At 70.0% G+C, this 56,367-nt stretch carries 50 protein-coding genes, 1 tRNA gene and 3 pseudogenes (1 of these 54 only partly in view); 19 read left to right on the top strand and 35 right to left on the bottom strand.

What is annotated here, in order from left to right:
• Positions 1-989, bottom strand: a 989-nt coding sequence (locus ABZZ74_RS36555) for a pyridoxal phosphate-dependent aminotransferase (RefSeq protein ID WP_356772456.1), incomplete at its 3' end; no start/stop codon positions are given.
• A 130-nt stretch (positions 990-1,119) separates the two neighbouring features.
• Here ABZZ74_RS36555 and ABZZ74_RS36560 point away from each other — a divergent pair.
• Positions 1,120-1,416: a hypothetical protein gene (locus tag ABZZ74_RS36560; RefSeq protein ID WP_356772458.1), complete on the top strand. Its 297-nt coding sequence runs from the start codon at positions 1,120-1,122 to the stop codon at positions 1,414-1,416.
• A 121-nt stretch (positions 1,417-1,537) separates the two neighbouring features.
• Here ABZZ74_RS36560 and clpB read toward each other — a convergent pair whose 3' ends face one another.
• Positions 1,538-4,135 (bottom strand): ATP-dependent chaperone ClpB, encoded by a 2,598-nt coding sequence (gene clpB / locus ABZZ74_RS36565; RefSeq protein WP_356772460.1) that lies wholly within the window; start codon positions 4,133-4,135, stop codon positions 1,538-1,540.
• A gap of 115 nt (positions 4,136-4,250) precedes the next feature.
• On the opposite strand from clpB, the gene ABZZ74_RS36570 reads away from it, so the two are divergent.
• A complete protein-coding gene (locus tag ABZZ74_RS36570; RefSeq protein ID WP_356772462.1) occupies positions 4,251-4,664 on the top strand; it encodes a TIGR03618 family F420-dependent PPOX class oxidoreductase in 414 nt (137 codons plus the stop codon).
• 186 nt (positions 4,665-4,850) lie between these two features.
• On the opposite strand, the gene ABZZ74_RS36575 is transcribed toward ABZZ74_RS36570, so the two are convergent.
• The gene (locus ABZZ74_RS36575; RefSeq protein WP_133044153.1) at positions 4,851-5,186 is read right to left on the bottom strand and encodes a hypothetical protein; all 336 of its coding nucleotides are present in this window, start codon (positions 5,184-5,186) and stop codon (positions 4,851-4,853) included.
• Positions 5,183-5,434 (bottom strand): hypothetical protein, encoded by a 252-nt coding sequence (locus ABZZ74_RS36580; RefSeq protein WP_356772464.1) that lies wholly within the window; start codon positions 5,432-5,434, stop codon positions 5,183-5,185. The genes ABZZ74_RS36575 and ABZZ74_RS36580 overlap by 4 nt, the downstream gene beginning before the upstream one ends.
• Before the next feature lie 182 nt (positions 5,435-5,616).
• Between ABZZ74_RS36580 and ABZZ74_RS36585 the strand changes: the two genes are divergently transcribed.
• Positions 5,617-6,567, top strand: coding sequence for a helix-turn-helix transcriptional regulator (locus tag ABZZ74_RS36585; RefSeq protein ID WP_356772574.1), 951 nt, complete (start codon positions 5,617-5,619; stop codon positions 6,565-6,567).
• Positions 6,560-7,578 (top strand): annotated as a pseudogene (locus ABZZ74_RS36590) (helix-turn-helix transcriptional regulator). Before ABZZ74_RS36585 ends, ABZZ74_RS36590 begins: the two are co-directional and overlap by 8 nt.
• On the opposite strand, the gene ABZZ74_RS36595 reads toward ABZZ74_RS36590, so the two are convergent.
• Complete coding sequence (locus ABZZ74_RS36595; RefSeq protein ID WP_356772466.1) at positions 7,541-8,578, bottom strand: helix-turn-helix transcriptional regulator; 1,038 nt, start codon at positions 8,576-8,578, stop codon at positions 7,541-7,543. The pseudogene ABZZ74_RS36590 and the gene ABZZ74_RS36595 overlap by 38 nt on opposite strands.
• A 264-nt stretch (positions 8,579-8,842) precedes the next feature.
• On the opposite strand from ABZZ74_RS36595, the gene ABZZ74_RS36600 reads away from it, so the two are divergent.
• The 3 genes from ABZZ74_RS36600 to ABZZ74_RS36610 are packed head-to-tail and all read left to right on the top strand — an operon-like array spanning position 8,843 to position 12,158.
• Positions 8,843-10,384, top strand: a complete 1,542-nt coding sequence (locus tag ABZZ74_RS36600) for a circularly permuted type 2 ATP-grasp protein (protein WP_356772468.1) — start codon at positions 8,843-8,845, stop codon at positions 10,382-10,384.
• Positions 10,381-11,313, top strand: coding sequence for an alpha-E domain-containing protein (locus ABZZ74_RS36605; protein ID WP_133044148.1), 933 nt, complete (start codon positions 10,381-10,383; stop codon positions 11,311-11,313). The genes ABZZ74_RS36600 and ABZZ74_RS36605 overlap by 4 nt, the downstream gene beginning before the upstream one ends.
• A 2-nt stretch (positions 11,314-11,315) precedes the next feature.
• Entirely contained in the window at positions 11,316-12,158 is an 843-nt protein-coding gene (locus tag ABZZ74_RS36610) for a transglutaminase family protein (RefSeq protein WP_356772470.1), read from the top strand.
• Positions 12,159-12,263: 105 nt separating this feature from the next.
• Here ABZZ74_RS36610 and ABZZ74_RS36615 read toward each other — a convergent pair whose 3' ends face one another.
• The 6 genes from ABZZ74_RS36615 to ABZZ74_RS36640 form a co-directional block, all read right to left on the bottom strand.
• Positions 12,264-13,370 carry a substrate-binding domain-containing protein gene (locus ABZZ74_RS36615; RefSeq protein ID WP_356772472.1) on the bottom strand — a complete coding sequence of 369 codons (1,107 nt, stop codon included), beginning with the start codon at positions 13,368-13,370 and terminating at the stop codon, positions 12,264-12,266.
• A gap of 293 nt (positions 13,371-13,663) precedes the next feature.
• Positions 13,664-14,125 carry a helix-turn-helix domain-containing protein gene (locus ABZZ74_RS36620; protein WP_133044360.1) on the bottom strand — a complete coding sequence of 154 codons (462 nt, stop codon included), beginning with the start codon at positions 14,123-14,125 and terminating at the stop codon, positions 13,664-13,666.
• Between the two features lie 5 nt (positions 14,126-14,130).
• Positions 14,131-15,306 carry a molecular chaperone DnaJ gene (gene dnaJ, locus ABZZ74_RS36625; RefSeq protein ID WP_356772474.1) on the bottom strand — a complete coding sequence of 392 codons (1,176 nt, stop codon included), beginning with the start codon at positions 15,304-15,306 and terminating at the stop codon, positions 14,131-14,133.
• 42 nt (positions 15,307-15,348) lie between these two features.
• Positions 15,349-15,999 (bottom strand): nucleotide exchange factor GrpE, encoded by a 651-nt coding sequence (grpE, locus tag ABZZ74_RS36630; RefSeq protein ID WP_133044144.1) that lies wholly within the window; start codon positions 15,997-15,999, stop codon positions 15,349-15,351.
• The gene (gene dnaK, locus ABZZ74_RS36635) at positions 15,996-17,840 is read right to left on the bottom strand and encodes a molecular chaperone DnaK (RefSeq protein ID WP_133044143.1); all 1,845 of its coding nucleotides are present in this window, start codon (positions 17,838-17,840) and stop codon (positions 15,996-15,998) included. The genes grpE and dnaK overlap by 4 nt, the downstream gene beginning before the upstream one ends.
• A gap of 94 nt (positions 17,841-17,934) precedes the next feature.
• A complete protein-coding gene (locus ABZZ74_RS36640; protein ID WP_356772477.1) occupies positions 17,935-18,954 on the bottom strand; it encodes an MraY family glycosyltransferase in 1,020 nt (339 codons plus the stop codon).
• A 226-nt stretch (positions 18,955-19,180) separates the two neighbouring features.
• On the opposite strand from ABZZ74_RS36640, the gene ABZZ74_RS36645 reads away from it, so the two are divergent.
• Positions 19,181-21,463, top strand: a complete 2,283-nt coding sequence (locus tag ABZZ74_RS36645) for a (Fe-S)-binding protein (RefSeq protein ID WP_356772479.1) — start codon at positions 19,181-19,183, stop codon at positions 21,461-21,463.
• An 81-nt stretch (positions 21,464-21,544) separates the two neighbouring features.
• Here ABZZ74_RS36645 and ABZZ74_RS36650 read toward each other — a convergent pair whose 3' ends face one another.
• The 4 genes from ABZZ74_RS36650 to ABZZ74_RS36665 all read right to left on the bottom strand — a co-directional run bounded on the left by ABZZ74_RS36650 (position 21,545) and on the right by ABZZ74_RS36665 (position 23,707).
• The gene (locus ABZZ74_RS36650; protein WP_356772481.1) at positions 21,545-21,871 is read right to left on the bottom strand and encodes an antibiotic biosynthesis monooxygenase; all 327 of its coding nucleotides are present in this window, start codon (positions 21,869-21,871) and stop codon (positions 21,545-21,547) included.
• A 24-nt stretch (positions 21,872-21,895) separates the two neighbouring features.
• Positions 21,896-22,432 (bottom strand): GNAT family N-acetyltransferase, encoded by a 537-nt coding sequence (locus tag ABZZ74_RS36655; RefSeq protein WP_356772483.1) that lies wholly within the window; start codon positions 22,430-22,432, stop codon positions 21,896-21,898.
• Between the two features lie 104 nt (positions 22,433-22,536).
• A complete protein-coding gene (locus ABZZ74_RS36660) occupies positions 22,537-23,025 on the bottom strand; it encodes a hypothetical protein (RefSeq protein WP_356772485.1) in 489 nt (162 codons plus the stop codon).
• 256 nt (positions 23,026-23,281) lie between these two features.
• Positions 23,282-23,707 (bottom strand): VOC family protein, encoded by a 426-nt coding sequence (locus ABZZ74_RS36665; RefSeq protein ID WP_356772487.1) that lies wholly within the window; start codon positions 23,705-23,707, stop codon positions 23,282-23,284.
• A 309-nt stretch (positions 23,708-24,016) separates the two neighbouring features.
• On the opposite strand from ABZZ74_RS36665, the gene ABZZ74_RS36670 reads away from it, so the two are divergent.
• The 3 genes from ABZZ74_RS36670 (at position 24,017) to ABZZ74_RS36680 (ending at position 26,857) form a co-directional block, all read left to right on the top strand.
• Entirely contained in the window at positions 24,017-24,166 is a 150-nt protein-coding gene (locus ABZZ74_RS36670) for a hypothetical protein (RefSeq protein WP_356772489.1), read from the top strand.
• A 146-nt stretch (positions 24,167-24,312) separates the two neighbouring features.
• The gene (locus ABZZ74_RS36675) at positions 24,313-25,794 is read left to right on the top strand and encodes an FG-GAP and VCBS repeat-containing protein (protein WP_356772491.1); all 1,482 of its coding nucleotides are present in this window, start codon (positions 24,313-24,315) and stop codon (positions 25,792-25,794) included.
• A 76-nt stretch (positions 25,795-25,870) separates the two neighbouring features.
• Positions 25,871-26,857, top strand: coding sequence for a Yip1 family protein (locus tag ABZZ74_RS36680; protein ID WP_356772493.1), 987 nt, complete (start codon positions 25,871-25,873; stop codon positions 26,855-26,857).
• Positions 26,858-26,877: 20 nt separating this feature from the next.
• Here ABZZ74_RS36680 and ABZZ74_RS36685 read toward each other — a convergent pair whose 3' ends face one another.
• The 4 genes from ABZZ74_RS36685 to dcd all read right to left on the bottom strand — a co-directional run bounded on the left by ABZZ74_RS36685 (position 26,878) and on the right by dcd (position 29,146).
• Positions 26,878-27,096, bottom strand: a complete 219-nt coding sequence (locus tag ABZZ74_RS36685) for a hypothetical protein (protein WP_356772495.1) — start codon at positions 27,094-27,096, stop codon at positions 26,878-26,880.
• 196 nt (positions 27,097-27,292) lie between these two features.
• A complete protein-coding gene (locus ABZZ74_RS36690) occupies positions 27,293-27,946 on the bottom strand; it encodes a DUF6518 family protein (protein WP_356772497.1) in 654 nt (217 codons plus the stop codon).
• Positions 27,947-28,064: 118 nt separating this feature from the next.
• Positions 28,065-28,574, bottom strand: coding sequence for a phosphoribosyltransferase (locus tag ABZZ74_RS36695; protein WP_356772499.1), 510 nt, complete (start codon positions 28,572-28,574; stop codon positions 28,065-28,067).
• The gene (gene dcd, locus ABZZ74_RS36700) at positions 28,571-29,146 is read right to left on the bottom strand and encodes a dCTP deaminase (protein WP_133044131.1); all 576 of its coding nucleotides are present in this window, start codon (positions 29,144-29,146) and stop codon (positions 28,571-28,573) included. Before dcd ends, ABZZ74_RS36695 begins: the two co-directional genes overlap by 4 nt.
• A 515-nt stretch (positions 29,147-29,661) precedes the next feature.
• Here dcd and ABZZ74_RS36705 point away from each other — a divergent pair.
• Positions 29,662-29,735: transfer RNA gene (locus ABZZ74_RS36705), tRNA-Gly, on the top strand.
• Positions 29,736-30,326: 591 nt separating this feature from the next.
• Here the strand turns inward: ABZZ74_RS36705 and ABZZ74_RS36710 are convergent.
• Positions 30,327-31,022, bottom strand: a complete 696-nt coding sequence (locus tag ABZZ74_RS36710) for a hypothetical protein (RefSeq protein ID WP_356772500.1) — start codon at positions 31,020-31,022, stop codon at positions 30,327-30,329.
• Here ABZZ74_RS36710 and ABZZ74_RS36715 point away from each other — a divergent pair.
• Positions 31,021-31,299, top strand: coding sequence for a hypothetical protein (locus tag ABZZ74_RS36715; RefSeq protein ID WP_356772501.1), 279 nt, complete (start codon positions 31,021-31,023; stop codon positions 31,297-31,299). The two genes, ABZZ74_RS36710 and ABZZ74_RS36715, sit on opposite strands and share 2 nt — an antisense overlap.
• A 104-nt stretch (positions 31,300-31,403) precedes the next feature.
• Here ABZZ74_RS36715 and ABZZ74_RS36720 read toward each other — a convergent pair whose 3' ends face one another.
• Positions 31,404-32,312 carry a LysR family transcriptional regulator gene (locus ABZZ74_RS36720; RefSeq protein ID WP_356772502.1) on the bottom strand — a complete coding sequence of 303 codons (909 nt, stop codon included), beginning with the start codon at positions 32,310-32,312 and terminating at the stop codon, positions 31,404-31,406.
• A gap of 139 nt (positions 32,313-32,451) precedes the next feature.
• On the opposite strand from ABZZ74_RS36720, the gene ABZZ74_RS36725 reads away from it, so the two are divergent.
• Positions 32,452-33,255 carry an SDR family NAD(P)-dependent oxidoreductase gene (locus ABZZ74_RS36725; protein WP_356772504.1) on the top strand — a complete coding sequence of 268 codons (804 nt, stop codon included), beginning with the start codon at positions 32,452-32,454 and terminating at the stop codon, positions 33,253-33,255.
• A gap of 58 nt (positions 33,256-33,313) precedes the next feature.
• Here ABZZ74_RS36725 and ABZZ74_RS36730 read toward each other — a convergent pair whose 3' ends face one another.
• From ABZZ74_RS36730 to ABZZ74_RS36790, 13 genes and pseudogenes are all read right to left on the bottom strand, one after another.
• Positions 33,314-34,021 carry a DUF4232 domain-containing protein gene (locus ABZZ74_RS36730; protein ID WP_356772506.1) on the bottom strand — a complete coding sequence of 236 codons (708 nt, stop codon included), beginning with the start codon at positions 34,019-34,021 and terminating at the stop codon, positions 33,314-33,316.
• A gap of 410 nt (positions 34,022-34,431) precedes the next feature.
• Positions 34,432-36,393 (bottom strand): protein kinase, encoded by a 1,962-nt coding sequence (locus ABZZ74_RS36735; RefSeq protein WP_356772508.1) that lies wholly within the window; start codon positions 36,391-36,393, stop codon positions 34,432-34,434.
• A 105-nt stretch (positions 36,394-36,498) separates the two neighbouring features.
• A complete protein-coding gene (locus ABZZ74_RS36740) occupies positions 36,499-36,615 on the bottom strand; it encodes an acyl-CoA dehydrogenase family protein (protein ID WP_356772510.1) in 117 nt (38 codons plus the stop codon).
• Positions 36,616-37,127: 512 nt separating this feature from the next.
• On the bottom strand, positions 37,128-39,140 hold the full coding sequence (locus ABZZ74_RS36745) for a S9 family peptidase (protein WP_356772512.1): 2,013 nt from the start codon (positions 39,138-39,140) through the stop codon (positions 37,128-37,130).
• Positions 39,141-39,234: 94 nt separating this feature from the next.
• Positions 39,235-39,366: pseudogene (locus ABZZ74_RS36750) on the bottom strand (DNA-binding protein); the annotation flags it as partial.
• Positions 39,367-39,389: 23 nt separating this feature from the next.
• Positions 39,390-40,124 (bottom strand): L-ribulose-5-phosphate 4-epimerase AraD, encoded by a 735-nt coding sequence (araD, locus tag ABZZ74_RS36755; RefSeq protein ID WP_356772514.1) that lies wholly within the window; start codon positions 40,122-40,124, stop codon positions 39,390-39,392.
• Positions 40,125-40,138: 14 nt separating this feature from the next.
• On the bottom strand, positions 40,139-41,656 hold the full coding sequence (gene araA, locus ABZZ74_RS36760) for an L-arabinose isomerase (RefSeq protein ID WP_356772516.1): 1,518 nt from the start codon (positions 41,654-41,656) through the stop codon (positions 40,139-40,141).
• A 21-nt stretch (positions 41,657-41,677) separates the two neighbouring features.
• Entirely contained in the window at positions 41,678-43,333 is a 1,656-nt protein-coding gene (araB, locus tag ABZZ74_RS36765; protein ID WP_356772518.1) for a ribulokinase, read from the bottom strand.
• Between the two features lie 93 nt (positions 43,334-43,426).
• Positions 43,427-45,472: an RICIN domain-containing protein gene (locus ABZZ74_RS36770; protein ID WP_356772520.1), complete on the bottom strand. Its 2,046-nt coding sequence runs from the start codon at positions 45,470-45,472 to the stop codon at positions 43,427-43,429.
• Positions 45,473-45,566: 94 nt separating this feature from the next.
• Complete coding sequence (locus ABZZ74_RS36775) at positions 45,567-47,087, bottom strand: alpha-N-arabinofuranosidase (protein ID WP_356772522.1); 1,521 nt, start codon at positions 47,085-47,087, stop codon at positions 45,567-45,569.
• Positions 47,088-47,144: 57 nt separating this feature from the next.
• Complete coding sequence (locus ABZZ74_RS36780; RefSeq protein ID WP_356772524.1) at positions 47,145-48,047, bottom strand: carbohydrate ABC transporter permease; 903 nt, start codon at positions 48,045-48,047, stop codon at positions 47,145-47,147.
• On the bottom strand, positions 48,044-49,027 hold the full coding sequence (locus ABZZ74_RS36785; RefSeq protein ID WP_356772526.1) for a sugar ABC transporter permease: 984 nt from the start codon (positions 49,025-49,027) through the stop codon (positions 48,044-48,046). The genes ABZZ74_RS36780 and ABZZ74_RS36785 overlap by 4 nt, the downstream gene beginning before the upstream one ends.
• Positions 49,028-49,125: 98 nt before the next feature.
• On the bottom strand, positions 49,126-50,478 hold the full coding sequence (locus ABZZ74_RS36790; RefSeq protein ID WP_356772528.1) for an extracellular solute-binding protein: 1,353 nt from the start codon (positions 50,476-50,478) through the stop codon (positions 49,126-49,128).
• Between the two features lie 601 nt (positions 50,479-51,079).
• Between ABZZ74_RS36790 and ABZZ74_RS36795 the strand changes: the two genes are divergently transcribed.
• The 5 genes and pseudogenes from ABZZ74_RS36795 to ABZZ74_RS36815 all read left to right on the top strand — a co-directional run bounded on the left by ABZZ74_RS36795 (position 51,080) and on the right by ABZZ74_RS36815 (position 55,906).
• Positions 51,080-52,126 carry a LacI family DNA-binding transcriptional regulator gene (locus tag ABZZ74_RS36795; RefSeq protein ID WP_356772530.1) on the top strand — a complete coding sequence of 349 codons (1,047 nt, stop codon included), beginning with the start codon at positions 51,080-51,082 and terminating at the stop codon, positions 52,124-52,126.
• A 51-nt stretch (positions 52,127-52,177) separates the two neighbouring features.
• A pseudogene (locus ABZZ74_RS36800) lies at positions 52,178-52,285 on the top strand (VapC toxin family PIN domain ribonuclease); the annotation flags it as partial.
• 391 nt (positions 52,286-52,676) lie between these two features.
• Positions 52,677-53,237 (top strand): DUF5994 family protein, encoded by a 561-nt coding sequence (locus ABZZ74_RS36805; RefSeq protein ID WP_356772532.1) that lies wholly within the window; start codon positions 52,677-52,679, stop codon positions 53,235-53,237.
• Positions 53,238-53,433: 196 nt separating this feature from the next.
• The gene (locus ABZZ74_RS36810) at positions 53,434-53,706 is read left to right on the top strand and encodes a hypothetical protein (RefSeq protein WP_356772534.1); all 273 of its coding nucleotides are present in this window, start codon (positions 53,434-53,436) and stop codon (positions 53,704-53,706) included.
• 460 nt (positions 53,707-54,166) lie between these two features.
• Positions 54,167-55,906: a SpoIIE family protein phosphatase gene (locus tag ABZZ74_RS36815; protein WP_356772536.1), complete on the top strand. Its 1,740-nt coding sequence runs from the start codon at positions 54,167-54,169 to the stop codon at positions 55,904-55,906.
• Positions 55,907-55,931: 25 nt separating this feature from the next.
• Here the strand turns inward: ABZZ74_RS36815 and ABZZ74_RS36820 are convergent, their stop codons facing one another.
• Positions 55,932-56,367, bottom strand: the 3' portion of a protein-coding gene (locus tag ABZZ74_RS36820) for a hypothetical protein (RefSeq protein ID WP_356772538.1). 77 nt of this gene lie beyond the right edge of the window; the window shows 436 of its 513 coding nt (coding positions 78-513); the start codon falls outside the window, past its right edge — the gene reads right to left on this strand; it ends in the stop codon at positions 55,932-55,934.

Here is a 56,367-nt window from a genome sequence, read left to right on the forward strand (position 1 = left end):
GTGACGAAGTACGTGCCGGCGGTCCGGAAGACCTCGAAGCCGGCGTCCGCGAGACCCGCCGACAGCAGGTTCCGCTTGGCCAGCATGTCCTCGCGGAAGGCGGTGAAGTACGCGTCCGGCAGCGCGAGGGCCTCGGCGACGGCGTACTGGAAGGGGCCGGAGGAGACGTACGTCAGGAACTGCTTGGCCGAGCGCACCGCCGAGACCAGCGCGGGCGGCGCCGTGATCCAGCCGACCTTCCAGCCGGTGAAGGAGAAGGTCTTGCCGGCCGAGCCGATCGTCACCGTGCGCTCCCGCATGCCCGGGAAGGTCGCGAGGGGGATGTGCTCGGCCTCGTCGAAGACCAGGTGCTCGTACACCTCGTCGGTGACGACCAGCAGGTCCCGCTCGACGGCCAGCTCGGCGACGGCGGTGAGCTCCTCGCGGGTGAGGACCGTGCCGGTGGGGTTGTGCGGGGTGTTGATCAGCAGCAGCCGGGTGCGGTCGGTGACGGCGGCGCGCAGCTCGTCGAGGTCGAGGCGGAAGCTGCCCTCGTGCGGGCGCAGCGTGACCGGCACGCGCGTGCCGCCCGCCATCGCGATGCAGGCCGCATAGGAGTCGTAGTACGGCTCGAGGGCGACGACCTCGTCGCCGGGCTCCAGCAGCGCCAGCAGGCTCGCCGCGATGGCCTCCGTGGCGCCCGCGGTGACCAGCACCTCGGTGTCGGGGTCGAACGACAGTCCGTACCGCCGCTCCTGGTGCGCGGCGACCGCGGCGCGCAGCTCGGGGACGCCGGGGCCCGGCGGGTACTGGTTGCCGCGCCCGTCCCGCAGCGCCCGCACGGCGGCCTCCCGGACCTCCTCGGGACCGTCCGTGTCGGGAAAGCCCTGGCCCAGGTTGATCGACCCGGTCTGCAGGGCGAGGGCCGACATCTCGGCGAAGATCGTCGTCCCGAACTCGGCGAGCCGACGATTGAGGAAGGGACGTTCACTGGAGGTCATGCGCGCCATCCTGCGCCCAAGCTCTGGAGTTCCTCAACTCTGCTTTGGCCGGGGAGGCGGCGGGGCATCCCCGGTGCACGCAAGGAACGAGGCGCCCACGGGGGGCTGCTTCGGGGGACTCGGAAGGACGGTGACGACTATGTTCACCGGATTCATCGTCGCGGTGATCGTGCTCGCGATCGTCGGTGTGGTCGTGGCGACGGCGCGTGCGGGCAGCCGCGGCAAGGGAGGGCTCGGGGGTGGCTCCTCCTCGGGCGGCGGCAGCTGGTGGGCCGGCGACGGCGGCTCCTCGTCCGGGGGCGGGCATCACTCGGGTGGCGGGCACCACTCCGGCCACTCGTGCGGCGGCGGTCACTCGTCGTGCGGGGGCGGATCGTCCTGCGGCGGTGGGTCGTCGTGCGGGGGCGGGGGCGGCTGCGGCGGGGGCGGCCACTGAGACAGGGGAACTCAGACGAAGACGCGGCCCCGGGGCACCTACCCCGGGGCCGCGCTGTCCTCCAGAAACCAGCGGGACCAGACGGACCAGACCGACCAGACCGACCAGACGGACCAGACGGTTACAGCGTCTTGCCCGTCGTCGGTCCCACGATCAGGCCCTCGCCGAACGCGTCCACCCGGACCGTGTCGCCGTCCTTGACCTCGCCCGCGAGGATCTCCTTGGCGAGGCGGTCGCCGATGGCGGTCTGGACGAGGCGCCGCAACGGACGGGCGCCGTACGCCGGGTCCAAGCCCTCCGTGGCGAGCCAGTCCAGCGCCTCGTCGGTGATCTCCAGGGTGAGGCGCCGCTCCGCCAGCCGCTTGGCCAGACGGTCGATCTGGAGCTTGGCGATGCGCTCCAGCTCGGGCTTGGTCAGCGCCGAGAAGACCACCAGGTCGTCGAGGCGGTTGAGGAACTCCGGCTTGAAGGACGTCCGGACCACCTCCAGGACCTGCTCCTTCTTCTCCGCCTCGCTGGTCAACGGGTCGACCAGGAACTGGCTGCCGAGGTTGGAGGTCAGCACCAGGATCGTGTTGCGGAAGTCGACCGTCCGGCCCTGACCGTCCGTCAGACGGCCGTCGTCGAGCACCTGCAGCAGCACGTCGAAGACCTCGGGGTGCGCCTTCTCGACCTCGTCCAGCAGCACCACGCTGTACGGGCGCCTGCGCACCGCCTCGGTCAGCTGGCCGCCCTCCTCGTAGCCGACGTAGCCGGGGGGTGCGCCGACCAGACGGGCCACGCTGTGCTTCTCGCCGTACTCGGACATGTCGATGCGGACCATGGCCCGCTCGTCGTCGAAGAGGAAGTCGGCGAGCGCCTTGGCGAGTTCGGTCTTGCCGACGCCCGTCGGGCCCAGGAAGAGGAAGGAGCCGGTGGGGCGGTCGGGGTCGGAGATCCCGGCGCGGGTGCGGCGGACGGCGTCCGACACCGCCTGTACGGCCTCCTTCTGGCCGATCAGACGCCTGCCCAGCTCCTCCTCCATGCGCAGCAGCTTCTGCGTCTCGCCCTCCAGCAGGCGCCCGGCGGGGATGCCGGTCCAGGCGGCGACAGTGTCCGCGATGTCGTCGGAGCCGACCTCCTCCTTGACCATGGTGTCCTTGGCGGCCTCCTCCTCTGCCTCGGAAGCGGCCTCCAAGTCCCTTTCCAGGGCCGGGATCTCGCCGTACAGCAGCTTGCTGGCGGTGTCGAAGTCGCCGTCGCGCTGGGCGCGTTCGGCGGTGCCGCGCAACTCGTCGAGCTTCTCCTTGAGTTCACCGACGCGGTTGAGGGACTGCTTCTCCTTCTCCCAGCGGGCGGTCAGGCCGCGCAGCTCCTCCTCCTTGTCGGCGAGGTCGCGGCGCAGCTTCTCCAGCCGCTCGCGGGAGGCCGGGTCGGTCTCCTTCTCCAGCGCCAGCTCCTCCATCTTGAGCCGGTCGACGGCGCGCTGGAGTTCGTCGATCTCGACCGGGGAGGAGTCGATCTCCATGCGCAGCCGCGAGGCGGCCTCGTCGACGAGGTCGATCGCCTTGTCGGGCAGGAAGCGGGAGGTGATGTAGCGGTCCGAGAGGGTCGCGGCGGCCACGAGCGCGCTGTCGGCGATCTGGACCTTGTGGTGGGCCTCGTAACGGCCCTTGAGGCCGCGGAGGATCGCGATGGTGTCCTCGACGGTGGGCTCGGCGACCAGGACCTGCTGGAAGCGGCGCTCCAGGGCGGGGTCCTTCTCGATGCGCTCGCGGTACTCGTCGAGGGTGGTGGCGCCGACCATGCGCAGTTCGCCGCGGGCCAGCATGGGCTTGAGCATGTTGCCGGCGTCCATCGCGGAGTCGCCTCCGGCGCCCGCGCCGACGACGGTGTGCAGCTCGTCGATGAAGGTGATGATCTGGCCGTCCGAGTCCTTGATCTCGGCCAGGACGGTCTTCAGCCGCTCCTCGAACTCACCGCGGTACTTCGCCCCGGCGACCATCGCGCCGAGGTCCAGGGCGACCAGCCGCTTGTCCTTCAGCGACTCGGGCACGTCCCCCTTGACGATCCGCTGGGCGAGCCCCTCGACGACGGCGGTCTTGCCGACGCCGGGCTCGCCGATGAGGACGGGGTTGTTCTTGGTGCGGCGCGACAGCACCTGTACGACGCGGCGGATCTCCTGGTCGCGGCCGATGACGGGGTCGAGCTTGCCGTCCCGGGCCGCCGCCGTGAAGTCGGTGCCGAACTTCTCCAGGGCCTTGTACTGGCCCTCGGGGTCGGGTGTGGTCACCCGGCGTCCTCCCCTCGCCTCCTGAAAGGCTTCCTGCAGCTTCTTGGCACTGGCCCCCTGCCCGGACAGTACGTCACCGGCCGGCCCGCCCTTGGCTGCGATGCCGAGGAGCAGGTGCTCGGTGGAGAGGTACTCGTCGCCGAGGTCGCGGGCGCGCTCGGTGGCGTCGGCGATGACGGCGAGCAGCTCGCGGTTGGGCTGCGGGGGCGCGACGGTGGAACCGGTCACGCTGGGCAGTCCGGCGAGGATCTTCTCCGCTCCGGCGCGTACGGCCGCCTGGTCGGCGTCGACGGCGGCCAGCAGGTCGGTGATGTTCTCGTTGTCCTGCCCCTGGAGCAGGGCGAGGAGCAGGTGGGCGGGGGTGAGGTCGGGGTGCCCCTCGGTCACGGCGCGGTTGCTCGCCGCGTTGATGGCGTCCCGGCTCCGGTTGGTCAGCTCGGCGTCCACGTTCGCGCTCTCCTCCTGCCACGTTCTCCAGTTGCTGACTCAGTCAGCGTACACAAAGTTGAGTCTATTCCACTCAAGGGTAGAGCAGGAGGTCCCCGGGGGCTAAGTTCCGGGCATGGCGACCTACACCCAGGACCCCGGCACCCCGGACCCCGCGTACCTCCGTTTCTGGCGGGAACGCCACCTGTGCACGCTGACGACCCTCCGCCCGGACGGCAGCCCGCACGTGGTGCCCGTCGGTGTCACATACGATCCCGAGGCACGACTGGCTCGGGTGATCACCAACAAGTCCAGTACGAAGGTGGCCCATGTGCTGGCCGCCGGATCCGAGGGGGCACGGGTCGCCGTGTGCCAGGTGGACGGACGGCGCTGGGCGACGCTGGAGGGCCGGGCGGTCGTACGGACGGACCGCCCGCGGGTCGCGGAGGCCGAGCGGCGCTACGCCGAGCGCTACGAGCGCACCCCGTCGCCGAATCCCGACCGGGTGGTGATCGAGATCGCGCTGACGCGGGCGATGGGGCAGGGGTGACGGCCGGGGACGACGGCCGGGGACGACATCGGGGGGCCGAGTTTCCGGCCAGGGGCAGGCAGCCCTCGCACCGCCCGATACCCCGAAATGTCGCCCAAAACTGCAGCGGCGTCACCGTGTTCAGGTCACGGTGACGCCGCTGCGGGGGGAAGCACCTGAGCGATCTGTTGCGACGGGGGAATCGCGTCAGGCACTGCGGGGGGTGGCTGAGATGGTCCGAACTTGGGGGGTTTCCGGTTCCACCAGCCGATGGTCTCGTTGGTCCAGGTTCACAAAGATCATTCCGTACCGGACGGCACACCGCACGGGCTGCGGCGCCCCCCGAGGCCGCCGCAGACACCGGTACGCCCGTACGTCCTCGTCCTCGTCCCGCGTGACGACGACCGGCTCACCGAAGACGGTCACCATCAGCGAGTCACCGGAGTGGGGGATCGCGGTGACGAGGTCGATGAAGTGCCAGCCCGAGCGGTAGGCGGTGGCCATCTCGCGGCGGAAGGAGCGGTCGTCGGGTGGGGTGGTCATGACTGCACGGCCCACGTGCTGTCGCTGGGCGCCACCCACGTGCTGTCACTGGGCGCGACCCACGTGCTGTCACCCGGGACGTCCGCCGCCGTGACGGCCCACGTACTGTCGCCGGCCGCGGCGGCGGAGACGGAGGTCGTGCGCCAAGTGCTGTCCTGCGCGCTGTCGCCCTTCGCCCCCGTGAGGCCGCCCAGTACTCCGAAGGCCACAGCGGTGGAGAAGGCGGCGACAAGCGCCGAGCGAAGCATTCTCTTAGGCATAGTCGGCTTCGTCCTCATGTAAAGGTCACCTCTCCCCCGTCCGAATACGACGATGGCCCATTCCGGCACGTCATGGCCACACAAACGATGCATCATGTTCCTGCACGTTCAGGACCCTGGGGGGTGGAGATTTGGCGATAAATGAGACTAAGCGGACACATCCCCACGGGCTGACCGACCTGTGCGAGGACGGGCGCCGCCTTTATGGGAACGCTCTCCGGACGGGACGCCTAGCCCGTGCGGATGTGGAACCTGCGCCCTGTTTGATGGAGTTCGCCCTTCTTCATCCCGATCCCGACGACCCGAACTGGCTACGCCCGGTACCCCCCTCGATCGCCCTGGCCCAGCGGCTCAACCCGATCGAGCACGAGATCACCCAGCGCCGCCGGGAGTCCATCGAACTCGCCGACGCTTTCGAGCCGTTCATGAGCATCAGTGCCCAGCCGACGGCCACCACTCACTCCATCACCGTGCTGGAGGGCCTGGACCGGATCAACGCGGCGCTCGACCTGGCCACCGCCCAGACCCACACGGAGATGCTCACGGTCCAGCCGAGCCGTCGCCGCCTGGAGCACACCCTCGCCCAGGGCCTCAACCGGGACCGTCCGCTGATCGAGCGGGGCTGCCGCATCCGCACGCTCTACCAGCACCCCGCCCGCTACAGTCCGGAGACGCTGGCCTACGTCGCCCAGTTCACCGACGGCAAGGTCGAGTACCGGACAATCGACGAGCTGGTCGAGCGGCTGATCATCTGCGACGAGACCGTGGCGTTCATCCCGACCCGTGACGACGGGGAGGTGGCCCTGGAGCTCCGTCATCCCGGGCTCGTCCGCTATCTGATCAAGGTCTTCGAGTTCATGTGGGCGCGTGCGGTCCCGTTGAGCGCCGGCGCCCCGTACGAGACCGCCCCGGACGGCATCACGGAGATCCAGCACTCCATCGCCAAGCTCCTGGTCGAGGGGCATGTCGACGAGGCGATCGCCCGACGTCTGGGCATGAACGTGCGTACGTGCCGTGCCCACATCGCCAAGCTCGCGACGGCTCTGGGCAGCGGCAGCCGGGCCCAACTCGGGTTCCTCATAGCGCAGTCGGGGCTCCTGAAACAGGAGCCCGATGCGTGACGGAAGGACACACCGGCACGGCCCCGAGGAACTGTGCGACGCGGGCCGGGAGTTGTACGGCCGCGCGCTGCACGAAGGGCATGTGAGCGGCACGGACGCCGACGGGGCGCCCTGCCTGGTGGAGTTCGGCCTGCTGCATCCCGCCGTCACGGACCCCGGCCGGCTGGAGCCCGTCGCGCCGGCGGTGGCCCTGCACCGCCTGCTGCGCGGCACGGCGGACCGCATCGCCGAGGAACGCCGGCGCGAGCAGCGACTGGCCGAGACGTTCGAACCGCTCATGCGGATCGACGGGCGGAGCACCGCACCGATGGATTCGCCCGCCATCAGCGTCCTCGGCGGAGTCGACCGCATCAACGAGGCCATCACCACCGCGATGACGGACGCCTCCAGGGAACTGCTCGCCATCCAGCCCTACGACGGCCGCAGTCCCGCCACGCGCCTCGCCCGGAGCCTCGCCCGCGACCAGGCCCTGCTGGACCGGGGCGGCCGTATCCGCACCCTCTACCAGCACACCCAGCGCCACTCCCCCGCCGTGATCGCCCGTTACGAGCAGCTGCGGGGAGACGCCGAGGCAACGCACCCTCGACCAGGTCACCGAACGCCTCGTCGTCATCGACCGGGCCGTCGCCTTCATCCCCGCCAACAAGGACCGCACGCTGGCCCTCGAGGTCCGCCATCCGGTCCTGCTGGACTACTTCGCCACGGTCTTCGACCGCCTGTGGCACCTGGCGACCCCGATGTACCCCCAGGCCGTCCCGGAGCCCGCCCCCGACGCCATCACCCCCCGCCAACGCGCCATCGCCACCCTCCTCGTCGAGGGCCACACCGACGCCGTGATCGCCGACCGGCTGGGGCTGAACATCCGTACCGCCCGGGTCCTCCCCCACGCTCGAATGCGCTCGCGCGGGAGGTGCCCCCACCGCCAAGCTCGCCGCGACGCTCGGCAGTGACAGCCGGGCGCAGCTCGGTTACCTCATCGCACGGTCGGGGATCCTCGACGGGGAAGAGTGACCGAAGGAGTGACCTCCTCCGGGCCGCGGGGCCCGTCCAGGCCCACCTGGGCGATGCGGACGCCGAGCTGGGTGCGGCTGGCGGCGCCCAGGGTCTCGGAGAGACGGGCGATGTGGGCGCGGCAGGTGCGGACGCTTATGCCGAGGCGCTCGGCGATGACCGCGTCCTGGTGGCCTTCCGCGAGCAGCGCCGCGATGGACTGCTCGCGGTGGGAGATGCCCTCGATGCCGGTGTCCGGGAGGGGCGCGGTGAGGGGGATGGCCAGGCGCCACAGGCGGTCGAAGACCGTGCCGAGGTAGCCGACCAGGGCCGGGTGACGCAGTTCCAGGGCGAGGGTGCGGTCCGCGTTGGCGGGGATGAAGGCCACCGTGCGGTCGAACAGGATCAGCCGGTCGATGACCTCGTCGAGGGTGCGTGCCTCGACCGCGTTGCCCATCAGCTCCAGGTAGTTGAGCAGACCCTGCCCGTGGCGGGCGACGTGCGTGTACAGGTCGCGCATCCGCACGCCCCGCGCCCGCAGCTCCAGCGCCCGGTGCAGCCCCTCCGTCAGCTCGTGCTCGGGGCGGATGCCGCCCGGCTGCACGGTGAGCACCTCCGTGGTGCACGCCTGTGTCGCCTCGTCCATCGCCGCCTGGATGCGGGAGAGCCCGTCCAGCACCCGGATCGCCGTGCCCTCGGCGGCGCCCACCTGCACGGCCGGCCCGAGTCCCGCGTACCACTCGACGGCGGCCACCGCCGAGCCCACCCGCCGCTGGTTGGCGCTGACCTGGTCGTGGACCTCGCGCAGCAGCCGCGTCATGACCTCCAGCGGGGACGTCGGCACCAGCCAGTCCATGTCGTCGGGGTCGGGGTGCAGCAGGGCCAGGTCCAGCAGACAGGGCACCGGCTCGGCGTCGCGGCGCGCCACGCGGCCCCGCCGTACGGCCCGGGAATACACACGATCCCCGGCCTCGCACAGTCGGTCAGCACCGTGTGGATGCTCGTCCGCGTGCCCGGTCATCGCCCATTTCACCCCCGCATCCGGCGTGTTCCGAGCGCAACTATGCGCGGACACTCCCGGCTCCGCAACACGGCTCCGGGCGGCACGGGCGTCGAAATGCGCCTGTGTGCCCGGCTATTACCGGCCCGCCGCCCGCCCGGCTGCAACAAGCTGAGGGGGTGCGGACCGGCCACACCGGAGCAGCGGCGGAGCCCGTCCTTCCGCGCAAGCTCCCGGAAATGCCTCAGTGATCGCCGCGTTACGAATCGCATCTAACGTCCCCTCATGGCGGACATATTCGACGCATACGCGTTGGCCGACGCATGGGACGAGATGTTCGAACGGCCGGGTGAGGTCAGGACCGCCTATGAGCCGGTGCTGGCCGCACTTCAGCCGATCGAACCGAGTGAACTGCGCTTCCGGGCGGACCAGATGGCCCGGGCGTTCACCGACCGGGGCGTCACGTACGCCTTCGCGGGCGAGGAGCGGCCCTGGCCGCTGGACCTCGTGCCCAGGATCCTCGACGCCCTGGAATGGGATCTCATACACCGTGGGGTGAGTCAGAGAGTCAGGGCCCTGGAGGCCTATCTCGCCGACGCCTACGGGCCCTGCCGTGCCTTCGAGGACGGTGTCGTGCCCTGGCGGCTGCTGCTCAACTCCCCGCACTTCCACCGTGCCGCGCAAGGGGTCGAACCCCCGGGCGGGGTGCGCATCCATGTGGCCGGAATCGATCTGGTGCGGGACGAGGCCGGGGACTTCCGGGTGCTGGAGGACAACGTGCGGGTGCCCAGCGGGGTCTCGTACGTCATCGAGAACCGCAGGGCCATGACCCGGATCTTCCCCTCCCTCTTCGCCGAACAGCACGTGCTGCCGGTCGACGCGTACTGTCACCGGCTGCTCGCGGCCCTGCGCGCCGCCGCGCCCGACGGGGTGCAGGACCCCAGGGTGGTGGTGCTGACCCCGGGGCCCAGCAACGCCGCCTACTTCGAACACGCCCTGCTGGCACGGCTGATGGGCGTGCAGCTGGTCGAGGGGCACGACCTCGTGTGCCGCGCCAATCGGGTGTGGATGCGTACGACGCGCGGCGAGGTGCCGGTCCATGTCGTATACCGGCGCCTGGACGACGACTTCCTCGACCCGCTGCACTTCCGGCCCGACTCGGTGATCGGCTGCCCCGGCATCATGGGCGCCGCGATGGCGGGCAACGTCACACTCGCGAACGCCGTGGGCAACGGGATCGCCGACGACAAACTGCTCTACACCTACGTCCCGGACCTCATCCGCTACTACCTCTCCGAGGAACCGGTTCTGCCAAATGTGGAGTCGTACCGGCCTGACGAGCCAGGGCAGTTGGAGGCGGTGCTCGACCAGATCGAGCAGCTGGTGATCAAGCCGGTCGACGGTGCCGGCGGGCAGGGCATCGTCATCGGGCCGAAGGCCGACCGGGAGACCCTGGAACGCACTCGCAAAGCCGTCGCCGCCGACCCGCGCGGCTTCATCGCCCAGCGGCCCGTCGCCCTGTCCACCTCCCCCACCCTGGCCGGAGAGCGTATGGCGCCGCGCCACATCGACCTGCGTCCGTTCGCCGTGAACGACGGCAGCGAGGTGTGGGTGCTGCCCGGCGGGCTCACCCGCGTCGCCCTGCAGGAGGGCAACCTGATCGTCAACTCCAGCCAGGGCGGAGGCTCCAAGGACACCTGGGTGCTGGCGGAGGGCCCCGCCGAGCAGCCCGCGCCCGAGCCGGACCCCGCGATCCCCGCCGTCGCCCCGCGCCGGCTCGGCCCCGACGGCACCCGGGCGGTCGTACAGGAAGGGGCGCAGCAGTGAACGACGTGATCCTCTCCCGGATAGCCGAGTCCCTGACCTGGACCGGCCGTTACGTCGAGCGGGCCGACGCCACCGGCCGCATCCTCGACGCCTATCTGCACCGCATGCTGGAGGACCCCTGGCGTGACGAGGACGCGGCCTGCCGGTCGCTGTACGCGATCCTCGGCATGGACGCGGGCGACACGCGCGTGGACATGCAGCAGGTCCTCGACCAGCTGGCCTTCGACGCCCGCTCCACGGGCTCCATCGAGGGCGCGCTGGGCGCCGCCCGGCTCAACGCGCGCAGCGCCCGTGAGGCCGTCTCCTCGGAGATGTGGGAGTGCCTGAACTCCACCTGGCACGCCCTGGCCGACCAGCGGATGGCGGCTCGCCGCACCGGCCCCTACGCCTATCTGGAACTCGTGCGCCGCCGGGCCGCCCTCTTCTTCGGGCTGGCCGACTCCACCATGAGCCGGGACGACAGCTGGCGGTTCGTCGTGCTGGGCCGGAGCCTGGAGCGGGTGGACATGACCGTACGGCTGCTGTCCGTACGGGTGCTGGACGCGGCGCACGCGCCCGACTGGCCGACCCTGCTGAGCGCCTCCGGCGCGGACGAGGCGTACGCGCGCGTGTACGGCGGTTTCGGCGACACCCCGCGCGTGGCGGAGTTCCTGCTCCTGGACCGCGACTTCCCGCGCTCGGCGCTGCACGCGCTGACCACGGCCGAGGAGTGCCTCACCGCCCTCGGCCGCCCCCGTCAGGACCCCGCGCGCCGCCCCATCGGCCGGCTGCGCACCCGCCTCGAATACCTGGACACCCACGCCCTCGAGGACCAGCTGCCGGACCTTCTGGGGGACCTGCAGCAGGCCTGCATGGCGTCCGCGGACGCGGTGGCCGAGCGGTTCTTCCCCTACCCGGGGCCCGTCGAGTGGGCCCAGGAAGGAGCGTGAGCATGACCCGCCGGCTCCGCATCAAGCACACCACCCACGTCTCGTACGCCCAGCCCGCGGCCTCCTCGCACAACGAGGTCCGCATGACCCCGCTGACGCTGCCGGGCCAGACCACCCTGGACGCCCGGGTCACCGTCAACCCGACGGCGTCCACCTGGTCGTACTGGGACTACTGGGGCACCCAGGTCACCGGCTTCGACCTGATGGACCCGCACGGCCACCTCACCATCACGGCCTCCAGCCTGGTCGAGACCTCCCCGCCGGGCCCCCTGCCCCGGCCGCCGGAGTGGTTCGAGGTGGCCGAACGGATCGCCGGCTCCCGCCTGCTGGAGTACGCGACCCCGACGGGCCGTACGACGGTCCCCGCCAAGCTGGTGAAGAAGGCGCGGAAGGCCGCGGCCGGCCTCGACCCGCACGAGACGGCGCTCGCGGTGTCCGCCCTGGTCGCCGACCGGGTCTCCTACCTCCCCGGCGCCACCAGCGTGAACACCTCGCCGGTCCAGGCCTGGGAACAGGGCGCGGGCGTCTGCCAGGACATCACCCACCTCACCATCGCCCTGCTGCGGGGCGTCGGCCTGCCCGCGCGCTATGTCTCCGGCTACCTCCACCCCGAGCGGGAGGCCGAACTGCACCGGCCCGTCGCCGGGCAGAGCCACGCCTGGATCGAGTACTGGGCGGGCGAGTGGTGCGGGCACGATCCCACCAACCGGGTGCGCGCAGACGAGTCCCACGTGGTGGTGGCCCGCGGCCGGGACTACGACGACGTCACCCCGCACAAGGGCGTCTACCGGGGCGTGGCGGGCGGCCCGCCGGAGGTGACGGTCGAGTTCACGCGGGTGGCGTGAGTACGGGCCGGAGGGCCGGGCGTGCGGGGAGGGCCGGTGCCGTCACCCGGCCCCGGCCCTCCCTGTCACATCACATCACTTCGCGTCTCTTCGCGTCTCTTCGCGTCACTTCAGGCCGATGGCCGCGCACTTCGACTTGTACTCGCCGGTGCAGATGTCGGAGATCTTGTAGAAGCCGTCCGCGACGACCGTCGACTTGATGTTCTTCCTCGTCACGGCGGTCACGGTGAGCAGCTGCGCCGGGATGGCCTTGTTGGTGGGGCTGTCCACGCTGTCCTGGGTGAGGGCGTCGAACTGGATGTCATGGCCCTGGACCTTGGCGACGGCCATCTGCGCGGCGGCCGCGGCCTCGTCCGGGTAGGACTTGTAGACGGTCATGTACTGCTCGCCCGAGACGATCCGCTGCACGGCCGGGAGTTCCGCGTCCTGCCCGGTGATCGCCGGCAGCTTGGTGACGCCCGCGTTCTCCAGGGCCTTGACGATGCCGCCGGCCATGCCGTCGTTGGCGGAGTAGACGGCCGCGATGTTGTCCTTGCCGATCTTCTCGATCGCCTTGGTCATGTTGGCCTGGGCGTTCTCCGGCTTCCAGTCGACGGTGTCGAAGGAGTCGGCGATCGTCACCTTGCCGCCCAGCTCGGACAGCGCGCCCGCCTTGAACTGCTTGGCGTTGGGGTCGGTCGACGAGCCGTTCATCATGACGACCTTGTCGGAGGTGTCGGCCTCGCTGCCGAGGGCCTCCAGCAGGGAACGCGCCTGGACCTCGCCGACCAGCTCGTTGTCGAAGGAGATGTACGCGTCGATCGGGCCCTCGGCGAGGCGGTCGTAGGCGATGACCGGGATGCCCGCGTCCTTGGCCTTCTGCACCTCGGGCGCGATGGCGTGCGAGTCGACGGCGTCCAGCAGGATGATGTCGACCTTGTCGTCGATCATCTTCTGCATCTGGGACGCCTGCTTCTTCGCGTCCTGTTCGGCGTTGGCGTAGTCGACCTTGCCCTCGTTCCTCGTGAGGGAGGCGACCTGCTTCTTGACGATGGGGTAGTCGAAGTTCTCGTAACGCGTGTTCGCCGTCTCCGGCAGCAGCAGACCGACCGTGACGTCGTTGCCCTTCGTGGGCCTCGCCGAGGCACCGCTGTCGGACACGCCCAGCATGCCGCAGCCCGCCAGCGACAGGGACAGCGTGGACGCGGCCACGGATATGGCAATACGACGCATGGAACTGCTCACTGGCCTGCTCACTTCTGATGCTTTCGGGACACGGGCGCCTCAATGCGACCGGATGACTGAAAAGCCAACGCGGCACTCACCCCGGGCGTCAAGCGGAACTACTTAACGAGTGGGCAACGCCACGCTCCGCTTGTGTTGTGAAGACCTGGCACAACCTTCACCAATGCGCCTTTACGGACCCTCCACCAAGCGCCTCGATGATCACCGCGCCCTCACATGCTCCCATACGAAGAGGCCCCGGAATCAGCCATTCCGGGGCCTCTTCGAAAGACGGAGTATCGCTAGTCCTTGGCCTTCTTCGGGCGCCAGACCACCAGCGCGCTGGTCTGCTGCACCTCCTGATACGGCACCAGGTCACGCCGGTACGACGCGTGCACGGCCGCCTCGCGCTGCTGCATCGCCGCCGCCGCGCCGTCGACGGCGGCCTGGAGCTCGGCGACGCGCTGCTGGAGCGCGGCGACCTGGTTCTCCAGCTCGATGATGCGCTTGATGCCGGCCAGATTGACGCCCTCGTCCTGCGACAACTGCTGCACCTGGCGCAGCAGTTCGATGTCGCGGGCCGAGTAGCGCCGGCCCCGGCCCGCGGTGCGGTCCGGGGAGACCAGCCCCAGGCGGTCGTACTGACGCAGGGTCTGCGGGTGCAGACCGGACAGCTGGGCCGCCACCGAGATGACGTAGACCGGGGTCTCCTCGGTCAGTTCATACGGCCCACGAAAATTGTCACCGCGCCGACGGCCGTCCATCTTCGTCATGCTCCCTTCGCGGCCTGGAACAACTCCGCCCGCGGGTCCTCGCCCGCGGTCGCCTCGCGATACGCCTCGAGTGCGTCACGAGCCTTCCCCGTCACGTCCTTGGGGACACTCACCTCGACGGTGACCAGCAGGTCCCCGCGGGTGCCGTCCTTGCGGACCGCGCCCTTGCCCCGGGCGCGCATGGTGCGGCCGTTGGGCGTGCCCGGCGGCAGCTTCAGGGTGACCGGCGGCCCGCCCAGGGTCGGCACACGGACCTCGCCGCCCAGGGCGGCCTCCGTGAACGTCACCGGGACGGTCACCGTCAGGTTGTCGCCCTTGCGGCCGAACACGGGATGCCCGGACACATGGACCGTGACGTACAGGTCGCCCGCGGGGCCGCCCCGCTCGCCGGGCGCACCCTTGCCGCGCAGCCGGATGCGCTGTCCGTCGGAGACGCCGGCCGGGATGCGGACCTGCATGGTGCGCGAGGACTTGGCGCGTCCCGAGCCCTTGCAGACCTCGCAGGGGTTCTCCGCGATCAGGCCGCGGCCCTTGCAGTCGGGGCAGGGGTCGGTGAGGGAGAACCCTCCGCCGGAGCCCCGGGCGACCTGACCGGTGCCGACGCACGTCGGGCACACCCGCGGGTTGCCGTTCGCGTCGCCGGTGCCCGAACAGGCCTTGCACGGTGCCTGCGAGGACATCCGCAGCGGGACCGTCGCCCCCTCGATCGCCTCGGTGAAGCTGAGGCTGACCTCGGTGTCGATGTCCTGGCCGCGCCGCGGCTGGGTACGGGTCGTGCCCGTACCGCCGCGGTTGAACAGGCCCCCGAAGACGTCACCGAGCCCGCCGCCGAAACCGCCGGAGCCCCCGCTCTGGGCGCCGCCTCCGAAGAGGTCGCCCAGGTCGAAGTTGAAGGACCCGCCGCCCGCGCCCGGCCCCGGGCGGAAGCCGCCGTTGCCGAAGAGGGTGCGGGCCTCGTCGTACTCCTTGCGCTTCTTGGGGTCGCCGAGGACGTCGTTCGCCTCGGAGATCTCCTTGAAGCGCTCCTCGGCCTTGGCGTTGCCCTTGTTGGCGTCCGGGTGGAACTCGCGGGCGAGCTTCCGGTACGCCTTCTTGATCTCGGCCTCGGTGGCGTCCTTGGGGACGCCGAGGACCTTGTAGTAGTCCTTCTCGATGAAGTCCTTGGTGCTCATCCCCGACGCGCCCCCTTTCCGGTGTTCCGATCGGTACCTACGTCAGCCCTCCTCAGGGCCGTTGTCCTTCTTCTCCTCGGCCGCCGGGGCCTCCTCGGCCCCCTCGGCCTTCACCGTCTGCGCGCCCGGCTGCGGTTCGGCGACCGCCACCCGCGCGGGGCGGATGGTGCGCTCGCCGATGCGATACCCGGGCTGCAGGATCGCCACGCAGGTCGTCTCGGTGACATCCGGAGCGTAGGAGTGCATCAGGGCCTCGTGGATGGTCGGGTCGAAGGGCTCGCCCTCCTTGCCGAACTGCTGCAGACCCATCTTCGCCGCGACGGTCTCCAGCGACTCCGCGACGGACTTGAATCCGCCGACGAGTTCGCCGTGCTCCCGCGCGCGGCCGATGTCGTCGAGCACGGGCAGGAGCTCGGTCAGGAGGTTCGCGATAGCGATCTCCTTGACCGTGATCCGGTCCCGCTCCACGCGGCGGCGGTAGTTCTGGAACTCGGCCTGCAGCCGCTGGAGGTCCGCCGTGCGCTCCTCGAGCGCCTTGCGCACCTGGTCCAGCTGGGCCGTCAGACCGGCGATCTGCGCTGCGTCCCCGGCCGGGGCCGCCCCCTCGGAGGCGGCCTTCGGCTCGGCGTCGTCAGAGGTGGCGCCGGAGGGGACGTCGGGCTTCTCCTCGAAGCCCGGGGTCTCCTCCGTCACGCGGCACCGTCCTTGCGCTCGTCGTCCACGATCTCGGCGTCGACCACGTCGTCGTCGGCCTTCGGGGCCTCGGCACCGGCGGACGCGCCACCGGCGGCCTGGGCGGCCTGGGCGTCGGCGTACATGGCCTGGCCGAGCTTCTGCGAGACGGCCGCGACCTTCTCGGTGGCGGTGCGGATCTCGGCGGTGTCCTCGCCCTTGAGCGCGGCCTTCAGCTCCTCGACGGACGCCTCGACCTCGGTCTTGATCTCGCCCGGGACCTTGTCCTCGTTGTCCTTGAGGAACTTCTCCGTCTGGTAGACGAGCTGCTCGCCCTGGTTGCGGGTCTCGGCGGCCTCGCGGCGGCGGTGGTCCTCCTCCGCGTACTGCTCGGCCTCCTGGCGCATCCGGTCGACCTCGTCCTTCGGCAGCGAGGAGCCGCCGGTGACGGTCATCTTCTGCTCCTTGCCCGTGCCCAGGTCCTTGGCGGTCACGTGCATGATGCCGTTGGCGTCGATGTCGAAGGACACCTCGATCTGCGGGACGCCACGGGGCGCCGGCGGCAGACCGGTCAGCTCGAACATCCCGAGCTTCTTGTTGTACGCCGCGATCTCGCGCTCGCCCTGGTAGACCTGGATCTGCACGGACGGCTGGTTGTCCTCGGCCGTGGTGAAGATCTCGGAGCGCTTGGTCGGGATCGTGGTGTTGCGCTCGATGAGCTTGGTCATGATGCCGCCCTTGGTCTCGATGCCGAGGGACAGCGGGGTGACGTCGAGCAGCAGGACGTCCTTGACCTCACCCTTGAGGACACCGGCCTGGAGCGAGGCGCCGATGGCGACGACCTCGTCCGGGTTCACGCCCTTGTTGGCCTCCTTGCCGCCGGTCAGCTCCTTGACGAGCTCGGCGACGGCGGGCATACGGGTGGAGCCACCGACCAGGACGACGTGGTCGATCTCGTTGATCGAGATGCCGGCGTCCTTGATGACGTTGTGGAACGGCGTCTTGCAGCGCTCCAGCAGGTCGGCCGTCAGCTGCTGGAACTGGGCGCGGGTGAGCTTCTCGTCCAGGTGCAGCGGGCCCTCGGCGGAGGCCGTGATGTAGGGCAGGTTGATCGAGGTCTCGGTGGACGAGGACAGCTCGATCTTGGCCTTCTCGGCGGCCTCACGCAGACGCTGCAGCGCCATCTTGTCCTTGCCGAGGTCCACGCCGTGACCGGACTTGAACTGCTGCACCAGGTAGTCGACGACGCGCTGGTCCCAGTCGTCACCACCGAGGTGGTTGTCACCGTTGGTGGCCTTCACCTCGACGACGCCGTCGCCGATCTCCAGGAGGGACACGTCGAAGGTGCCGCCACCGAGGTCGAAGACGAGGATCGTCTGGTCGTCCTTGTCGAGGCCGTAGGCGAGCGCGGCCGCGGTCGGCTCGTTCACGATGCGCAGGACGTTCAGACCGGCGATCTCGCCGGCCTCCTTGGTCGCCTGACGCTCGGAGTCGTTGAAGTACGCCGGGACGGTGATGACCGCGTCGGTCACCTTCTCGCCCAGGTAGGACTCGGCGTCGCGCTTCAGCTTCTGCAGGATGAAGGCGGAGATCTGCTGCGGGTTGAAGGGCTTCCCGTCGAGCTCCATCTTCCAGTCGGTGCCCATGTGGCGCTTCACGGACCGGATGGTCCGGTCCACGTTGGTGACCGCCTGACGCTTGGCCACCTCGCCGACGAGCACCTCACCGTTCTTCGCGAAGGCGACGACGGACGGCGTGGTCCTGGCGCCCTCGGCGTTGGTGATGACGGTGGGCTCGCCGCCCTCCAGAACGCTGACGACGGAGTTAGTCGTGCCCAGGTCGATGCCGACCGCACGTGCCATGGTTGGTTCCTCCAGCTGACTTGAGTGCAACGGACTCAAGTGTGCATGACGTCTGCGATTGGGTCAACAGACCTGAGTCACCAGGACTCAACTCTTATCCGTTCCTTACACGCAACTGGCCTCTGACCTGCGTGGACGCGGAACCCCTAGGGGGATGACCAGGGATCCGAAGGAGTACGAGCACCACACACAACGCTCCTCCCCCCACCCAGAACACGCCCGAGTCCGCGATCCACCCCAGATGCACGAGCACCCCGACGAGCACCCCCGCAAACGCCCCGAGCCCGAGCAGCACGGTCACCCCGGGACCGGTCAGCCCCGTCCGCCGCAGCCGGTGCGCGAGATGGTCCGGCCCGCGCCGCAGCACCGGCCGCCCGCCCAGCAGCCGCGCCAGCACCACGAGGAGTACGTCGGCACTCGCGACGGCGGTCAGCGCGAACAGCACGCCCGCGCTGGGGGCGAGCCCGTAGCCGGCCCGGGTGGACACGGCGGACGCGGCCAGCAGGAACCCCGTGAACAGCGAGCCGCACGAGCCGAGCCCCACGCGCGCGGGATGCCAGTTGTGCATCAGGAACCCGGTCAGCGCGGCCGCCAGCACACTGAGCAGCACGGCGAGTCCGTCCATCACCTCGGCCGCCGCGCAGGCGCCCACCCCGAAGGCGGTGACCACCCCGACGGTCCCCGCGAGCGCGTCGGCGTGGTCGAGCGCCCGGAAGGCGAGGGCGACGAAGGTGATCCACCCCACGGCCAGCAGCCCCGCCGGCACCCCGGTCTCGTCGTACGGCACCACACAGGCCGCCGCGACCGCCGTACCGACGACCAGCACCCGCGCCTTGACCCGCCGCACGTCCGCGACCAGCCCCAGCGCGGCGACGACGGCTCCGGTGACGACCAGCCGGCCCACATCGCCGCCGAGCCGTGTCACCCCGAACCGGTCCCCTCCGACCGCGACCAGGCAGGTGGCCAGGACGACCGCGACTCCCCCGAACAGCGGCAGGGGCCGTTGCCGCCGCCGGTCGACCACCCCGAGACGCAGGGCGGGGACCCGCAGCAGCGCGCTGAGCACGGCGGCGAGCAGGAGGGCGGTGGTGGCGGCGGCGATCCCGTAGAGCACGGGTCTAAGTTAGGGGCGAATGTAGCAATTTGGTACGAATAACACGATCGGATCGTGTGGGACCTTTGAGGTCACCCTCAGCGACGCAGATCACCGCACCGCTGACTACAGTGCGGCGGAGAATATGGGTAGTCTCAGACGGACTGCATAAGTTACCGCTTAGTAATCTCGGGGAATCCGCTGAGAGACCCCGCAGAACCCCCTCGCAGGCCCGAGGAGCCCCGAAATGCAACTCGCCGCGATCATCGTGTCGCTGGTACTCGCCGTGGTCGGCGTGGCGCTGTTCGGCCGTGCCATCGCTCAGATCTACCGCTTCGTACGCCTCGGCCAGGACGTGCCCGCGGGAACCCGCACCGACGACTGGACCGCCCGCACCGCCACGGTGATCCGGGAGTTCCTCGGCCATACCCGGATGAACCGCTGGGGTGTCGTCGGCGTCGCCCACTGGTTCGTCGCGGTCGGCTTCTTCTCCCTGGTGCTCACCCTGGTCAACGCCTTCGGCCAGCTCTTCCAGGCCGACTGGGCGCTGCCGGTCATCGGGCACTGGCTGCCGTACGAGCTGTTCGTCGAGTTCATCGGCACCATGACGTCCCTGGGCATCCTCACCCTGATCGTCATCCGGCAGCTGAGCCACCCGCGGCGGCCCGGGCGCAAGTCACGGTTCGCGGGCTCCAACTTCGGCCAGGCCTACTTCGTCGAGTCGGTCATCCTCATCATCGGCCTCGCGATCATGACCCTGCGGGGCCTGGAGGGCGCGCTCGCCGGCGTGCACCACTACGAGGCCGCCTACTTCGCCTCGTACCCGCTGGTGCTCGCGTTCAAGGGCCTGAGCGTCTCCACCCTGCAGAACCTGATCTACCTCACGGCGATGATCAAGATCGGGACGTCCTTCATCTGGATGATCACGGTCTCCCTCATGACCGACATGGGCATCGCCTGGCACCGCTTCCTCGCCTTCCCGAACATCTGGTTCAAGCGCAACGCCAACGGCGAGACCTCGCTGGGCGCGCTGCTGCCGATGACGAGCGGCGGCAAGCCGATCGACTTCACCGACCCCGGTGACGACGACGTCTTCGGCGTCAGCCAGGTGGAGCAGTTCTCCTGGAAGGGCCTGCTGGACTTCTCCACCTGCACCGAGTGCGGCCGCTGCCAGTCGCAGTGCCCCGCCTGGAACACGGGCAAGCCCCTCTCCCCCAAGCTCCTGATCATGTCCCTGCGCGACCACGCGCACGCCAAGGCGCCCTACCTGCTCGCGGGTGGCGGCAAGTCCATGGAGGGCGAGGAGAAGGCGTCTCCCGAGGTTTTGAAGGACGTGCCTGCCGCGGCGTTGGCGGAGGCCGAGCGGCCGCTGATCGGCACCGCCGAGGAGAACGGCGTCATCGACCCGGACGTCCTGTGGTCCTGCACCACCTGCGGCGCCTGCGTCGAGCAGTGCCCGGTGGACATCGAGCACATCGACCACATCGTCGACATGCGCCGCTACCAGGTGATGATCGAGTCCGCGTTCCCGTCCGAGGCGGGCACGATGCTCAAGAACCTGGAGAAGAAGGGCAACCCCTGGGGCCTGGCCAAGAAGCAGCGCCTGGAGTGGCTCAAGGAGGTCGAGTTCGAGGTCCCGGTCGTCGGCCAGGACATCGAGGACCTCACCGAGGTCGAGTACCTGTACTGGGTGGGCTGCGCGGGCTCCCTCGAAGACCGCGCCAAGAAGACGACCAAGGCCTTCGCCGAGCTGCTCCACATCGCGGGCGTCAAGTTCGCGATCATGGGCGGCGACGAGAAGTGCACCGGTGACTCCGCCCGCCGCCTGGGCAACGAGCCCCTGTTCCAGGAGCTCGGCATGGAGAACGTCATGGCGCTGAACATGGCGTTCGGCGAGGAGCTGGACGACGACGGCAAGGTGGTCCCCGAGTCCGCCAAGCCCAAGTCGGCGAAGAAGATCGTCGCGACCTGCCCGCACTGCCTGAACACGATCGGCAACGAGTACCCGCAGCTCGGCGGCGACTACGAGGTCATCCACCACACCCAGCTGCTGCAGCACCTCGTCGACGAGGGCAAGCTGGTCCCGGTCACCCCGGTCGAGGGCATCATCACGTACCACGACCCCTGCTACCTGGGCCGCCACAACAAGATCTACACGCCTCCGCGCGAGATCATCGCGAACGTCCCGGGCCTCCGGAACGAGGAGATGCACCGCCACAAGGAGCGCGGTTTCTGCTGCGGCGCCGGTGGTGCGCGGATGTGGATGGAGGAGCGGATCGGCAAGCGCATCAACAACGAGCGCGTCGACGAGGCCCTCTCCCTCAACCCCGACATCGTCTCCACGGCCTGCCCGTTCTGCCTGGTCATGCTCACGGACTCCGTGAACGGCAAGAAGAACGACGGCAAGGCGAAGGAGTCGATCCAGGTCGTCGACGTCGCCCAGCTCCTGCTGGACTCCGTCAAGACCCCGGCAGACCCGGCGGGCGAGGAGGCTGCGGAGACCGCGCCGGAGCCCGAGCCGGTCAAGTAGCCCGCACGAACAGGCCGGCGCCCCCTGTCTCGCACGAGACAGGGGGCGCCGCTTTTCTCTGTCTACGGCTATGTCCAGGGTCTACGCGCCCTTCGGACCCGCCGACTGCACCACGTCGAACGACCACAGGGTCGCCCCGGAGGCCGCGGGCTTCGGCCGCTCCCCACCCTCGGAGCCGCCCTGGTGCGCGGACTTCATCGACCCCTCCATCCACGCCTGGAACGACTCCTCGTCCCGCCACCGCGTGTACACGAGGTACTGATCGGTTCCCTCGACCGGCCGCAGCAGTTCGAACCACTCGAACCCGTCGGACCCCTCCACGGCATGGGCCCGCGAGGCAAACCGCTTCTCCAACACCTCCCGCTGCTCGGCGGGCACGGTCAGCACGTTGATCTTGACGACGCTCATGGGCTCATCCTGCCGCAGGGTGGGTCAGGAGGGCGTGAGCGGGGATCGCATGCCGAGCCATTGTTCGGCGCCCCAGGCCTCGAACCGCTCCACCTCGCTGAACCCCAGCTTCACCGCGAGCCGCATCGAGCCGAGGTTGGCGGTCTGGGTGGCGAGCACCACCGGCTCACCGGGAAGCACGCCGTCGAGCCAGCCGAGCGCGGCCGCACACGCCTCGCCTGCGTACCCGAATCCCCATGCCCGGGGCAGGAAGAGGTACCCGAGCTCGGCCTTGCCCACGGCAGCCGGACGACTGCGTCCCGTCGCTCTCCTGAGCAGGATCTGGCCGACCATCGACCCGTCGAGATCGACAACGAAACTCCCGGGCCACCGTTCGGGCACCTCAGGCAGCTCGCGCTCGAGCTCACCACGCGGCCGAGGACCGCCGAGGTAGGTATGGACCTCCGGCGAGGCAAGCAACTCGATGAACGCCCCACGGTCCCGAGCGTCGGACTCACGGAGCACAAGCCTTTCAGTCCGGATCGGCTCAGGCGGCCAGGCGACAGGTCCCAGATCTTCCATCCGTGCACGCTAACCAGTACTGAAAGCAGCTGAACGGGAAACGCTCACCTCCGCCTGGATCCGAGACTCGGCGTCAACCGCAGGGGGATGCTCGGCATGCCGGGCTAGTAACGCAGGGCCCTGGCGACGTCCGTGCGGACGGGGCCGGACAGCTTGCGGTTGCTGTGGGCGGTGGCCTTGCCGTCCTTCCCCGCTGCGACATCGTTGAGCGTCACCACGCTGGTGTCCAGGAGGTTGCCCGCCTGGTCGCGGAAGTCGACCTGGACCGCGAACGACTTCGCCGAGTCCGCGCTGTTGTGCGCACGCACCGCTACGGTGCTCCGCCCGTCGGCGTCCGTGGCCGGGGTGCCCAGGTGTACGTCGTCCTTGGCGTCGATCCCGTTCTGCACGTCCTCCAGGCGCCGTCTGGCCTCGGCCGATGCCGAAGCCAGCGCGGAAGCACCCTGCGAGGCCAGCGACGGCACGGCGGAGGCGACCGCCGAGGCCGCCGAGGACGCCACTGAGGAGGCGACGGACGAGGCCACGGAGGAGGCGATGGAGGCAGCCTTGCTGCGGGTCGACGCCGTCCCCGAACTGTCGGAGCAACCGGTCATGCCGGCCACGGCACAGGCCAACAGCAGCGCGGTAGCACCACACCGCGTGCTTCTCGTCCTCAGACGCCCTGCCATGTCTTCTCCCCTGCTGGACCGGTGGTTACCGACTCCCAGTCAAGGACGCCCGGCCGGTGACCGCACGCCGCACGGGTCCGCGCCGACGCACTTCACCCGGATGGCGCGACGCCGCCCGCCACCCGCAGTCTCCCGATCCCTGGGCCGGCACGAATCACCCCTCGCGGGTGAGACACCTCGCTCAGACCACCGGCTCCCCGATCGCCAGCAGGTTGCCCTCGCTGTCGTGGAACCAGGCGCCGCGTTCGCCGCGGTAGCCCTTGCTCGGGTAGTTCCCCTCGACCTCGGCGATACCGCCCACGGTCCGCAGCCCGGGTACGTCCACCTCCTCGAACTCCACTCCGCGCCGCCGGAGTTCGGCGACCACCGCCTCGATGTCCGCCACCTCCCAGGCCATCTGCGTGAACGTGCCGGGCGAGGCCCCCGTCGACCGGAAGACCACGAAGTCCACCCCGCCGCACCGGTACAGCAGCCCGCCGGGCCGCTCGTCCACGGGCTCGAGCCCGAGCACCTCGGCGTAGAAGCGCCGGGCCCGGTCCAGGTCCTGTGCGGGCAGCCGGGTGGCCACCTTCCCCCGGGTCAGGAACATCCGTCCGTCTGTGTCCATGTCTCCACTGTGCCGTCTCCCACCGGCACCGGCCTGAGAGGATCACCGGGACCGTACGGATACGACCGCACGGATACGACCGCACGGATACGACCGCACGCATGCGGCTGCGCCGGTCCGAGAAGAACGGCCGCCGGAAGCGCGACGGAGGCGGCGACGGCGACCAAGGGCGACCAGGGGGCGGCCGGAAGGCGGGGCCGGCACAACAGGGGCTCACCGAAATCCCGTACAACCCTTGCGCCTCATAGGTGGTCTCCTCATCGCGACACCGCGCGATCCCGGGATCATTCGCGACTCTTGGAGCCCTTCTTGCCCAGCCGTACCCCCGGCGCCGGCCTGCCGGCCGCCGCTCTGGCCATCGCCGCCCTGGCGCCGAAGGAGGCGGGAGCGGTCGTCACGGCCGGAGAGCCGGGCTGCCTCGGCGGCCGCCCGTACGGCGGCGCCGCACTCACCGGCTGACCGGCTCCGGCTCCGGCTCCCTCACGTCGTCCGCTGCCCGAAGCCTCGCCGGCTGACGCCTTCCGGCCACCACGGCCCCGTACCGCCACCGCCCCACACGACCGGGGATGCCCGTCCGGTGTCCCCGCACGCCGCAGGAGAACCTGATGCACAAGCCCCTGAGACTCGCCCTCGCGACGGCCACCGCCGTCGCGCTGACGGGCGGGCTGGTCACCGTCACGGCCGCCACCGCGACCGCCGCCGACTCCGTCCACGTCCGGCAGGCCGACTTCAACGGCGACGGGATCGGCGACATCGCCACCTCCGCGTACACCGCGTACGTCAGCGGTCACAAGAACGCCGGTCAGGTCGTCGCGCTCTACGGCACCGCCACCGGCGTCTCCTCCGCCAAGCGCACCACGATCAGCCAGGACACCACCGGCGTCCCGGGCGCCGCCGAGGCCGGCGACGAGTTCGGCGCGGCGCTGGCGTACGCCGACTTCAACCACGACGGCTACGACGACCTCGCTGTCGGCTCCCCGGGCGAGAAGGTCGGCACCGACACCAACGGCGGCTCCCTGGTCATCCTGCTGGGCTCCCGAAGCGGCCTCACCGGCAAGAGCGTCAACGTCCCCGACCCGGCCCCCTCCGCCCACGACTTCTGGGGCATGAACCTGGCGGCCGGCGACTTCGACGGCGACGGCAAGGCCGACCTGGCCGTCGGCAGCTCCTCCAACGTCCTCTACGTCTACAAGGGCGGCTTCACCAACAGCGGTACGCCGGGCGGCCGTTACACCATCAAGCCGCCGATCGAGGCGGGCAGCAACGATTCCCCGTACGGCCCGATGCACCTGACCGCGGGCGACGTCAACGGCGACGGCCGCACCGACCTGATCGTCGACGGCTACGAGACGAGGACCTCCCGGCACTGGAACACCAACTACTGGATCCCCGGCACCGCGAGCGGTCTGAGCGTCTCCGGCGCCAAGACCCTGAAGACCGGCGTCGTCACCGGCGTGGGCGACATCAATGGCGACGGTTACGGCGACATCGTCAGCGGCGCCTCCTGGGACGCCACCGCCAGTGACGGCGCCACGATCCCGGACTCCGCCAAGGGCGGCAAGGTGAACATCACCTATGGCTCCGCGTCCGGGCCGGGCCGCACCAGCGGCCTCACCCAGGACACCGGCAACGTCCCCGGCGCCTCGGAGACCGGCGACGGCTTCGGCTGGGATCTCGACCTCGGCGACGTCAACGGCGACGGCTTCCAGGACCTGGCGGTCAGCTCCCCGAACGAGGACCTGAACGGCGTCACCAACACCGGTACGGTCACCGTCCTGTACGGCTCCGCCGCCGGTCTCAACACCACGTCCGGCATGCAGAACCTCGCCCAGAGCACGCCCGGCGTCCCCGGCGACGACGAGAAGAGCGACCTGTTCGGCGCCGACGTCAAGCTCGACGACGTCACCGGCGACGGCAAGGCCGACCTGGTGGTGGGCTCGTACGAGAACGGCGGCGACGGAGCCATCACCTACCTGCCCTCCAACGGCACGAAGATCACCACGACCGGCTCCCGCGCCTTCTCCGCGAGCGCGTCCGGCGTCTCCACCACCGGAACCCCGCAGTTCGGGGCCCTGTTCGCCGACTGATCCGCACCAGCCGGAGATCGGCCGTCCCGCCCCTTGTGGATCTCCCTAGGGGGCGCCTTTACCTTCCCCTTAGGGGATGTCACAGCTCGGCAGCAAAGCCGGGCCCGAACCGCCGGGCCCGGCACGTCACTCTGCGGGACCGGGTACGTTCGAAGGCGTGGCTGGATTCAGGATCGGACGCGGCGCCCGGAACAACGGCGCTCCGCAAACGCGACCGCAACAACCCCCGTACGGACAGCAGGCGCCGCAGGGGCCGTCGTACGGCTACCCGCCCGCGCCGCCGCAGCCGTACCCCTACCAGGGACAGGGCCAGGGGAACAGGCAGGGGCAGTACGGAGGTGGTTACGGCGGCGGCCGGGACGAACCCGAGTACTTCGGTGACGGCGGCTACGCCCCGCAGGGCGGCCCCGACCCGTACGCGGCCAACAACCCGGGCCACACCCAGTCGTTCTCGGTGGGTGAGGACCCGTACAACCAGGGCGAGACCTATCGCGCGGGCTCGGCGCCGGCCGGACCGATCGGTCCCCGGCTGCACTGGAAGGACCTGCTGAGGGGGATCGTCCTCGCCCCCAACCAGACCTTCCTCCAGATGCGCGACTACACGATGTGGGGCCCGGCCCTCGTCGTGACGTTCTTCTACGGCCTGCTGGCGGTCTTCGGCTTCGACGGCGCCCGGTCGGACGCGATCAACGCGACCCTCTCCAACGCGGTGCCGATCGTCCTGACGACCGCCGTGGCGATGGTGATCTCCGCCTTCGTCCTGGGCGTGGTGACCCACACGCTCGCCCGTCAGCTGGGCGGCGACGGCGCCTGGCAGCCCACGGTCGGCCTCTCCATGCTGATCATGTCCATCACCGACGCGCCCCGGCTGGTCTTCGCCATGTTCTTCGGCGGTGACGCGACGTTCGTCCAGGCCCTGGGCTGGGCGACCTGGGTCGCGGCCGGCGCCCTGCTGACCATGATGGTCAGCCGCTCCCACGACCTGCCCTGGCCGAAGGCCCTGGGCGCGAGCGCGATCCAGCTGATCGCCCTGCTGTCGATCGTCAAGCTGGGGACGTTCTAGCAGCGCCTCGGCGGGGGGTGTCAGGTTTCCGGATCCCAGCGCTCCGGTCCCACTCCCCGCCAGTCGATCCACGGCGACTCGGCCGCCTCCGCCGGATCGATCTCCAGACCGGCACGGCGGAGGAACTCCGCCAGGTCGACCAGGCTGTGGGCCAGGCCGAGGATCTCCCCGTCCACGCGGACACGCCGGCCACCGGTGGGTGACGGCGGAAGCACGATCACGCGAATCGGTCCGGACATGCCTTCAGGATCATCCGGTATGTACGGCCCCGCACTCCGGCCTGTCATGCAAGGCTCCCTTCGCCACTTCGCTTGGTGTGCGCCCTCGGCTCCACCCTCGGCGAATTATCGCTCATATGTTCGATTCAAACACCACGCCTGTACCTGTTCGAGACAGGGGTATGTGTTGCGAGGGCGAGCATCGTGGGCCGGAGGGTCAGGCGGACACCGCCCGAAGAGGCAGGACGACGATCGCGTAGGCGACGATCGCGCAGGGCACGGCAGCCGCCAGGGTGAACGCGCGCTCGCGGTGCGTGCGGGCCATGAGGAGCGGGACCAGGGCGAAGGCGGCGAAGCAGGCCCAGGCCTGGGACGCGCGATGAAGGTCCCAGGCGGCCGTCACCCCCTCCATCCCGAAGAGCCCGGCGAACGCGGCCAGGCCGACCACTCGTACCCGCGCGCCCTCGCCGCGTCGCCACCAGTGGCCCGCGACACCGAACAGCGGTCCGGCCAGGCACGCCATGCCGAGCCAGACGAGCGGGAAGAGCAGGTCACCCATGCCGTCCCGGCCGAACTCGGCGTAGCCGTAGTACCCCACGACGAGTCCGACCTCCGCACCGAGCCCCCCGACAGCGGCCAGGCGGACCGTGCCCCGCCCGGCGAGCAGGGCTCCGCCGACGAACGCCACGGCCGACCAGACGGCACCCGAGTTGGCGAGCTGGTTCCACCCGGCCGGGAGCCACCCCTGAGCCAGGTTGGTGAGCACGCCGAGCAGCACCCCACCAACCGCCGCCGCAGCCACCGCGGCGACCCGGGCACCGGTACCACCGCTCCGTACCGCCGACTCGTCGGGTATCGCAGTCGCCGCCATGCCGACCTCCACGCTCGCACACCGCACTCCTCTTACGAGCGCGCACTATACACACAACGTATACGCGCGGTGTATAGACGCCCGGATCCCAGGCCGGGACGGCGAGCCCTCGCTCGCCTCAGAGCGCTTCGTTCGACGGAGTGACGGGCTCGCCCGACTTACGCACCACGGGCAGGACGCTCCACGGGAAGTTGATCCAGTCGTCCGTGCGCTTCCACACGTACTCGCACTTCACCAGCGACTGCGACTTCTCGTAGATGACGGCGGAGCGGACCTCGGCGACGGCGTCGAGGCAGAAGTCGTGGACCAGTTTCAGGGTCTTGCCGGTGTCGGCCACGTCGTCGGCGATCAGCACCTTCTTGTCGGTGAAGTCGATCGCGTTGGGGACGGGCGCCAGCATCACCGGCATGTCGAGCGTCGTCCCCACGCCGGTGTAGAAATGCACATTCACCAGGTGGATGTTCTTGCAGTCCAGGGCGTAGGCGAGCCCGCCGGCGACGAAGACGCCGCCGCGGGCGATGCTCAGGACGATGTCAGGTTCGTAGCCGTCGTCGGCGATGGCCTGCGCGAGCTCGCGGACGGCCGTGCCGAAAGCCTCGTAGGTGAGGTTCTCGCGCGGGGCGCTCATACCTGCGTCCGGTGGAAGTTGAGGAAGGAACGGGAGGCGGTGGGGCCGCGCTGGCCCTGGTACCGGGAGCCGTACCGCTCGCTGCCGTAGGGGAACTCTGCGGGCGAGGAGAGGCGGAACATGCACAGCTGGCCGATCTTCATGCCGGGCCACAGCTTGATGGGGAGCGTCGCGAGGTTCGAGAGCTCCAGGGTGACGTGACCGGAGAAGCCGGGGTCGATGAAGCCGGCGGTGGAGTGGGTGACCAGTCCGAGCCGGCCGAGGGAGCTCTTGCCCTCCAGGCGCGAGGCGAGGTCGGTGGGGAGCGTGATGACCTCGTACGTCGAGGCCAGGACGAACTCGCCCGGGTGCAGGATGAACGGCTCGTCGCCCTCCGGCTCCACGAGCCGGGTGAGGTCGACCTGCTCGACGGAGGGGTCGATGTGCGGGTACTTGTGGTTCTCGAACACCCGGAAGAACCGGTCCAGGCGTACGTCGACACTCGACGGCTGCACCATGGATTCGTCGTAGGGATCGATCACCACTCGCCCGGCGTCGATCTCGGCCCGGATGTCCTTGTCTGAGAGAAGCACGCCCCGAGGATACGCAAGGCGCGTGGACGGCCCACAATCCTGCCGCGCCACGCGCCTCACGTCCCGCCTGTTACCGCCGCGCGCTACCGCTTCTCGAGACTGACCGGCACGACACTGCGCAGCCGGGCACAGCGTGGACACCGCATCAGCCGACCGGGGCCGAGACGCTCGGCCTGCTGCATCGGGAACGAAGCGGTGCTGAAGACGTGCCCATCGGCACAGCGGACGACGGTGCGCTCCATCAAGTCCATGAGTCCCTTCCCCAAGAGCCGCGCCCGGATGCTGCTCACCGGACGACAAATGCCACATTACGGGATCAAAGGAACGGCTCTCCAGGCGGCACTCCGACCTCACCCGGACCCTCTCCCACCCCTCCACCGTACGCCCCAACTCCGGCGCCCCGCAGCCCCATCGCCCCCCTGAAACACACTCAGACCCCACGGCTTCGGCACCGGGGGTCTGGGATGAGGTAAGGTAACGATGCGTTCCGACACCGACCGCGATCGGTGTCTTACGCGGGTGTAGTTTAATGGTAGAACATCAGCTTCCCAAGCTGAGAGCGCGAGTTCGATTCTCGTCACCCGCTCCATGATGAAACCCCAGGTCAGTGACCTGGGGTTTGTTTGTTGTCTAGATCAATTCATGGGTGGTGTGCCCTCTGCGTGCCCTAAGAGGGCATCTGATCTAGTCGTTGGTAGTTCAGGGTGATTTTGTGACTGCCGGTGTTGGGGGTCGTTGAACGAGTCGTGAGTGTTCGTCGCCCGTACCGCAGTGATGTCTTCAATGCCCGATTGGCCTTGATCGAACCGGTCTTCACGGCTTGGCGAGCCGACCGGACGTGTCGGCGTTGATCACGGCCGCGGACACCTTGGGAGTGAGCAGTTCCAGCGCCTCCTCCCAGCGTTAGCGGTTGGCCCCGCCGCCGGCCATCGGCAGTTCCGTGGGCAGGGCGTCCAGATCGACAACGACGGTGTGCTCGGGCAGGAGGTCGGCGACGGCGGTACGGATGGCGCCGCGGCTGACCTGGTGGTCGCCGGCCAGGCCGACGATGGACTGGCCGCCCAGGTACGCGGCGCGTACGGCGGCGGCCTTCGCTACCGTGACGACCGGGCGGCATCCGCCCTTGTTGCCCTCGCTCCTTGTTGGGTGGGTTTCTTGGAGCGGGGTCGTGCGCGGGGTGTCAGTCGTTGAGGTGGACGGTGATCTCGTTCGGGTCCTTTCCGGTGAGGTAGGCGGCGCTCATGATGTAGGCGGTGTCGCCGCGCAGGGCGATGGGGGTCGGGCCCTGCGGCCCGTCGGCGGCGGTCAGGACGGTGGTGTGGGTGCCATCGGGTTGAACGAGGGCGACCTGGTCGACGGTGTCGAGGGCGGCCAGGATCTGGTCGCCGTGGCCGGTGAAGGCGAAGTCGTCGATGCCGGTCAGGTCGGTGGCGGTGATCTGGGCCGGGCCGGCGGTCCCGTCGGGGAGGATCGGGATGCGCGCGATGGTGCCCTTGTCCAGGTTGGTGGCCCAGATCGCGCCGTTGTGGACCTTCAGGCCGTTGGCGCCGAGGAATCCGGCCGGGGCCAGTGCGGGGTCGGTGGACCAAGCGGTGGCGGTGCCGCCGGTGGCGGGCACGCTCCAGACGGCGCCCTCGGAGTCGGTGATGTAGAGGGTGTGGGTGCGAGCGTCCAGCGCCAGGCCGTTGGGCAGGCTGTTCGCGGGCATCGCGGCGATCCGCTCGGGCCGGCCGCCGGCGTGCCACACGCCGGTGAGGTCGGTGGTGCCGGTGGCATACAGGAAGTACAGGGTCCCGTCGTGGTCCCGGGTGATGCCCACGGTCAGCGGGAAGCCCAGCGCCGGGGTGTGCACGCCGCCGCCGGCCGGCAGGGGCATGGTGGCAATCAACCTGGTGAAGACCACCCCGGCCCTCAGCGACTACGCCCACCGCATGTGGATGCGCCACCAGGACGCCCTCGCCCGCGCCATCGCCCAAGATCTCGGCGTCACACCCGACGACCTGCGTAGCGCAGCCCTGGCCCGGTTCGCCCTGGAGACCTCCGCCCTTGCCCAGCGCGCCGACGACCCCGAACAAGCCGTCGACGCCGCTTTCGACCTCCTCGAACACGGATGGAGCGCCCCGGCCCTGCGGTTCGTCGACGGCCGCGACTGACCTTGATCCCGGACGTCAGGCGGCGCGGCCCCTGGAGGGCGGCCCGTTCTCACAAAGGGGTACGCCTGCTGCACAAGCCCGTTCACTCCCATCAGGAGTGAGCGTCATGGCGCCGCACGAAGCTGTGCGGCCTCGCGGCGCAGTGCCCCCACGGTGGCCGTCACCTCGGGGGAGCGGTCGCGGACCGTGACGGCGACGACGGCTCGGCCGAGCCAGGCGGGGTCGTCGACTTGGACGACGCGGACTCCGGTGGGAACCGCGGCCGCGGCCACTTCGGGGAGTACGGCGATGCCGAGACCGGTGGCGACAAGGCCGAGGCGAGTGGGCCATTCGCGGGCTGCGTAGGCGATCCGCGGGCTGTCGAGGGTCGGCCAGGCGCCGAACTGGGGGTCGTCACGGAGGCCCTTGCCGACGATCCAGGGTTCGTCCCTCAGCTCGGTCACCGGGATGGTTCCGCGGCCGGCGAACCGGTGGTCGGCAGGGACGGCCAGCAGAAGGCCGCCGTCGAGGAGCAGGTCGCGGCGCAGTCCCTCGAAATCGTAGGCGGGCAGGTCCGGTCCCACGCCGATCACCGCGATGTCGATGCGGTGAGCGCGAAGCTGGCGAAGCTGCGTGGGCGAGGACGCCTCGCCGAACTCGACGATCAGACCCGGGTGGTCGTTTCCCAGGCGGGCCAAAGTCCTGGGGACGAGTACGGCGGCGGCCGAGGGGAACGCCGCGATGGCGACTCGTCCGGTGACGTGATCCTGAAGTCCGGCGAGGTCTGCGCTGACGGCGTCGATCTCGTTGAGGGCGGTGGCGGCTCGGCGGGCGAGCATCATGCCCGCGGGAGAGGGGGCCACCCCGCGGGCGCCCCGGACGAACAGCGGTGCGCCCGCGGCGGCTTCCATCGCCGCCACCTGACGGGACACCGCCGACTGCGTGTATCCGAGTGCGTCGGCCGCGGCGGTGAACGATCCGGTGTCGACCACTGCCTGGACGATGCGCAGACCGGTCAGGGTGAAGTCCGCCATGCCGTCATCCTGACACATTCCAAAACCGCATGTCTCTTATGTAAGACCTTCGCTGGTGGAATACCTGGATCAGCAGCACGCTGGAGGAGCAACAGCAGGCAATTCACGCACAGCAATTCATGCAAGGGGAGCACCATCCATGGCGAAGACGTGGTTCATCACGGGCAGTTCGAGGGGGTTCGGCCGCGAGTGGGCAGAAGCGGCGCTCGAACGCGGCGATCACGTCGCGGCGACGGCTCGGGACGTCAGCCTGCTGACCCCTCTGGTCGAGCGGTACGGGGACGCGGTACTGCCGGTCCGGCTCGACGTCACCGACCGCACCGCGGTGCACGAGGCAGTGCAGCTCGCCCACTCGCATTTCGGTTCGCTGGATATCGCGGTCAACAACGCCGGCTACGGGCATTTCGGCATGGTCGAGGAGTTGAACGAGGACGACCTCCGGGCTCAGATGGAGACCAATTTCTTCGGCGCCATGTGGGTCACGCAGGCCGTGCTGCCCGTCATGCGGTCGCAACGCTCGGGAAGGATCCTGCAAGTGACCAGCGAGGGAGGCGTACGTGCATTCCCCGGCATCGGTGCGTACCACGCCTCCAAGTGGGCTCTTGAGGGATTGTCGGAGTCCCTGGCGCAGGAAGTGGCAGCCTTCGGCATCCACATCACCAACGTCGAGCCCGGCCCCTATGCCACCGACTGGCTGGCTAGCGGGGCACGGCACAGTGAGCGGCACCCGGACTACACCGAAGTCCACGCGGCCACCGCGCAGGATTTCGAGGTGGGCGACCCGCGCGCGACCCGCGACGCGATCCTTCGGATCGCCGATGCGGAGCGGCCCCCGCTGAGGATCTTCCTCGGCAAGTCCTTCACCGACGTCGCCACTCTCTACGAGGAGCGCCTGAACACCTGGCGCCAGTGGCAGCCGCTCTCCCTGGCCGCGTTCGGTTGAGCGGCAGCGCGGGTGTCAGCGGTGGGCGGTCATATGGGCAACGGCGTGTCTGCTGGGCTTACTTGCCGGAGCCGACGTGGTAGCCGACCGGGTCGACGTAGACGTCCGGAGCGTTGCCGCTGGACGCGGCGATGGTGAAGGCGAGATCGTTGAGATTCACGATCTCCGAGACCTTCTCGTTGGGCGGGGTGACGTCGAGCCGGGTGTACTTCTTGCCGGAGCCGCTGGTGTCCGGGATGTAGCGGAGCAGGAAGCGGGTCTCCTCCCCGGGCCCGATGGTGACGGTGGACGCCGAGGCGTCGGTGCGGGCGGCGTCGGGCCCGGTGTCGCCCAGTCCATCGGGGCCCACGAGCTGGACGCCCGGGAAGCCGTGCATGCTGCACTTCTTGGAACCGGTGTTCTTCAGGTTGAGGACTATCTCGTTCTTGGTCCCGCTGGCGGAGGCGCTGAAGGCGAGATGGTCGGTCTTGCACATGGAGCTCGACGTCGAGGACTGGGTCTTGGCGGAGAGTTCGCTGCCCTTGCTGGAGCCTGTGGAGCCGGTGGAACCGGTGGAACCGGACGAGGAGAAACCTGAGGTCGAGCCCTGGCCGCCGGTGGAGGTGCCGCCAGTGGTGGAGGTGCCGCCGGTGGTGGAGCTGCTCGCGGTGGTGGACGCGCTGGTGTTGGCGGAAGCGCTCGATCCGTCGCTGCTGCCGCACGCGGTCAGCGAGAGGCCGGCAGCAGCGGCGATGAGGGCGAGGGCGGGCATCTTCTTGGCGCGCATCGGTACTCCTGGGAAGCAGTGTCGTATCGGCCGCTCGCTCCGGCTGGGCGGCCTCGGTTGCTTCATAGGAGGCCGGTGCCGGGCCATCCGTTGACGTCGGAGTTGCACCAAGACACCGCTGTGACAAGCGAGTTGACGCGCCGTTACGGGAAGCGGAGAAAAACGGACAGACCGGGCCCATCGCAACGGCTGCTGGGCCCTGAAGGCACACGCGGTGAAGTCGACCGCGTAACCACCCTGCCCTTCTCGCCGGTTTTGCGTCCCGCCAGGGGGTGTAGGGGTGTAGGGGTACCGGCAGACCAGCCGAACCTGGGCATCCGAAGGCCACAATCCACGCGGGCGGGCATGCCCGCGCCATGACGCGACTGTGAGGGGAGGGGCGACGTCGTGTCCACCCCTCGGCGGGGCCGTCAGGACCAGTGCCACACCTGGTTGGTGCTGCCCGCGCATCCGAAGCCCTGGACCCGCTGACCGTCCTGCCCGGAGGTGGAGGCTTCCGCGTCCAGACAGAAGCCGTCCGGGACGCTGACCAGCGTTCCGCCGCCGCCCAGCTGCCACGTCTGGGCACTCAGCCCGTCGCAGCTCGTGGCCTGTATCTCCTGGCCGTTCTGGCCGGTCGCGCCGGCGTCGGCGTCCAGGCAGAGATGGCTGCCCCGATTGACGACGCGGTACTGAGAGCCCTGGCCGGCCACACGGTACAAGGCCCACTTCTGGGCGTCCGTGCCGTTGCACCCCCACACCTGGACTTCCGAGCCGCGATTGTCGAGACACCGGGCGACCGAGGCGGCGTTGACACTCTCGGTCACCGTGACCGAGCCGGCCTGGACGGTTCCGCGGGGCAGGGCGTACAGGAGCTTCTTGGTCTGCGCGCCGACCTTGCCGTCGACGGTGAGGCCGGCCTCGGTCTGGAAGGCCCTGACCGCGGCGACGGTCGCGGCGTCGAAGTCCCCGCTGACCGGGACGTAGAGGCCATGGCCGTCGAGGAGGAGTTGCAGGGCCTTGACGCAGGCGCCGGTGGCTCCCGACGCGAGCTCGGCGGGGCACGCGGCGGTGCGAAGGTCCGGTGTCCCGGAACCCTGCGTGGTGGAGTCCTTCGTTGCCGCCGCACTCGGCGACTGTTTCGCCGCCTGGTCCGCCTGCGACGGGGACCACGTCGGCGCCTTATGTGAACTGCTGGGCGTGGAGGCCGAGTTGTCCGTCACGGTCGCCGACGTGTCCGGCCCGGGGGCGGCCGTCGCGGCGGAGTGGCTCTGCGGCAACAGTGCCACGGTGACGGCCGCGGCGACCGCGACACCCACCGTGGCGGCTGCGCCCACGATCAGCTTCCCGCGCCTCCCGGGAGCGGGGGTGGCAGGGGAATCGGAGGCGGCGGAACCGGCGGGAGGGTCCGCGGGTGGCGCGGGGGCGGCGGTGGGTGGTCCATCGAGCAGGGGTGCTTTCGGCGCGGACCGTACCGACCGCTCGGTCGGCGCGGGGAACTGGTGCCCGATGGCGGTCCGGAACACCGTCTCCGGTGAAGGGCGCGATTCGGGCTCCTTGTCCAGGCAGGTGCGGATGAACGCGGCCAGTTCCGTGTCGACGGCCGCCACCTTCTCGAGGACTTCCTCCTTCGGCGGTTCGAAGGCGACCCGGTGCAGGACGTCGACACCGGTGCCCTCACCGAACGGCGCCTGCCCCGTGACGGCGTAGGCGAGGGCGGAGGCCAGCGCGAAGATGTCGGAGGCAGCGGTCACCTCCTTGCCCCTGACCTGTTCCGGGGACATGAAGGCGGGGGTTCCCACGTTCTGGCCGGTGATGGTGATCGAGGTGCCGTCGGTGGCCTGGACGACTCCGAAGTCGATGACGCGGGCGCCGTCGGACGCCAGGATCACATTGGACGGCTTGAGGTCACGGTGGACGATCCCCGCGCGCCAGATGGCCTCGACCGCACGCCCCATGTCGGCCAGCAGCCGCCAGGCGGCCTGCGCGTCCATCGGCCCCCGCGCGTCGACGAGTTCGGCGAGTGTCGGCCCGGGGACGTACTCGGTGGCCACCCACACCAGGTCCTCGTCGCAACCGCTGCCCAGCAGCCGCACGATGTGCGCCCCCTGGACGCGGTCAAGCGCGCCGACCTCGCGCTCGAAACGCTTCCGGAACTGGGGGTCCTCCGCGTATTCGGGCCGGATCACCTTGACCGCCGCCAGGCCCGACCCGCCGATCGTGTCCTGGCCCAGATAGACCCGGCCCATCCCCCCGCTGCCGAGCACCGACATCAGGGCATACGGGCCGACCCGAGTGGGGTCGGTCTTCTTGAGCGGGACCGGAGGCGGGGGCTCCATGCCGGCCGCCTCGTAGGCGAGCGCGCTGGACCGGCCGTGGTGAGGGACAGACATGGGAATCCCGGTCTCTCGCGTGACATGTGCGACGTGCGCGACTGGTGTCGGTCAGCGTGGAGACTATCGCAACATGCTTTCTATAATGTCGAGTTGGCGTTCGAGTCAACTGCGTGCCGCATCGCCCAGCAGCGCCTGGGCGATGAACACCTGCTGGATCTGGCTGGCGCCCTCGTAGATACGGAACAGCCGTGCGTCGCGCTGGAAACACTCGAAGGCCACCCCGCGCATACAGCCCGCTCCGCCGTGGATCTGCTCTTGGTGTCCGCGCCCGAATCGAAGCCCCGGGCCACCTCCAGGACCGTGGCCCGGCCGGCGTAGTAGTACACCTCGTCCTCTGGGGTGTACAGGTGATACGGCGGGGCTTCGCTGACGGGACAACCACGGTGAACAGCGGTGTGAAGCCAACCCTTCAAACTGCACCCCGGCGACGTACTTGCAGGTCAGAAGCCATGCCGCCACCCAAGCGCCGTCGCTTCCCAAGCTGAGAGCGCGAGTTCGATTCTCGTCACCCGCTCCATAACCAGGGCCCAGGTCAGAGACCTGGGCCTTGTCTGTTGTCTAGTCCAATTCGATGCCACATGCCCTTCGCGTGCCAAGTCGGCAGGTAGTGGCTGCACCCCAGAAGGACGGCTGCCGCCGTCGGCACGGATCGGAAAGCGAGACGATGCCAGCGGCGAGTAGTGCCCAAAAGCGGGGATCCCGCCTCGTCGAAGGCCGGCGCCTGCCCGCGGTCACAGCAGTCCGGGTCGCTGCCACTCGGCACCGAGGACGTGGTGGTCGAGGAAGTTCAGGAACGCCTCGTACCAGACCTGGATGTGGCCCGGGGAGAGGATCCAGTGGTTCTCGTCCGGGAAGTACAGGTACTTCGCAGGCACCTCGAACCGCTGCAGATCCTGGAAGAGCGCGGCGCCCTGGCCGACCGGCACGCGGTAGTCCTTCGCGCCGTGGATGACCAGCATCGGCGTACGGATCTTCGCGGCGTCCAGGTACGGGGAGTGCGCCTCGTAACGCTCGGGCCGGGTCACCGGGTCCCCGAAGATGCACTGGAAGTACCAGGGCATGTCGGTGTCGCCCTGGAAGGACCGCAGGTCCCACAGGCCCGCGTGACTCACGATCGCCTTGAACCGATCGGTGCGCGTGGCGACCCGGTTGGCCATGTAGCCGCCGTAGGAGCCGCCCCCGAGCGCGGTGCGCGCGGCATCGATGTCGTAACGGGCCTCGGTTGCGTCGGTCAGCGCCATCACGTCCGTGTACGGGACCCCGCCCCACTGCCCCCAGCCGCGCCGGTGGCCCTGCTGACCGTAGCCGGTCGACAGGGCCGGGTCGGGCAGCAGCACCGCGTAGCCGCGGGCCGCGAACGGCCACGGGTTCCACCGCCAGGTCCAGCCGTTCCAGCTGCCCTGCGGCCCGCCGTGCACGGCGACGAGCAGCGGCGCGGGGTTCTCGGCCGACGCGCCCTCGGGCAGCACGAGCCAGCCGCGCAGCCGGTACCCGTCCACCGCGGTGGCGTGCACCTCGGTGAGGGTGCCCGGCAGCGCGTCGAACGCACCGGGGGCGGGCAGCTCGACCGGCGTCTGGTCGGCGACGCCGGCCTCGAACCTGACCGGCCGCGGCGGCGAGTCGATCGCGTTGCGCAGCGCGTACAGCGTCCGCCCGTCGGGGGCCACGCAGAGCGAGCCGTACGCGCCCGAGGCGGTGAGCCGGGTCACGGTGCCGTCCGTGTCCCGCCGGAAGACGGGCGCGTGCCCCTCCACATCGGCCACGAAGAAGAGGGCGTCGTCGACCGGCGAACAGATGGCGCCGACGGGCCAGTTGTCGAACCCGGGCAGCAGATCGACGGCCTCGCCGCCGTCCACGCCGACCCGGACGAGCGTCATGTCCATCGACTCGTCGTAAGTCGGCCACGTCATCCGCGAGCACACGACCGCCGAGCCGTCGTGCGTGAACACCGGCGCCTCGTAGAGGTGCTCCACATCGCCCAGGACGAAGACCTCCTCGCCGGTGGCCGCGTCTGCCACCACGACGGCGGTGCGGTTCTCGGCGGGCACCCGGCCGGGTACGAACCGGGTGTAGGCCACTCGCGTCCCGTCGGGCGACAGCGCCACGTCCCCGGGGCGCTCGAGGCCGACGCCCTGCCCGCCGGCGTCGACCACGGCGCCCTCGGCCCCCGCGCGCACGAAGGTGTGCTGTGCCTCGGGGCCGAGATCGCGGTCCCAGGCGCGGGTCGGCCCGGCCTCGTACAGGATGGCGGTGACCTTCGCGGCCTTGCGCGCCGTGCGCAGCTTGCCGTGCTCGTCGGCGTCGGCGGCCCCGGGCAGCAGCCCGGCGGTGTGGGCCAGCGCGCCGGAGTCCCGGGCGACGGTGAACGCGGTGATCCCGCCCGGGTGCCGGGCCACGACGGCGGCCTCACCACGCCCGGGCAGCGCCCACAGCGCGGCACCCTCGTGCTTGTCCTCCTCACTGTCGTCCTCGCGTTCCGACAGGAAGTACAGCACCCCGTCCGGGCCGAACGCGGGCCCGGACTCGCCCTTCCCCGACCGGGTCAGGCGCAGCGCCTCGCGCTCCCCGGCCGGATCGATCTCCCACAGCCCGGAAACAAACCTGGTCCGGTCCTCCGACAGCGTCTGCACGGCGGCGACGAGACGGCCTCCGTCGGCGGACAGCGCAAGGGAGTTGACGCGAGCCTGGGCGAGGAACGCGGGCAGGTCGTGGAAGGCGGTCGTGCCACCGGCGATCGCAGACATGCGGACGATTCTTGCTCGCGAAGGAGGCGGTGAACAGCGGTTTACGGGCGCCGCCCGCCATGATCGGCCGGACAGGTCCTTTAAGCGCCTCGGCTCAGACCTTCTCCGAACTCACGCGTGGGTGCTCGGCGGTGAGCAGCCCGATGTCTTCCACATCGGAAGTCAGGATCGTCACCCGGCTTGGATGCTGCAGGGCGGTCGCGCACAGCATGGCGTCGATGGCGTACACGCGGCTTCTGTGCATCGCCGTCACCGGGTCGCCGGGGCCGCCGGGGTCGTCGGATTGCCGTAGTAGGCGTCGGGGCCGTGCTTGCGGGTGTAGTGGCGCTCCAGGAGGTGACGGGGTGGCGGAGTCGTCGGTGAGAGGGACATGGTGTGGAGGGCGATGTCGGCGACCGCCTCGCAGATGATCGCGTGTTCCAGGGACTTGCGGGCGGTGGCCCCCCAGGTGAAGGGGCCGTGGCCCGCGACGAGGGCGGCGGGGACCTCGACGGCCCGCTGGTCGTCGCCGTCGAGGAGGTCCACGATGACGTGGCCGGTGTTGTACTCGTAGTCCTTCGCGCACTCCTCCTTCGTGAGGTCGCGGGTGACGGGCACGGGGCCGTTGAAGGTGTCGGCGTGGGTGGTGCCGAGGACGGGGATGTCCTGGCGGGCCTGGGCGAAGGCGACCGCGTGGGTGGAGTGGGTGTGGGTCACGCCGCCGAGGGACGGGAACGCCAGGTACAGGCAGCGATGGGTCTCGGTGTCGGTGGACGGGCGCAGGTGGCCCCCGACCACCGCGCCGTCGGACAGGCGGACCGTCACCAGGTCGTCGATGGTGAGGGCCTCGTAGGGGACCCCGGAGGGCTTGATGACGAACACGCCCGCCTCGCGGTCGACCCCGCTGACGTTTCCCCAGGTCAGGGTCGCCAGGCCGACCTGGGGGATGGCGAGGTTCGCCTCCAGTACCTCTTCGCGCAGGCCCTCCCGGACAACTGTGGTCATCGTGATCTCCTTCGTCACAGGGCCTGGGCGAGGCGGTGGTAGGCGGCGTTCCAGCGGATTTCCTTGGCGAACTGCTCGGTGGTGGTGTTCTCGTCGATGGTGAGCAGCTCGACGCCGGTCATGGCGGCGTAGTCGGTCAGGGTCTCGACGTCGACCGCCGAGCTGAGCACGGTGTGGTGCGGGGCGCCGGCGAGCAGCCAGCTCTCCGCCGATTCCGCCAGGGACGGACGTGGCTTCCATACGGCCCGGGCGACCGGCAGGCGGCGCAGGGGTTCGCTGGGGGCGACGACGTCGACGGCGTTGGCGGTGAGGCGGAAGCGGTCGCCGAGGTCGGAGAGGCCGACGACCACGGCGGGCCCTTCGGAGGCGTTGAAGACCAGGCGGACCGGGTCCTCGCGGCCGCCGATGGACAGGGGGTGGATCTCGCCGCGGGGGCGGTCGGCGGCCACCGAGGGGCAGACCTCCAGCATGTGGGCGCCGAGGACGCGCGGGGTGCCGGGGCCGAGGTGGTAGGTGTAGTCCTCCATGAAGGTGGTGCCGCCGGGCAGCCCCGCGCCCATGACCTTCATCGTGCGCAGCAGCGCGGAGGTCTTCCAGTCGCCCTCGCCGCCGAAGCCGTAGCCGTCGGCCATCAGGCGCTGGACGGCGATGCCGGGGAGTTGGCGCAGGCCGCCGAGGTCCTCGAAGTTGGTGGTGAAGGCGGTGAAGCCGCCGTCGGTGAGGAAGGCGCGCAGGCCGAGTTCGAGACGGGCCGCGTACAGCAGCGAGTCGTGGCGGATGCCGCCGGAGCGCAGGGCCGGGACGACGTCGTACGACTCGACGTACTCGTCGGTGAGTTCGGCGGCTGCCTTGTCCTCGATGTCGTCGACCACGGCGACCAGGTCGTTGACGGCGTAGGTGTTGACGGAGAAGCCGAACCGCAGCTGGGCCTCCACCTTGTCGCCCTCGGTGACCGCGACGTCGCGCATGTTGTCGCCGAAGCGGGCGAGCCGCAGCGTGCGCGAGGCGTGGCGGCCGACGGCGGCGCGGGCCCAGGCGGCGACGCGTCTGACGACCCTCGGGTCGGTCGCGTGACCGGCGACGATCTTGCGGTCGACGCCGACGCGGGACTCGATGTGCCCGAACTCCCGGTCGCCGTGAGCGGCCTGGTTGAGGTTCATGAAGTCCATGTCGATGCTCGGCCAGGGCAGCGACAGGTTGTACTGGGTGTGCAGGTGCAGCAACGGCCGGTCCAGGGCGCTGAGTCCGGCGATCCACATCTTCGCCGGGGAGAAGGTGTGCATCCAGACGATCACGCCCACGCAGGTGTCGGATGCGCTCGCCTCCTGGCACATCCGGCGAATCGACTCGGCGTCCGTGAGGACCGGCTTCCACACGATCCTGACCGGGACCTTCCCGGGGCGGCCGAGGGTCTCGGAGATGCTGCGGGACTGGTCGGCGACCTGGCGCAGCACATCGTCGCCGTACAGGCCCTGGCTTCCGGTGAGGAACCAGATCTCCTGGCTGTCGTAGGGCCTTTCGGAAGTGGTCATGAGGGTTCCCTTCACAGTGGGTCAGGCGGAGGCTTCGGCGCGGATGCGGCGCAGGCGGTGCATGACGTCGTTGGTGCCGCGGCCGAAGTAGTCGTGGAGCAGGCGGTACTCGGAGTAGAGGCGCTCGTAGGCCGCCGCACGCTGCGGGTCCGGCAGGTAGACCCGGCGGCGCACCTTGCCCATGGCGTGGGCCGCGGCGCGGATGTCGGGGTACGCACCGGCGGCGACGGCGGCGTGCATCGCGGCGCCGAGGGCCGGACCCTGGGTGGAGCCGATGATGCTCAGCGGGCGGTTGGTGACGTCGGCGTAGATCTGCATGAGCAGGGCGTTCTTCGTCAGGCCGCCCGCGATGATCAGTTCCCGCACCGGTACGGCGGCGGACTCGAAGGCGTCGATGATGGTGCGGGTGCCGAAGGCGGTGGCCTCCAGCAGGGCGCGGTAGATGTCCTCGGGGCGGGTGGAGAGCGTCTGGCCGATGAGCAGGCCGCTGAGGTCGTGGTCGACCAGGACCGAGCGGTTGCCGCTGTGCCAGTCGAGGGCGAGGAGTCCGTGTTCGCCGACCTTCTGTCCGGCCGCGAGGGCGGTCAGGTACTCGTGCGCGGTCTGGCCGGCCGCGGCGGCGCGCTCCGCGTACTCGGCGGGCAGGCCCGTGCGTACGAACCAGCCGAAGATGTCGCCGACGCCGCTCTGCCCGGCCTCGTAGCCCCAGAGCCCGGGGAGGATGCCGCCGTCCACGACCCCGCACATGCCGGGCACGACACCCTGCTGGTCGGAGCTCATCACATGGCAGGTGGAGGTGCCCATGATGGCGACCATCTGGCCGGGTTCCACGGCGACCGCCGCCGGGGCGGTGACATGGGCGTCGACGTTGCCGACGCAGACCGTGATGCCCTCCCGCAGCCCGGTCCAGGCTGCGGCCTCGGCAGTCAACACCCCGGCGGGATCGCCGAGTTGGCCGATCGGATGGTCCAGCTTGTCGGTCACGAAATCGGCGAAGTCCGGGTGCAGCGCCGCCAGATACCCGGGCGACGGGTAACGCCCGTCCTGGTACTGGCCCTTGTAGCCTGCCGTGCAGGCGTTGCGGACGTACGTCCCGCACAGCCGCCACACGATCCAGTCGGCCGCCTCCAGCCAGCGCTCGGTGCGCCGGTAGACCTCGGGGTCCTCCTCCAGGACCTGGAGCGCCTTGGCGAACTCCCACTCCGAGGAGACCTTCCCGCCGTACCGCTCCAGCCATGGCTCCTTCATCTCGGCGGCCAGCGCGTTGATCCGGTCGGCCTGGCCCTGGGCTGCGTGGTGGCGCCACAGCTTGACGTAGGCGTGCGGGCGGTTCTCCAGGCCGGGGAGTTCGCACAGCGGCGTGCCGTCGGCGAGGACCGGCAGGACCGTGCAGGCGGTGAAGTCGGTGCCGATGCCGATGACTTGCTCCGGCCGTACTCCGGCGCGGGCGAGGGCCTCGGGAACGGCGTTGCGGAGCACGTCGATGTAGTCCGATGGCACCTGCAGGGCCCAGTCGGGGGGCAGCCGGGTGCCGTCGGGCAGGTTCCGGTCGAGGACGGCGTGGGCGTAGACGTGCTCCGCCGACGCCAGTTCCGCGCCGTCGCCGACCCGCACCACCACGGCACGGCCGGACAGGGTGCCGAAGTCGACGCCCACGACACAGGGTTCTTCAGACACGGGGCCACCCACCTCTCGTTCGGTATGACAGTCATGGTTCGGGATGCTGGACAGAAGGGTGGGGGCCCGGCCGTGACCGAGCCCCCTGGCGGATCAGTTGACCCGTACGACCTGCCACAGTTCGTCATCGGCGCCGTTGTCCGCCGACTGGACGATCAGTGCGCCGTTGGCCGTGGAGGCCGAGGCGACGTCCGCGACCAGGCCGCTCGCGGAGTTGACGAGCTTGAAGTAGCCGCCTCCCGCGTCCGTGAGCGTCCACTTCTGGGAGCTCGCGCCCGACGACGAGTTCTGGACGACGGCCGCGCCGGCCGAAGTCGCGCCGTTGTTGTCCAGGAACAGACCGCTGTTGACGTTCTTCACGGTCCACGCCCCGCCGCCGGCCGACTGGAACGTCCACAGCTGGCAGTTGTTGGCGGTGTTCACCCACTGGCCCACCTGCTTGCCCACCGTGGTGGAGGCGCCGGGGATCTCCAGGAACTTGCCGCTGTTCTTGTTGACCAGCCGGTACTGGCCGGTGGACAGGGTGGGCAGGGCGGTCTGGGTGAGGTTCCAGCGCTGGCAGGCGCAGCCGGTGTCGGACCACTGCCCGGCGGCGGTGCCGACGGTGGTGGAGGCGCTGGGGATCTCCAGGTACTTGCCACTGTTCCGGTTGGTGGCGGTGAAGCCGCCCGCCGGGTTCGAGGCGATCGCCCACTCGTGGTCGAGGGTGCCGTTGTCGTCCCACTGCAGGACCTTGGCGCCGTTGGCGGTGGACTGGTTCTGCACGCCCAGGACCTTGCCGCTGGCCATGTTGAAGATCTTGAAGTAGCCGGAGGTCTGCTGGACGAACTTCCACTGCTGGTCGGTGGCGTTGTCGGCGTTCTGCTGGGTGGCGTTGACTCCGTTGGTGGTGGAGCCGCCCACGATGGTCAGCATCAGGTGGCTGTTGGCGTTGGACATGGTGTAGGTGGCGCCGTCGGAGACGCCGCCGCCCAGGTCGATCGTGCCGTAGGTGACCGGGTTGAGGCCGGTGCTGGTGAGGTGGCCGCCGCTGAGGACCAGCAGGCTGTGGCCGTCGGCGAGCGGGAGCAGGCCGCGGCTGTAGCCGCCGGGGACGGTGGAGGCGATGCGCGTCCAGGTGTTCGCGGCGCCGTTCTGCGTGTTCAGGAACAGGTCGTCGCTGCTGTTGGCGCTGACCACGAGGGTGCCGTTGGCGCCACCGGTGGGCAGCCAGGTGATGTACGGGGAGCTCTTGGGCTGGGTGCCGTCGGTCGCCTTGAGGGCGATGCCGGTCGCCGAGCCGAAGGCCTCAGGGTCGGAGGAGATTTTGTAGTAGACGGCGAAACCGCCCTCGGGGGCGCCCCAGAACTCGTACGTCATCACGTAGTTGCCATTGGGGAGCTTCGCGACCACCGGCATGCCCGGACGGTCGCTGTAGGTCGAGGTGGCGACGTCGTTCACCACGGAACCCCAGGTCAGGCCGTCCGTGCTGACCTGGTGCACGATCTTCTGGCCGTTGTTGGGGTCACGCTGGTCGGAGTAGTACACGATCAGCTTGGAGCCGGAGACCATCAGGAACGGCTCCCAGACCGGCGTCTGGCCGTTGGTGGGGTCGGCCTTGCCGCCGGTGGCGATGGTGCTGACGTACGACCAGCTGGCGCCGTGGTCGGTGCTGGCGTACAGGTCCAGCTCGGTCGAGGACAGGTCGCTGGGGATGGAGTTGCCGGCGGCGAGGATCGTGCCCGCCGGGAAGTTGCCCACGGCGGTGGGGAGTTCGTACAGGAACGGCTGGTAGCGCATGCCGAAGCCGTTGTGCGTGTCGGTGATGCTGGAGATCTGCGTCCAGCTGTTGCCGTTGTCCGTGCTGCGGTAGATCGGGAAGACGGGGGTGCCCGAGCTGTACTGCTCGAACGTGGCGAGCAGGGTGCCGTTGGACGATCCGCTGTTCTGCAGGCGGATGGCGCGCGGGTAGAGCGAGCCGGGCGACGGGGCGTTCGACGGCGGGGTGTACATCGTCTGCGAGGCGCGCGAGATCGCGTGCGCCGGGCCGGCGGCGGGCAGGACGAGGGCGACGGCGGCTGCGAGGAGGGCCAGCAGCAGGGTGATCGCCTGGGTGCGGGGCAGGGCGCGGAGTCTGGCGCCTTCCCTGGTGGTGGACATGGGCGGCTCCCAAGGAATGTCCGGGAAGAGGGGGTGGTGCGGGGCCCGCCGCTGTCCGGGAGAACGAGGAGCGGCGGGTGTCCGAGGGGGTGGGTCAGGCGGCGCGGCGCAGCCGGATGACGTTCCAGGAGACCGGCGGCAGGCTCGCGGTCAGGCGGCCGTCGGCGACGGGACCGGTGTCGGCGGCGTACGGCCGTACCCGGTCGGGGTCGTCCTGGGTGTTGGCGGCGCGGATGTCGGGGTCGCTCAGCACCGAGTGCTCGACCGGTGTGTAGCCGGGGAACGCCCGCAGGTCGAGGGCGAGTTCGACGTTCTCGCTCTGGTGCCGGTTGACGGCGAAGACGGTGAGCTCGTCGGCGCCGTCCGCCTCCGCGAGGTGCGTGGCCACGGCATCGACGACGGAGACCTCGCCGAAACGCTCCGTCTCATACGTCGGCGCCAGCGGCTCCACCCGCAGGACCGTGCCGCGCGCATGGCGGGCCGCCTGGGCGAAGGGGTGGAAGGTGGTCTGCCGCCAGCTCGGGCCGCCCGCCTCGCTGCGGATCGGGGCGATCACATTGACGAGCTGGGCGAGGCAGGCGGCGGTGACCCGGTCGCTGTGCCGCAGCAGGCTGATCAGCAGTCCGCCGACGACGACCGCGTCCGCGACGTTGTACTCGTCCTCGATCACGCGTGGGGCGACGGCCCACTCGGTGGGCTTCTCCTGCGCCTCGAAACGGGTGTTGTACCAGACGTTCCACTCGTCGAAGGAGAGGTTGATCCGCTTCTTGCGGCGCAGCTTGGCCCGGATGTGGTCGGCGGTGGCCACCACCGAGTCGACGAAGTGGTCCATGTCGACTCCGGAGGCCAGGAAGCTGCCGAGGTCGCCGTCGAGCTCCTCGTAGTAGGCGTGGCAGGAGATGTAGTCGACCTGGTCGTACGCCTCCTCCAGGACGGTGGCCTCCCAGGCGCCGAAGGTCGGCATGGAGGAGCTGGAGCTGCCGCAGGCGACCAGTTCGAGCTTCGGGTCGATCATGCGCATCGCGCGGGCGGCCTCGGCGGCGATGCGGCCGTACTCCTGGGCGGTCTTGTGGCCGGTCTGCCAGGGGCCGTCCATCTCGTTGCCCAGGCACCACATGCGGATGCCGAACGGGTCCGGGGCGCCGTTCTTGATCCGCTGGTCGGACCAGGCGGTGCCGCCCGGGTGGTTGCAGTACTCCAGCAGGTCCAGGGCCTCCGCGACACCCCGGGTGCCGAGGTTGAGGGCCATCATCGGCTCGACGCCGGCCTTCTGGGCCCAGCGGTGGAACTCGTGCAGGCCAAACGCGTTGGTCTCGGTGCTGTGCCAGGCGAGGTCGAGGCGGGTGGGCCGTTCGGCGACCGGGCCGACGCTGTCCTCCCAGCGGAAGCCGGAGACGAAGTTGCCGCCGGGGTAGCGCACGGCGGTCACGCCCAGCTCGCGCACCAGGTCCAGGACGTCACGGCGCAGGCCGTCCTCGTCTGCAAGGGGATGGCCGGGCTCGTAGATGCCGGTGTAGACGCAGCGGCCCATGTGCTCGACGAAGGAGCCGAAGGTACGGGGACTCACGTCGGCGACGCGGAAGGCGGGGTCGACGGTCAGGGAGGCGTGCAGCATGAAGGTCGCTCCGGGAGGTGCGCAAGAAGAAGAGGAAGAACGGGCGGGCCCGTCAGGTCACTTGAGGCTTCCGACGGTCAGACCGCCGCGCCAGTACCGCTGGAGGAGCAGGAAGGTGACGATCAGCGGCAGGATCGCCACCAGGGAACCCGCGATGACCAGGGTGAACAGCGCGTTTGCGCCGGACTGGATCATCGCCCCCTCGTACCAGGACTGCAGGCCGACGGTGAGCGGGAACAGCCTGTCGTTGTTGAGCATCACCAGCGGCAGGAAGAAGTTGTTCCAGGTGCCGACCATGGAGAACAGCAGCACGGTCACGAGCGCCGGCTTCAGGGTCGGCAGCGCCACCGACCACAGCACGCGCAGCTCGCCGGCCCCGTCCATGCGGGCCGCCTCCAGCAGCTCGTCCGGCAGGGACTCCTGCACGTAGACCCGCACCAGGTAGACGCCGAAGGGGTTGAGCAGCTGGGGCAGGATGACCGCCCACATGGTGTTGGTCAGCGCCACCTTGCTCAGCAGCAGATAGGTGGGGATGGCCAGCGCGGTGGCGGGCACCATGATGGCGCCGAGGAGGCTGGAGAAGAGCAGGTTCCGGCCGGGGAAGCGGTACTTGGCGAAGGCGTAGCCCGCGAGAGTCGCCACGGCGGTGGCGCCCACCCCGCTGACACCGGCGTAGATCGCGGTGTTGCCCATCCAGCGCAGGTACTCGCCGCCGTTGTAGGTGAACAGCTGCTGGAGGTTGGTGAAGAAGGAGCCCGGCGAGTGGAACCAGAGGGCGGCGGTGGAGAACAGCGCGTCGTTGCCCTTGGTGGCGGCGACGACCAGCCACCAGAACGGCAGCAGGAAGTACAGGATCATCGCCACCATCACCACGTTGACGGTGACGCGTCCACGTGCGGCGGACGGACGACGGCCGGTGGCCGGGGCGGCGGTTACGGCGGGTGCGGCGACGGTGGTCACTTCAGTCCGCTCCTCTTGCGCGTGGCGAACAGGAAGATGTAGGAGCCGATGAAGACCACCGCTCCGAGGGAGAAGGAGATGGCGGCGGAGTAGTTGAACTCCGAGTACTGGAACGCCAGGTTGTAGGCGTACAGGTTCGGCGTGTAGTCGGGGGTGATCACCGAGGAGGCGGTCTTCTCCAGGACCCGCGGCTCCGTGAAGAACTGCAGGGTGCCGATGATGGTGAACATCAGCGCGAGCACCATCGCCGAGGAGATCATCGGGATCTTGATGCGCAGGGCCGTCTGGAGCTGGCCGGCGCCGTCGAGCTTCGCCGCCTCGTAGACCTCGCGGGGCAGGCCCTGGAGGGCGGCGTACAGGACGATCATGTTGTAGCCGGTCCACTGCCAGGTCACGATGTTGCCGAGCGAGGTCAGCATCAGGCCGTGCGACAGCAGGTCGACCTTGCCGAGGCCGAGCGAGTGGCTGATCGAGTTCACCGGGCCGAAGGTCGGGCTGTACAGGAAGCCCCACATCAGCGCGCCGATCACCGCGGGTACGGCGTACGGCATGAACAGGGTCATCCGGAACACCTTGGCGAGCCTGCTGGTCACCTCGTCGATGATCAGCGCCCCGAGCAGGGCGAAGCCGAGCATCACCGGGATCTGGACCACACCGAAGACGACGACTCTGCGCACGCCGGACAGGAACTGCGGGTCGGTGAAGGTCTGCTGGTAGTTGGTGAACCAGCTGAAGTGGTCCCCGCCGACCAGGGTGGAGGTGCGCAGGCTCAGCCAGAAGGCGTAGCACAGCGGGGCCACCAGGAAGGCCAGGAAGAGCAGGAGGAACGGGCTGACCAGCAGCAGGCCCATGCCCTTGTGCCGGGTGCGGGCGGACAGCCCGCCGGGGCGCCGGCCCGCCACGGGAGTGCGAAGTCCCCTCGCGGGGACGGCACTTGGCGGTGCCGTCGCGGTGGATCCCTGCTGTCGGAGCAGGCTCATCACTTCTCCTTGCGCGTGGTGCGGGCCCCCGCCGGCGGCGGAGCTGTCAGGCGCGGGCGCGCCGGCGGAGGCGGTGGGGAGTCGGGGACCCGGGCCGGTTACTTGCTGACCTTGAATCCCTGCTTGGCCGCGTAGGAGGTCACCTGCTGCTGGACGTTGTCGTTGACGGACGACCAGGCGGTCTGGCCCTGGAGGGCCTTGCCCACCTCACTGGTGTCGGTGTTGTAGGCGTAGTCCTGGAACGGGCTCCAGTCGAAGGAGCTGATGCCGTTCGCGGCGGGCACGAACACCGAGTTGATCTGCTGGCCGCCGAAGAAGTCGTACTTCTTGGACTTGAAGTACGCCCCGTTGAGAATCGGGTTGGACAGCGGGAAGAGGTACGCCTGGTCGATGCCGATCTTCCAGGCGGCCTGGGAGGTGCCGAAGAGCTCCCGGGCCACCTCGGTGGCCTCCTTCGGGTGCTTGGTCTGCGAGGTCACCGAGAAGCTCGAACCGCCCCAGTCGCCCTGGGCGCCCGCGCCCGCGGTCCACTGCGGCAGCGGGGCCACGCGCCACTTGCCGGAGGTCTTCGCGGCGACGCTGGAGAGGTAGCCCGGGCCCCAGCCGGCCGCGAGGTAGGTGGCGTACTTGCCGCTGCTGAGGCCGCTGTAGAAGTCCGTGGTGGCGTACGACTGGGTGTCGACCAGCTTGTTCTTGACCAGGTCGCCCCAGTACCCGTACACCTTCTTGGCGTTGTCGTCGTTCAGCTTCACGCCGATGTCCGGCAGCTTGCTCGCCGAGTACGTGTAGGGGCGGGAACCGGCCTGCCACATCAGGCCCTGGCGCCAGCCGGCGGCCGTCTCGTCGCTGCCGAAGTCGGTCATGTAGGCGCTGGGGTCGGCCTTGTGCAGCTTGGCCGCCTCCTCCTTGTACTCCGCCCAGGTGGTCGGCACCTTGAGGTTGTACTTCTTGAAGAGGTCGGCCCGGTACATCATCGCCATCGGGCCGCCGTCGACCGGGATGGCGTAGACGTGGTCGCCGTCGGAGGACTGGTTCCAGGCCCAGGACACGTACTTGTCCTTGTCCGCGGCCGCCCCGTACTTGCCCATGTCGAGTAGGCCCTTGGTGAGCTGGATGGTCGGCAGCTCCTGGAACTCCAGCATGACGACGTCGGGGGCGCCCTGGCCGGCCTTCAGCGTGGTCTTCAGCTTGGTGTACTCGTCCTGGCCCACACCGGCCTGCACCCAGTCGACCTGGACGTCCTTGTGGGTCTTGTTGAACTCGGCCACGACCTGCTTGAACTGCGGGTACCAGGCCCACACCTTGATGTGCACGGGGCCGCTCTGCGCGCCGCCGGCGCTGCCGCCCCCGCCGCCGCAGGCCGCGAGGAGGACGCCGGCGAGGGCGGCGGAGGTCGCCGCGACCGTGGTCCGGCGGACGGAACGGCGCTGGGGCTTTCTGCTGGACGACATGAGCGATCTCCTGGGTGTGGTGCCCGAGGGCAGGACGGAGTACGAAGTACGGGAGGTGAGGGGAGGTGCGCCGGGCACACGGAGGACCGGCGGGAAGGCGGTGAACGGGGTGAGGGCATGCGGCATGCCGGCTCGGGTGAAGGGCGGGCGGTTCGGACGCGAGGCGCTCGGGTGTGCTGCCCGCCTACGGATGCCGGCGGGCGGACGTCGGTTGACGCGGGAGGGTGGGCGTGCGTGACGTCGATGAAGGGGGGAGAGACGGCTCGGTGATCAGCGCGGCGGGCGCGCCGGGAAACGGTTCAGACCGCGGTGAGTAAAGAGTGATGCCCCATCAGGACGGGTGCGGCTCCCGGCCCGTGAGAAGTTGCTGGTCCCACTGCGGCTCCTACTGTTCATCCCCGTGATCGCTCTCGGGGATCCGGTCCGTGGCGCGGTGACGTCACGGACCCTGGGAACTTGATCCGCCGGATCAAGCCTTTCTGCTACGCTCTGCAGCGCTGCAAAAGTGTTAACCGAGAAGTTGCCGCGCTGCAAGAGCAGAGGTGCTCTCTTGGGGGAAAAGTTTCAGCGCTGAAACCGACATACGGGATGAAGGTGGCATATGGCAAAGGGCGTCACACTCCGCGACGTCGCGGAGCTCGCCGGCGTCTCCAGCCGGACCGTGTCCAACGTGGTCAACGGCTACGCGCCCGTCGCCGAGGCCACCCGGGTCCGGGTTCAGCAGGCCGTGGACAAGCTCGGCTACCGGCCCAACGTGCTGGCCCGCAACCTCGCCGCCGGGCGCTCGGGCCAGATCGCGGTGGTGGTGCCCTACCTGGACACCCCCTACTTCGCCGAACTGCTGCAGGGCATCATCCGCGCGGCCCGCGTCCAGGGCTACAACGTGCTGATCGACCAGACCGACGGCGACGCCGAGCACGAGAAGCTGTTCCTCAGCCGCGGCTCCCAGCACCTGCTCTTCGACGGCGTCATCTTCAGCCCCCTCGGCCTCGCCCAGTCCGACCTGACCGAACGCGACCCGAGCCTGCCGCTCGTCGTGCTCGGCGAGCGGGTCAGCGACGGCGGCTTCGACCATGTCGGCATCGACGACGTCGCCGCCTCCCTGGAGGCCACCGAGCATCTGCTCGGCCTCGGCCGACGCCGCGTCGCCGCGATCGGCGACCAGCCGTACCGCACCGGCGAGGCGGCCCAACTGCGCACCCGGGGCTACCGGTTGGCCCACGAGCGCGCCGGCCTGCCCGTCAGCGAGGAACTCGTCGTCTCCACGCCGCGCTTCAACCGCTCCGACGGCGCGACCGCGATGGCCCACCTGCTCGACGACCTGGAGGAACCGCCCGACGCGGTCTTCTGCTACAGCGACCTGGTGGCCCTGGGCGCCCTGCACACCCTGGCCTCCCGCGGACTGCGCGTCCCCGAGGACATCGCCGTCGTCGGCTACGACGACATCGAGGACGGCCGCTACTCCAATCCACCCGTCACCACGGTCTCCCCGGACAAGAAGATGATCGCGGAGACGGCGGTGGAACGGCTGCTGAAGCGGATCGGCAGCTCAACTCCCGTGCCGGGCAGGGAGATCCGGGCGCCGCACCGGCTGATTCCACGAGCCAGCACCATCGGGCGACAGGCGGCGGCCACTGACCGATCGTGAGCATGCAGCCGGTGCGGAGGCCGGTACTTACGGACTGTGAGCATCCGGGCGGCCGAGGTGCAGGGGCTGACTCTTCTGCACCCGGACCGGGGCTTCGAGTGCATCGCCGCGGTCACCGGACAAGCGCTCCAGTGGTACGGCCCAGACGCCGGGAAATGAGCCGGGCCGCCTTTGCTGTTCCGAGAAGCCACCCCGACGGGCAGCCATCTGCGCAGGTCAGAGCCGTGAGGCACATACAAGCGCCATCGCCTCCCAAGCTGAGAGCGCGAGTTCGATTCTCGTCACCCGCTCATTTTGAAACCCCAGGTCAGTGGCCTGGGGCTTGCGTATTGGTGAGCCGTTGCTGCGCCAGCCGCGGCCGACCGGCGGCGCTTTCCGGCTGAGGAGCTGTTCGAGCTGCGGCACGCTGTCCCGTCCGCTCGGCTCCTTCGGGGAGTAGCGTGAACTCACCGGGAGCATTTCGCACCTCGGCCCCGATGCCGGTGTCGTTCCCGGTGAGCGACGACGCCGGGCCGCTGCCCGCACGGCAGTCCGGAGACGGGTTTACGCCATGTCCGCGACCACCTCTCGTCCCCCGCTACGAGCCGTTCCCTTCAGGGCCCCGACGGCGCGCCTCGCGCTGAGGTCCGAGGGGTCCAAGGGCCCATCCGCAGGGCGCGCCGAACTGGACGGCGCCTGGTGGCCCCGTTCACGTGACCTGCCGGGCGAGCTCTCCGCCTTGGCGGACGTGCTGGATCCGCTGTGGGGGCGGATCACCCGTGTCGCGCTCAACCCCCGCCACTGGCCGGTCCTCCCGCCCAGGCTCGTCGTCAACGGCCATGTCGTGAACGTCGGTTTGTTCACCTCTGAGCTGGATCGGCACCGGATCGTTCTGCTTTCCTACTCCGCGGGCCGCTGGAACCTCCTCGTGATCCCCCCGGAGACCGACGCCCCCTCGGCCGCACGGCTGATGGCCACCGCGAGCGCCGACGCCGGCCCGTCGATGACCGCGACCGCGCACATGACGGCGGAACGGGCGCACCACGGGAGCAGGGAGGGGGCCGGGAAGGACGGAGGCGGTGCTGCCCTCTCGTCACACGGCCGGAGTCAGCGGCGCGCTGTGCGGATGTGAGGACGGGTTCTCTCCACGGCCAGAGGCGGAGGCCCGACGAAACCGCTGGTCGTGGGCCCGGTTCGTGAGCTGCTCGTGGGCAGGTCCTCGTGGCCCGGCCCGGAGTAGAGTGAATTCCCGGGAGTCAGTCGGTGACCTGCGGCCTTCTCCCTGCCCGGGGCGACGCGTTCGGAACCCGGCACGAGTGGCGGCGACCATGGCAACACTGCACGAGCGGAAGACCTACCGCGAAGCGATCATGAAGACCCTTTACGAGGGCATGGAAGGCAGCGGCCTCCCTGACGTCTCCGGGGCCAGGCTGCGTGACGATCTGGCGATCCCCGAGCAGGATCTGGCCGCAGCCTGCACCTATCTGGTGGAGGAAGGGCTCGTCACGGTCCGCTGGGCCCATGGAGACACACCTGCGACAGTCATGCTGACGCATCAGGGAATACGGCTCATGGAGGCCGAGGAGGAGGACCACGGCTGACCGGAGTGGGTACGCCGAGGCCGTCGCACCGCCGGGGGAACGCGCAGCAGGAGCACGGCACGATCCGTTAGGCCGACGTCCGCGACTGGCTCGACCATGACGTGGTCGCCCCCGGCGCAGGACCGGCATCGGCATGACGTACCGGCCGGGAGCAGGCGGCGGACGACCTGAGCCGTCTCCTGGCAATGCGGCTTCGTGCTCTTCGTAGCCGACGTGGCCCTCTTCGCGATGCGGCTGCCTGCGCGCCCTGCGGCGTCCCGTCCGCTGACGGCGGCAGTATGCGGATGGCCGCCGGTGAGGAGGGCACGCGGCACGGCGGAGACGGACGACCAGGTCCTCGTGCCGGCCATGCGAGCGGGTTCCTCACAGGGGACCATGGGGTGACAGAGGTGTCGGTTTCCCTGATGCTGATGCGCCCGCGGCCTTCGGAGGGAGGCCGCCATCACTGGAGGGCGGCGTAGTGCTGAATGCGGTGCCCGGTGCGGGAGGTGAGGAGCCGTCGCGGCCGGCGGCAGGCGCGTCGGGTTTCTGGCGTCAGGTCGTCGAGCAGCTGAGCACGGCCCTGATGGTGGTCGATCCGGCCGGACGGATCCTCGCCGTCAACCCGGCCGCCGAACGGCTGCTGGGCCGAGCCGCCGCCGCGATGCGCGGCAAGGACGCGCACGAGTTGCTGCACCGGGACACGGACGGCGGCGCACTTCTGCGGGAGCAGTGCCCGCTCCTCCATGCGCTGGCCACGGGAGCCGCCGCGCGCGGTGAGGGCGACAACTATCTGCGCGGTGACGGGCGCCTGGCCACGATCTCCTGGTCCGCTTCCCCTCTCACGGTCGGCGGCTCCTACCAGGGCATGGCCGTGCTGTTCACCGACATCACGGGCGACCGCAGCGCGGGCCGGGAACGCGCGGCCTACACGAGTGCTCTGGAGGACCTCACCGAGCGGCTGACGCTGGTCGCGGAGATCACCGACGTACTGGGCCAGACCCTGGAGACCGACGAGGCCCTCGCCCGGCTGGGCCGCCTGCTGGTTCCCCGCCTCGCCGACTGGGCAGCGGTGGACCTCCGGACCGGTTCCGGGCAGGTCCACCGGGTGGCGGTGACCGGTCCCGCGGGCCGGGCTGCCGGGCTGGAGGGCGGGCGCGAGCGCCTTCCCGAGACGGGGGCGGCTGACCGCTCACCTCTTGTCCAGGTGCTGCAGGGAGGCGATCCCGTGCTGCACAACGAGCGGGACACGGCGGAGACGGCGGCACCGCCCGTCTCTCCCCTGGCTGCCGTCCACAGCCACTTCCTGCAGACGGTGCACGCGACGTCCGCCATCACGGTCCCGCTCGGCTCGAAGCAACAGCTCACCGGCGCCCTGACGCTGGTGCGCACCGACCCGGCGCACCCCTTCGACACCGAGGACCTGGAGGTGGTGAGCGACATCGGCCGCCGGGTCGGCCTGGTCATCGACAACGCACGGCGGTTCGGCCGCCAGCGCGCCGTCGCCGAGGCCATGCAGCACAACCTGCTCGCCCCGCTGCCCCAGCCCGGCCGCCTGCAACTGGCCGCCCGCTACCAGCCCGCCCCGGCCGGTTCCCAGGTCGGCGGCGACTGGTACGACGCGTTCGAGCTGAAGGACGGCACCCTCATGCTGGTCATCGGCGACGTCGTGGGCCACGATCTGACCGCGGCGGCCGGGATGGCGCAACTGCACGGCATCCTGCGCGCACTGGCCTGGGACCACACCGGGCCCCCCGGCGCCGTCGTCGACCGTCTCGACGACGCCATGCCCGCCATCACCACCGTCCCCATGGCCACCCTCGTCCTCGCCCGGGTCGAAGGCCACCCGCCCGCCGGACCGTGGACACTGCGGTGGACCAGCGCCGGACATCCGCCGCCCCTCCTCCTGACCCCCGGAGGACACGCGCAGTACCTCGAAGCCGGACAGGGACTGGTCCTCGGCGCACCCGTGGGCACCGGCGAGGGCCGGCCGAACGCCACACAGCCCCTGCCACCGGGCTCCACCCTGCTGCTCTACACCGACGGCCTGATCGAGATCCCCGGCAGCGACCTCGGCACCGGCCTGGACCGGCTGTGCCGCCATGCCCTGACGCTCGCCCACGCGCCACTGGACACGCTGTGCGACCAGCTGCTCGCCCGTATGCCGCCCGGCAGCACCGACGACGTGGCTCTGCTCGCCCTGCGTCTGCCGACGCCGTGACAGAGGACGGGTGCTGGGACGGTGTTCAGGCTCCGAGGACAAGAACACGGAACGGGCCGCGCGGGAACGGGGACGTGCGAGGCGCGTCGGCTTCGACGTACCGCCACCCCCAGGACCGCAGCGCTTCGGCGGCCCTGCTGTCGGAGCGGCTCACCAGCATGACGCCGAGCGCGGCGCCATGGTCGGTGAGCAGCCGCTTCTGCAGGCGCCGGGCAAGGTTCCAGGGACGGTCCTGGTTCTCTCTGCGCACCTGGGGCGGAACGAGTATCACGGAGATCACCAAGAGGCGTCCGGAGGCGGCGGCGCGCAGCAGGCTCCCGGGAAGGTGTCCGTCGAGCCCCTCCCACCAGGGCCCGTCGCCGCGCACGGGGAAGCCGTAGGCGCATCCGGTCAGCTCGGTGGACTCCGCGATCACCAACTCGAATCCCGGTCGTCGCACATCTGCCGCCAGCCGTCGCAGG

Origin of the sequence: Streptomyces sp. NPDC006476, from assembly GCF_040612015.1 — a bacterium.
Taxonomy (GTDB): Bacteria; Actinomycetota; Actinomycetes; order Streptomycetales; family Streptomycetaceae; genus Streptomyces; species Streptomyces griseorubiginosus_B.

Bases quoted from the DNA above. Each gene is read 5' to 3' on its own strand.
- ABZZ74_RS36785 (WP_356772526.1), bottom strand. From the start codon at position 49,027: ATGAGCCTGCTCCGACAGCAGGGATCCACCGCGACGGCACCGCCAAGT.
- ABZZ74_RS36795 (WP_356772530.1), top strand. From the start codon at position 51,080: ATGGCAAAGGGCGTCACACTCCGCGACGTCGCGGAGCTCGCCGGCGTC.
- ABZZ74_RS36690 (WP_356772497.1), bottom strand. From the start codon at position 27,946: ATGGCGGCGACTGCGATACCCGACGAGTCGGCGGTACGGAGCGGTGGT.
- araA (WP_356772516.1), bottom strand. From the start codon at position 41,656: ATGACCACTTCCGAAAGGCCCTACGACAGCCAGGAGATCTGGTTCCTC.
- ABZZ74_RS36660 (WP_356772485.1), bottom strand. From the start codon at position 23,025: ATGACCGGTTGCTCCGACAGTTCGGGGACGGCGTCGACCCGCAGCAAG.
- ABZZ74_RS36615 (WP_356772472.1), bottom strand. From the start codon at position 13,370: ATGCGTCGTATTGCCATATCCGTGGCCGCGTCCACGCTGTCCCTGTCG.
- ABZZ74_RS36575 (WP_133044153.1), bottom strand. From the start codon at position 5,186: ATGACCACCCCACCCGACGACCGCTCCTTCCGCCGCGAGATGGCCACC.
- ABZZ74_RS36675 (WP_356772491.1), top strand. From the start codon at position 24,313: ATGCACAAGCCCCTGAGACTCGCCCTCGCGACGGCCACCGCCGTCGCG.
- ABZZ74_RS36665 (WP_356772487.1), bottom strand. From the start codon at position 23,707: ATGGACACAGACGGACGGATGTTCCTGACCCGGGGGAAGGTGGCCACC.
- ABZZ74_RS36720 (WP_356772502.1), bottom strand. From the start codon at position 32,312: ATGGCGGACTTCACCCTGACCGGTCTGCGCATCGTCCAGGCAGTGGTC.
- ABZZ74_RS36790 (WP_356772528.1), bottom strand. From the start codon at position 50,478: ATGTCGTCCAGCAGAAAGCCCCAGCGCCGTTCCGTCCGCCGGACCACG.
- ABZZ74_RS36560 (WP_356772458.1), top strand. From the start codon at position 1,120: ATGTTCACCGGATTCATCGTCGCGGTGATCGTGCTCGCGATCGTCGGT.
- ABZZ74_RS36595 (WP_356772466.1), bottom strand. From the start codon at position 8,578: ATGACCGGGCACGCGGACGAGCATCCACACGGTGCTGACCGACTGTGC.
- ABZZ74_RS36620 (WP_133044360.1), bottom strand. From the start codon at position 14,125: ATGGACGGCCGTCGGCGCGGTGACAATTTTCGTGGGCCGTATGAACTG.
- ABZZ74_RS36725 (WP_356772504.1), top strand. From the start codon at position 32,452: ATGGCGAAGACGTGGTTCATCACGGGCAGTTCGAGGGGGTTCGGCCGC.
- ABZZ74_RS36735 (WP_356772508.1), bottom strand. From the start codon at position 36,393: ATGTCTGTCCCTCACCACGGCCGGTCCAGCGCGCTCGCCTACGAGGCG.
- dnaJ (WP_356772474.1), bottom strand. From the start codon at position 15,306: ATGAGCACCAAGGACTTCATCGAGAAGGACTACTACAAGGTCCTCGGC.
- ABZZ74_RS36745 (WP_356772512.1), bottom strand. From the start codon at position 39,140: ATGTCTGCGATCGCCGGTGGCACGACCGCCTTCCACGACCTGCCCGCG.
- ABZZ74_RS36650 (WP_356772481.1), bottom strand. From the start codon at position 21,871: ATGAGCGTCGTCAAGATCAACGTGCTGACCGTGCCCGCCGAGCAGCGG.
- ABZZ74_RS36655 (WP_356772483.1), bottom strand. From the start codon at position 22,432: ATGGAAGATCTGGGACCTGTCGCCTGGCCGCCTGAGCCGATCCGGACT.
- ABZZ74_RS36570 (WP_356772462.1), top strand. From the start codon at position 4,251: ATGGCGACCTACACCCAGGACCCCGGCACCCCGGACCCCGCGTACCTC.
- ABZZ74_RS36710 (WP_356772500.1), bottom strand. From the start codon at position 31,022: ATGCCCCTGCCGGCCGGCGGCGGCGTGCACACCCCGGCGCTGGGCTTC.
- ABZZ74_RS36805 (WP_356772532.1), top strand. From the start codon at position 52,677: ATGTCCGCGACCACCTCTCGTCCCCCGCTACGAGCCGTTCCCTTCAGG.
- ABZZ74_RS36685 (WP_356772495.1), bottom strand. From the start codon at position 27,096: ATGTCCGGACCGATTCGCGTGATCGTGCTTCCGCCGTCACCCACCGGT.
- ABZZ74_RS36600 (WP_356772468.1), top strand. From the start codon at position 8,843: ATGGCGGACATATTCGACGCATACGCGTTGGCCGACGCATGGGACGAG.
- ABZZ74_RS36810 (WP_356772534.1), top strand. From the start codon at position 53,434: ATGGCAACACTGCACGAGCGGAAGACCTACCGCGAAGCGATCATGAAG.
- ABZZ74_RS36645 (WP_356772479.1), top strand. From the start codon at position 19,181: ATGCAACTCGCCGCGATCATCGTGTCGCTGGTACTCGCCGTGGTCGGC.
- ABZZ74_RS36770 (WP_356772520.1), bottom strand. From the start codon at position 45,472: ATGTCCACCACCAGGGAAGGCGCCAGACTCCGCGCCCTGCCCCGCACC.
- ABZZ74_RS36775 (WP_356772522.1), bottom strand. From the start codon at position 47,087: ATGCTGCACGCCTCCCTGACCGTCGACCCCGCCTTCCGCGTCGCCGAC.
- dnaK (WP_133044143.1), bottom strand. From the start codon at position 17,840: ATGGCACGTGCGGTCGGCATCGACCTGGGCACGACTAACTCCGTCGTC.
- ABZZ74_RS36580 (WP_356772464.1), bottom strand. From the start codon at position 5,434: ATGCTTCGCTCGGCGCTTGTCGCCGCCTTCTCCACCGCTGTGGCCTTC.
- ABZZ74_RS36730 (WP_356772506.1), bottom strand. From the start codon at position 34,021: ATGCGCGCCAAGAAGATGCCCGCCCTCGCCCTCATCGCCGCTGCTGCC.
- ABZZ74_RS36610 (WP_356772470.1), top strand. From the start codon at position 11,316: ATGACCCGCCGGCTCCGCATCAAGCACACCACCCACGTCTCGTACGCC.
- ABZZ74_RS36695 (WP_356772499.1), bottom strand. From the start codon at position 28,574: ATGAGCGCCCCGCGCGAGAACCTCACCTACGAGGCTTTCGGCACGGCC.
- ABZZ74_RS36680 (WP_356772493.1), top strand. From the start codon at position 25,871: ATGTCACAGCTCGGCAGCAAAGCCGGGCCCGAACCGCCGGGCCCGGCA.
- ABZZ74_RS36715 (WP_356772501.1), top strand. From the start codon at position 31,021: ATGGTGGCAATCAACCTGGTGAAGACCACCCCGGCCCTCAGCGACTAC.
- araD (WP_356772514.1), bottom strand. From the start codon at position 40,124: ATGACCACAGTTGTCCGGGAGGGCCTGCGCGAAGAGGTACTGGAGGCG.